Origin of the sequence: Bacillus sp. EAC (assembly GCF_002156875.1) — a bacterium.
In the GTDB taxonomy this organism is placed as follows: domain Bacteria; phylum Bacillota; class Bacilli; order Bacillales; family Bacillaceae_G; genus Gottfriedia.
The window spans coordinates 173,015-225,570 of sequence record NZ_NCSY01000009.1 but is presented as its reverse complement, the minus strand read 5'-3'; the positions used below and the strand labels follow the sequence as shown (position 1 = coordinate 225,570).

Below are 52,556 nucleotides of genomic sequence, written 5' to 3'. Positions count from 1 at the left end.
AAAAGTGGAAGCACCTGTGTCAGCTCCGACAAGCATCTGACACCAAAAATATCATGTAGAATTTATGTAAATCTCACACTCAACCATTCTATGTATTAAATTGATTTTTAATACAAAAAAAGCTATTGATTAGTTAGAATTCTACTAATCAATAGCTTTTTTAAATTTATTTCTTTTCTGTTTTAAAAACAATTGCTCCTCTTTCGTACTCAACGTCCTTAATATTTAATCTTGTATTTATTAATCTTGCTAATGCAAAGAAATAATCTGAAAGTCGGTTTAAATACAAGAATACTGGCAAATGAATTGTTTCCTGTTTCATTAGAGTAACTACTGTACGTTCGGCGCGTCTCGTAACCGCTCTCGCCTGATGAATAATAGCGGCAGGCTTAGATCCACCTGGTAAAATAAACCTTTCAAGTGGTGGCGTTGCATCCATATATTCATCAATCAGAGATTCAAGTTCTTCAACCATTTTATCAGTTGTTTTAAATGGAATTCCTTGTTTAACGACAGCTAGATCCCCACCACAATCAAATAATTCGTGTTGTATTTTTTGTAGGCTGTTAAAAATATCTCTAGTATCATCTTTGTCCAGATACGTCATCGCATATCCTACTAAAGTATTTACTTCGTCAATTGTACCGTAAGATTCTACTCTTAAATGATCTTTATCTACACGTTTGCCAACTAAACTTGTCTGACCTTTATCGCCAGTTTTTGTATAAATTTTCATTTAATTTCCCCCTTGTCCATTTTCAGTTAAATTTAAAGAATACTACTTTTATAAATGATAACCTTTTTATTTGTTTTCGGATTCAACATTATTTGAAATGAAGTTTCATAAAGGTCTTCTAAATTTTGTTCACTTAAAATTAAGTCTGTATTTCCTTCAACGAACGGACGGCCATCTTTCATTGCTAATAATCTATCACAATATAAACTAGCCAAATTTAAATCATGAAAGACAGTTACAATCGTTTTTTTTTCTTTTATCTGTAACTCTTTAAGTAAATCTAATATTTTGATTGTATGCATTAAGTCGAGATGATTACTTGGTTCATCTAAAAATATATATGGGGTGTCTTGAGCAAAACATTGTGCTAAGAAAACTCTTTGACGTTCTCCACCGCTTAATTCATTAATGAAACTTTCTTTCATTTTATCTGTGCTTGTCATTAACAATGCATTATTTACTGCACTTTCATCCTGCTCTTCCCAACTTGGAAATAATGATGAAGTGTGTGCGATACGACCAAGTTTTACTGTCTCTTTTACTTCATAAGAATATGTAAAAGAATTTTGTTGTGATAAAACAGCAATTTTTCTTGCGATTTCTTTATTTGACATCTTTGAAATTAATTCTTCATCAAGGGTTACAAATCCTTTTGATGGTTTAAAAAGACCACATAATATATTTAAAAAAGTAGATTTCCCACTACCGTTTGGACCAATAATTCCAAGCCATTCACCATCTTTAATAGAATAAGATATCCCTTCTAAATCTTGATGTAACCCATCATATGAATATGAAATATCTTTACAAGTAATCATACTTTACCTCTATTTCTTTTCATCTTAAGTAAAATAAATGCAAAAATAGGAGCACCAATTAGCGAAGTAATGACCCCAATTGGCAATTCCCTCGGAGCTAATATTACTCTTGAAATGATATCTGCAGCCATTAAAAAGATTGCCCCATTAATCATTGATAAAGGAAGTAATTTCTTATGTAACGGTCCAATTAAAGTTCGTGTGAAATGAGGAACAACCAGTCCTACAAACCCTATGGTACCAGACACAGCTACTGCCGCTCCTGACAATATGCTTCCGGTAAATAATATTAAATATGTAGTTTTTTTGACATTTATACCAATATGTTTCGCATTTGCACTTCCAAATGTCATCGCGTCAAGTTGACGATTTTGACTAAATAATATTATAAAAGATAGAATCAGAAAAGGTAATAAAGTAATAGAATATTGGATTCCTCTACTTCCGATATTCCCCATTAACCAGCCAATTACAGCACGAAGTTCATTATCAGAAAATGATATAAATAATGATAGTAATGCTGAACAAAATGAACTTATGATGATTCCACCTAAAATTAGTGTTTCAACATTAAGTGAACGATCTAATTTTCTTACAAAAAGAATTAAGATTAATAACGTAAAAAAACCAAAAAGAATACTTACGACAGGTAATGTAAAATACGTAACAATTGGTAAACTAATTTGAAAGAACAATACAAATACTGCACCTACTGAAGCACCAGAAGAGACACCAAGTGTGAATGGATCAGCTAATGGATTTTTGAGTATTCCTTGAAACGCAACTCCTGCTAACGACAAACACGCTCCTACTAATGCCGCTAATAATACTCTTGGTACTCTTATATTCACCACAATCGTTTGAATATCAACAGGAACATAATTAGTTTTAAAAAACAAGTCAGAAAAACTTAAAATAATAGAAGAAAAGGGAATCGATGTAGATCCTATCGAAACCCCTAAAATAAACAACAATAGTAAAATAATTAATGGAATGATAAAGATAGTTTTATTTTTACTTAAAAACTTCTGGATAAACTGCCTTTGCAATTTCTTCTACTCCTTCAACAAGTCTTGGACCTGGTCTAGATGTTGTATCAGCATTAATATCAAATACACGCTTATTTTTAATTGCATTTACAGATTGCCAATTCTTTCTTGCCATTACTACTTTTTCTAAATTTGGAACGAAATCTCCATATGTAGTTAATATAACATCTGGATTTGCTTTAATAGCTGATTCCTCATTATACATTACCCAACCTTTTTCATTCTCTGCTACATTTTTTGCATGAATGATTGTAATCATTTCATCTAAAAAAGTTCCTTTACCGGCAGTATAGATTTCAGGTGGGCCTGAAATTTCAAGCCAAACTAAAGGATTAGTTGAAATGTTGGCAGTTTTTTCACTAATAGCCTTTAATTTTTCTTTCATCTCATTAACAACCTTATTTGATTGATCTTCTTTATCTGTTATTTTTCCAACCTCTAAAATTGTTGCATAAACATCATCAATCGATTCAGCATTAGGAACAACGAATACTGTGATACCAGCTTGTTTTAATTGTTCTAATCCATCTGCTGATATTCCTAAACTAGATTCATGTGCTAATACTAAGTCTGGTTGCATTGAAATAATTTTCTCAACATTAAAAGTCATATCAGCATTATTCCCGCCAACTTTATCAATTGATTCGACTTCTTTTGGATAATTATCAAAATCAGTGACCCCAATTACTTTATCTCCTTCTCCAATTGAGAATAAAATCTCTGTATTACTTGGAATTAAGGAAATAATTTTCTTAGGTTCCTCTTTGAAAACTATTTCTTTATCAGTAGCATCTTTTATCGATAAAGGATATAATGCATTTTCTGAAGCCGTACGATTTGCTTCTTTTTTTGAAGTTTCATTATTACATCCAAATAACCCTAAACATAATAATACAATAATAATACTTGAAAAAATCTTCTTCATACTTTTCCTCCTAATTTTTGGAAAGCACAAAAAACCCCATTCAAAAAAGAACGGGGCTGAAACAACATTTAAATACAAGTGAACTTGCAACTGCTGCTTCAAATTCTTACTCCCCGAAGAATTGAAAACAGATGACTTAGCAGGTCTACTGACTTTGCTTCTACCTACTCCGACCTTCCCATTCATAGAATAGTGGTAACTCGTTTCGTCCACATTACAGTTGCGGGGACAGTTCTGGATTTTACCAGATTCCCTATTAAGCATAAATGCACTAAAATCATCAATATTTCTATAATTCAATCGTAAGGTAAATTATGTAAGAATTCAATATTTTTATTTAAATGTTTTATATGAAACAAGATTACTCTACATCTTTTTCATTTAATCGTAAATTATGTGGTATCTTCACTTTAAATGTCGTTCCTTGTCCAAATTCACTATACACCTTAATCGAGCCACCATGTGCATTTACAATATTTTTAACAATTGCTAAACCAAGTCCTGTACCACTTCTTCCTCTAGTACGAGCCTTATCTGCTTTATAAAAACGTTCAAAAACAAATGGTAAGTCCTCTTTTGAAATACCTACACCTGAATCAATAAATTCAAATACAGTATCTTCTGCCGTCTGATAGACAGAAACGATAATTTGGCCATTTTCATTTGAATGTCGAATTGCATTGTCAATTAAATTTGTAAATACTTGTTCCATCCGATCTTCATCAATATATATATTCACATGGTTAATTTCGTCGATTTCACCGAATAGTTTAATATTTTTTTCCCTAGATAACGCTTTAAACTTCCTAATAATACGATCGACAAATTGAATAAGTGGAACACGTTCCCAATTTAATTCGGTAAAACCGTTTTCCATTCGGGCCAAATCTAGTAAATCATTTACTAATCTACCCATTCTTAACGACTCATCATAAATTATTTGAGAAAGCTCTTGCATTTCTTCTTTGGATTCAGCTACACCGTCAACTATCGCTTCACTATATCCCTGTAATAAAGATATGGGCGTACGTAATTCGTGAGATACATGAGCAATAAAATCTTTTCTCATTTTCTCTAATCTTGTTTGTTCTGTTACATCTCGAATAACTGCAACTACACCTCTTATATTCGTTTGATTATACAAAGGCGACATCAGAACATGGAAATTACCTTGATCAAAATTCAATTCAATAAATTGTTTTTTCTCACTTTCAACAACAAGTTTAAATAAATCTAATAATTCCTTTGTTAAGATTAGTGCAGATTGATCTCCTTCGCGATCATCATTAAGCATCTTTAAAAAGCGGACTGCTGGTGGATTAGTGGTGACGATTGATCCTTCCTTATCAATTGAAATAACACCGTCTACCATACTTGTAATAATATTTGAGACCTTTTCTTTTTCTTGCTTTAATGCATTCATATTAAAATTTAATTGTTTACTCATTTTATTAAATGAATATGCCAATTCACCAATCTCATCATTTGAATGGATAGGAACTTTCATATCAAAATTACCAGAAGTCATACCACCAACAACTTCCTTCATTTTTCGAAGTGGAGCAGTTATTTTAGATGATAAGAAAAATGAGAAAAATGTAGTTAATACAATTCCTATTGAGGCTGCTAACAATACAAAATTTGTTGTATGGTGAATCATCACTTTTACAGGTTGTAATGTTTGATAGATATAAACCGCACCATTTTTACTATCACCTTTAATTGGTACACCTACAACTAATTTTTCACGCTCACTTTTATCACCATATACTAGTCTTTTACTAACCTCTTTATTTGTGGAGAGAGCTTTACTTAATACGTCATCTTTTTTAATTTCCTCAAATGGTAGGCCGAGTATTCCGTATTTATTGCTAGAATACCATGGTTCTTCATCATTAATTTCAATGATCACTCTTGAATATCTACTGATCATATTATTTGATAAATATTCAACATCTGATAACGACTGACCTTCTTCAATCAATTGGGAAATTTTCGATGCATTATCCATCATATTTTGAACTTGTAAATCAATATAGAACTTCTCAAAAAATCCTATTAGTACAAATGTTAGGAAAGACAATACGAGGGACACTAATAAAATGATTGTAAGCCAAAGCTTTCCGACTAAACTTCTTAAGATCATTAATCTTGACCTACCTCAAATTTATACCCAACACCCCAAACAGTTACGATCATTTTTGCGGCATCTTCAGAACATTTACTTAATTTCTCACGTAACCTTTTAACATGTGTATCAACAGTTCGTAAATCTCCAAAAAAGTCATATTGCCAGACTGATTTTAAAAGTGTTTCTCGATCGAATACTTTATCTGGAGACTTCGCTAAAAATAACAATAATTCATATTCTTTAGGAGTTAGACTTACATCCTCACCTTCAACAATCACTTTATGTGCATCATTATCGATTGTAAGGTGCTGGAAGACAACTACATCCTTAGCTGTCGTATTTTCTGATGTAAATAGTGGTATATTAGATGAACGTCTTAGTAAAGCCTTTACACGTAAGACTACTTCACGAGGGCTAAAAGGTTTGATAATATAATCATCCGTTCCAACTTCAAATCCTTGAACACGATTTGTTTCTTCGCCTTTAGCTGTTAACATAATGACTGGAGTAGTTTTTACTTTTCGTAATTCACGACAAACTTCAATTCCATCTATTTTGGGCATCATTAAATCTAATAAGATCAATGAATAATCATTTTTTAATGCTAACTTTAAAGCATCTTCGCCATTATCAGCTTCATCGATACTATATCCATCACGTTCTAAATACATTTTTAATAATCTTCTAATTCGGTCTTCATCATCAACAATTAATATTTTTATATTTTGATCCATAATACGACCCCCTCAATACAATTCTACATAATAAAAATTGTATATTCTACCCCAATTTGTGAACATTTTTACATAATTCTTAGAATTTATTATTTCCATTAATTGGTTATATCACGCAATAAAAAAACGGAATAAAGTAACTTTTATTACTTTGTTCCGTCTTTTTTGAATTCATATTTATCTTTTCGAAAATAATCCTTAATCCCAATGACTTTTTTAAGCGTAAGAGTGTAAACCTGCAATTATTAAGTTTACTGCAATTAAGTTAAACATAATGATTGCAAATCCTATAACTGCTAACCATGCGGATTTTTCACCTTGCCAGTTACGATTGAATCGGAAATGTAAAAATACTGCATAAAATAACCACGTAATTAGTGCCCAATCTTCTTTTGGATCCCAACTCCAGAATTTTGTCCAAGCAATTTGTGCCCAAATCATTGCAAAAATTAATCCACCTAATGTAAATACAGGGAAGCCTATCGCAACCGAGCGATATCCAATTTCATCTAATAGTTCACTATCAACTTTTTGAACGAATGGCTGTAAGAATGCTGCAATTCGTTTTCTAATAATTAATCGAATAACTAGATATAGTGCAGCTCCTGCAAATATTGACCAGATTACTGTGTTTAATTTTTTAGCATTAACCATTGCTGGCATTTCTGCAAGTGCCTCAAACTTACCCGATGTCGTCAACTCACCTTTATGAGGTCCGACAATAGAAGGTAAATTATAAATCATTTCTTCTTTTACTTTATCTTTATTTACCCAATTATATTTAGCTTCATAACCTGATGCATTAAAAGCGGTAGACAGTAAAATAAAAGCTACAACTGTCACTAAAAAGTATAAAACAGCTTCAAGCCAAAATGTTTTCTTCGAAGATTTCGATTGATCGATATTTTTTATTAAATAGATTAGACCTGTAATAAAACTAATCGCTAAAATAGCTTCACCTAATGCTGCCGTTGTTACATGGATATGTAACCAATAGCTTTTTAAGGATGGAACTAAAGGTTTAATTTCATGTGGAAATACTGTTGCATACGCAATTATGATAATCGCGATTGGTAAAGCGAATAAACCGATAATATTCAATTTGTAAATAAAATGGATTAAAATGAATGCTGCGATTAACATCATTCCAAAAAAAGTAATAAATTCGAATAAATTACTTACAGGTGCATGACCTGCTGCAATCCATCTAGTAACAAAATAAGTAAGCTGTGATAAAAAGCCTATTAACGTTACTGAAATACCTAAAGTCGCCCATTTATTAGGACCATTATCGTTAACTTTCATCGAGCCGCCAAAAAAGAACGTTGCTACAATGTAACAAATAAATGCAATAAATAAAAAATTACTACTTAGCTCGTACATATTTTCCCCCTATTAAACACTTTTATCAGCTAGCTGATCTGTTGGTATTTCAATTTTAGTGTCTCCCAACACTTTTATCATTTCTTGCTTCAAACCATAATAGTTTTTATTAGTAAATGCTGCAACCCAAATTTCTCCATCTTGGTTTTGAATCCAAATACGTCTGTGATACCAATACATTCCTTGTATAACACCTATCATAAAGATTGCTCCGCCGAGGCCTAATAACCATAATGTTAAATCTTTGCGAACAGTTAAACCCGTCGAATCTTTCGTTTCAACACCAGCAAAAGACATTTTGTATTTATTTACACCATTTGGTTCAATGTTTTGTTTAATTGCGACAAATGCAACCTCACCCTTAGGCGTACTAGGCGTAGTCATTTTGAAAACAAATGCTGGATTATTTGGTTTTCTAGTTTTCGTATCTGGAACCCCTTCAGAATTAAAATAAAAATCTGGGAAATAATTTTTAAGTTCAACTTTATAACCATTTTTCAAATCATATACTGCTTTTGGATTCTGCAAATCAACCTTGATTGGTCCTAATAATTTGCCAGTTTTTTTATCTTCAAGATTAAAAATAAATGCGCTAAAATCACCGATTCGATAATCTACTTGATAAAGAGCAAAGTTTTGGAATTTCAAAGGTTCATTTACTCGAATACTGTAATCTTTTACTTTTTTAAGTTTCGGTTCTTCACCTGGTAATAGATTTCCAACTCGTTTAAATAAAGTTACATCAGCTTGATAGTTTTTAGGAATTTTATCATTTCCAAAACGCTCAATTGCTTTTTTATATACTTTACCTTCTTTGTTTTTATCATAAGTTTCCATATGAAAATCATTTAATTTCAGATAATAGTTTTGATTCGTTCCAACAACTGGTTTCAATTCGCCTTCTTGAACCCATAAAGCTTTATCCATATACATCCCTGGAACATATCGCATCATTACACCAATTAAGAAAATAATTAAACCAATGTGATTGACATAAGGACCCCACCTGGAGAATCTTCCTTTTTCGGCTAATATATTGCCGTTTTCTTCACGAATTTTATATCTTCTTTTTTGTAAATTTAGCTTTGCTTTTTCGATTTCGTCCTGTACATTTTCTACTCTACTAATCCCAAAGATTCTTTGTCTTGTTAAAAAGTTTGGATGTCTTGTGACTGATTGTTTATTTAACGCTTTATACAATGGTAGAATACGATCCAAACTACAAATTACAAGTGATACCCCGATTGAAGCTACTAATAGCATAAACCACCATGAATCAAATGTTTTGTCTAAACCGATAAAATCATAAATTTTACCAAATACTCCATATTCATCTTCATAATAAGTTGCCGGGTTTGCAGTCGGCGGTAATAAATCTCTTTGAGGAAAAATTGTTCCAAGTGCTGAAGCTATTAATGTAACAATAATGATATAAATAGCTACTTTTACTGATGAAAAAAACGTCCATATTTTATCAATAAAAGTTTGATTGTTTACAATTGATCTCCTTGCAGTACCTTCATATCTCATATCTAGAAGTTCAGTAGCAGTCTCGTCCTGTGGCTTCCCACAAGATTCACATATAACTGTACCCACATGATTAAGATGACCACATTCACATTTAAAAGTATCCATAACGTTTCCCCTAACTAAAAAACAATCATTTTGGCAATATTTCTTTAATATAACTTTCAAAAGAACTTGGTGTCATTTGTCCAGTTACAATTCTTTTTATCTTTCCATCAGGACTTACAAAAAAAGTTGTAGGTAATGGATTTACACCATATGTGTTTAATACTTGTTGATCTTTATCTATAGCAATTGGGAATTTAAGTTTATAATCGCTTACAAATCTTTCTACTGAAAATTTAGATTCATCTGCATTAAGCGCTAGTAATTCAATTCCTTTATCCTTATATTTTAAATATAATTCATTCATAAAAGGCATTTCACGCTTACATGGTTCACACCAAGTGCCCCAAAAATTTATGATTACCCCTTTGCCCTTTTCCCCAGATAGAGTAAATTTTTCTCCAGTATTAAGTTCAGTCATCGCAAAGTTAGGCGCATTATTTCCTTTACTAATAACTTCCTCTTCTTTAAAAAAATTTATGTAAAAAGTATAGCCAATTGCTGAAATCAGAATTAATAAGATTAGCGTACGAATTAACGTTCTATTTTTCTTCATATATGTAGTTCCTCCCATATGATAGAATATCATTATTTCCTATTCTTGAATAGAAATTTGATATGTTTCAAAAAAAACTAAATATTCAATATTTAACCAGATTAAAAAACTCAATAACGACAAGAAAAAACTCGGCATAGGCCGAGTCTTGATCATTAGCGAGGCTTAGTTGAAGCCATTGCTCTTAGTTGTTTCACTTCGTGTGGCGATAACTCTCGAGCATCCCCTGCACTTAATCCAGTTAAATCTAAGAACGCATAACGTTCACGTTTTAACTTCATGACTGGTGTACCAATCGCTTCAAGCATTCTCTTGACTTGACGGTTTCTTCCTTCATGAATAATTATTCTTATTATTGCAGAATTTTTCTGCTTATCAAGTGAAATCATTTTAACTTGAGCTGGAGCTGTTTTTCCATCTTCAAGCATAATTCCTCTTTCTAACTTTCGTAATCCCTCTTTTGAAGGAATACCTTTTACTTTTGCAATATATTCTTTATTAATTTCATACTTTGGATGTTGTAATAAGTTTGAGAACTCACCATCATTCGTTAATAATATAATCCCAGACGTATCATAATCCAATCTACCCACTGGAAATATACGTTGCGGAATCATTGGTAAGAAATCCGTAACAACCTTTCTTCCTTTATCATCAGACACACTTGAAATGACACCTGATGGTTTATATAAAATAAAGTAAACTGGTTCTTCTTTATCGATTGGAACCTCTTCCACTTCAATTCGATCATTACCACTAACCTTCACACCTAGTTCAGTAACGACTTGACCATTTACTTTAACTTTTCCTTCTTTAATTAACTCTTCAGCTTTTCGACGAGAAGCAATCCCGGCTCTAGCAATAACCTTCTGCAATCTTTCCATTCGCTCAATTCACCTCTTCAACCATCATACAGATTTATACGCCTGTAGACAAGTCGAAATGTGGAAGCGCCTTGGTCAAAGTGGAAGGCATGCTAAAATCACGACGTCCTGTCATAACGCATGCATGACCCACATCCTGTGGGCCCACAAGCATAAGCCAAAGCCCAATGAAAGTTTGACCTTTAACTTTCAATGGGCTTTGGCTTATAACCTCGAGGGGCTAGGCGCTGGAACTGGACAGTTGAAAAGTGGAAAAAGCTTGCTCGGCTCTGAGAGGAATATCTCCCTATACCATTCTCAGTAAAAACTTCCAATTTTAATAAGATTTATGTACGTGTAGTCAGCCACATTTCCTAAAAAATCTGAATGACAAGTTCCAACTCTATCACTTTACGAATAATTTTAAAAAGCTTACATATAATTTACTAGATTTGCAGAAATGAGGTATTTGAGATGAATTTAACTTTAAAACACCCCTCAGCATTCGACCAATCAAAGGTAATTTCTCCTGGAAGTGTGCTCATAACAAAAAAACACGAAAATATCTATATGCTTGCATATGAGGAGAATGAAGAAGAGTTCCCCTATGTTCTTTTTTCGTTAACAGATGCTAAGCTTGTTCAAAACTACGATATTATGCCTACATTAGCTGACATAGAAGATTGGATTGGAGAAGTTACGATTGTCACTCAAAAAAATAAACTCACTATTACAATTCAAGCAAATTATTGATCTAAGAGTTTAATTCCTTGTTTGGCGGTCAATAATGTGATTATTAAATAAAAAGGAGCATACTATATGAATTATTCCTTTAATCCCTCAGTTAAATATAATTCGGTTGGTACGTTTAAATTAGGTGATGTTTTTTTTACTTCAGATAAACCAACTAAAGCCTACAAACTAATCTACGACTCTACAGAAACTAGTTATCCATATATTTTATTATGTTTAGATGATGCAATTTCTATTCAAAGCTTTGATGACCTGCCAACGATTGATGATATTGAAGAAAATATAGGTAAAATAAAATTTACTGTGCCAAAGGAAAAATTACTTCTTGTTATAAATTAATTTAAGATACAATTAGTAGTACTGCAAAAAAACGTCATCGAGTCAGATGACGTTTTTTTTCTATTTAAGTATTTAATTTTAATCTCAGTTCATTCAATGGTTGAGTTATTGTTTTAAGCAAACACGCTTTCTAATTTTTCGTCAGATTGTTCGCTCCAATATTTTAACCATTTTTTTGCTCCTTCTAGGTCATGAAGTTTCGCTTGACCACATTGAAGTTCGTTAGCAGCTGGTACTTCTTCAACTTGTAAACCTAATTCAGCAGTTTTACGTAATAATGCAATCACATCAGAAATTGATGGTGTACCAGCAATAATTAAATAAAACCCAGTTTGGCAACCCATTGGTGATAAGTCAATGATTTTAAATGGCTCATCGGTAGGTACAGCTTCACGTACATTTAAAGCTAATAAGTGCTCTAAAGTATGAATAGTTGCTGGTTGGAGCGCTTGTTTATTTGGTTGGCAAAAACGGATATCATATTTTGTTACAATTCCATCCGAACCAACATTATGACTCCCACAATGTCTAACATATGGTGCAACGACTTTTGTATGATCTAGTTCAAAACTTTCTACTGATGGCATTTTAATTTCCTCCCAAATATCTCTCTATTTTTTTGTGGCTTCAACAATCCAAACGAAGTCATTAAATTGTTGAAAACTTACTGTAAAACCGTTTTTTTCTAGATGTGAACGAACTATCGGTATAGTTGGATAGTATTCTCTTTTTAAATCATCTCTTAAATCAATAAAATTTGCTTGATCTGCTTTTGAAATTTCATGATTAAATTCTTTTTCAGATAAAAACATCGTATCAGCAAAGATAATTTTCCCGCCTGTGTTTAACAAAGTATTATATATTTTAATAGCTTCATATTTTTCATCATCTGTTAAATGATGAAAAACATATGAGCTTACAATTGTATCAACTTGGTGACTTGGTTTTGGAAAATCAATTAAATCACCGTCATGAATCGTAACATTTTCACCCAATTTTTTGGCAGCGATGATTCTCATTTCAGGTGAAGGTTCAATCGGAAACACTGTTTTGCCTGAATCTATTAACATTTTTGTTAAATTACCTGTTCCAATTCCAAATTCAATCACATTATTTCCACTTCTGTTTACAATTTCATGAAGTATTTCGTCATATCGACGAAATACTTCTTTATATTCTGCATCATGACCTTGAACAAATGAATCGTAACTTTCTGCCCATCCTGTAAAAACATCTAAAAACTCTCTACCCATTTATCTCACCCTTGATGTTAGAAATAATAATGCTTGCTCTAAGTCTTCTTTTAAATCTTCCAAGTCTTCAAGACCAATCGATAAGCGAATTAACTCATCTGAAATACCTGAAGCTAATCTTTTTTCTCTTGGAATCGATGCATGAGTCATTTTTGAAGGAATACCTACAAGACTTTCAACTGCACCTAAGCTTTCAGCTAGTGTGAACCATTTTAATTTTTCAACAAATACTTCTGGATCTAATCCTTCTTTTAATTCGAAAGATAACATTCCACCAAAACCACTGCTTTGTTGTTTTGCTAATTCATGATTCGGATGATCTGCTAATCCTGGATAATACACTTTATTTACATTTGGATGTTCACTTAATAACTTTGCAATTTCGTGTGTATTTCGCTCGTGCTCTTCCATTCTAATCCCTAATGTTTTAATCCCACGTTGTAATAACCAGCTATCATTTGGTCCTAATACACCACCAATTGAATTCTGGTAAAATGCTATTTCTTCTGCTAATTCTTTATTATTCGTAACAACAATCCCTGCTACTACGTCACTATGACCACCAAGATATTTTGTTCCACTATGAACAACAATATCTGCACCTAATGTTAATGGCTGTTGCCAATAAGGCGTTGCAAATGTGTTATCTACGATTGTAAGTAAGTTATACTCATCTGCAATCTTTGAAATACCCTTAATGTCAGTAATTTTTAATAATGGGTTACTTGGAGATTCAATAAAAATTGCTTTTGTGTTTGGTGAAATAACTTCCTCAACAAGTGTTAAATTACTTGTATTAACAAAAGTCGCTGTAATTCCTAAGTTAGATAGTACTTTTGTTAATAATCGATAAGTACCACCATATACGTCATCACCAACAACGATATGGTCACCTGTCTTAAATAAACTAAATACAGTATGGATTGCAGCCATTCCTGATGCAAATGCGAAGCCAGCAACACCATGCTCAATATCTTTCATTAACTCTTCAAGCGCATGACGTGTTGGATTGCCTGTTCTGGAATATTCAAAGCCTCTATGTTTGCCAACAGCATCTTGCTTATACGTGCTCGTTTGATAGATAGGAACACTAACTGCACCTGTCGTTTCATCTCTACTGATTCCTCCGTGAATTAAAGCTGTTTTTTTCTTCATCATTTATCCCTCACTATATATGTTTTTACTTAAATATCTTTCGCTACTATCTGGAAAAATTGTTACGATTGTACTACCAGGTTCAGCTTTTTCAGCCTCTTTTAAGCTTGCATATAATGCAGCACCTGATGAACTACCTACAAGTAATCCTTCTTTAATTGCAATTTCTTTTACTAAACGAAATGCATCAGCATCAAGAACAGTATATATTTCATCAAATAAGTTTGTATCTACGAAGGATGGGATAAATTCCATTCCAATTCCTTCAGTATCATGCGATCCAGGTAAGCCTCCATTTAAAATAGAACCTTCTGGCTCGACGATAACTGTTTTAACACTTGTTATTTTTTCTTTTAAATACTGCGCCGTACCAGTAAATGTACCTCCACTACCAGCACCAGCTACAAACACATCTATTTTCCCATCTAGTTGATCAACTAGTTCTGGACCTAATGTTTTATAATACGTTCTCGGATTTGCTTCATTACTAAACTGAGCAGGCACAAAAGAATTTGGTATTTCTTTTGATAATTCTTCGGCTTTTTTGATCGCACCAGTTATCCCATCAGCTGTCGGTGTATTAACAATCTTTGCACCAAGCGCTCTCATTAACGTTTGCTTTTCTAGGCTAAATTTTTCTGGAACTACAAAAATAACGTTTACTCCAAATTTCAGTGCGGCTATTGCTAGACCAATTCCAGTATTTCCTGCAGTTGGTTCAATCACAGTACCGTCTTTTTTTAATTTTCCTTCTTTAAAGGCACTTTCTAGTAATTCCATCCCAAGGCGATCCTTCACACTGCCTCCTGGATTTGTATACTCCAATTTAGCAAATAATCTCGTTCCTTTAGGTAAAGGGTATGATGTAATTTCAAGAATGGGCGTTGATCCAATCAGTTCATGTACTGACTTAACAACTTTCATAATTCCAAGCTCCTTTTTGCCACAAAAAAGGGTTAGTTTTTTCCAATCCATTATATGCAGCATGGGTAAAATTGAACGTTGTCTTAATTCCAACTATTCTTATTGGTATTATAAGATATTTGTTTGTTTTGCGCAATAAAAAAGTACCTTTACACCTATTTTCATAGAGATAAAAGTACTTCTGTTTATCAAGAAAAAAACATTGTTACAAATACAATCGAAAAAATGATACTAATTGCATCAGCTAATAAACCTACTTTCAATGCATCACCCATTTTCCGAATCCCTACAGCGCCAAAGTATACTGTTAGGACGTATAACGTTGTATCTGTACTTCCCTGCATAGTTGAAGCTAGTCTACCTATAAACGAATCAGGACCATATGATTTAATGAGATCCGCTGTTATACTAAGTCCTGCTGAACCTGAGATTGGTCGAATAATTGCCAAAGGAAAAACTTCTGCTGGAATACCGAAAGATTGTAAAAAAGGTCTTAGTAATTCAACACAAAATTCTAGTGCCCCTGAGGCTCTAAAAATAGAAATCGAAACAAGCATACCGACCAAAAAAGGAATAAGTTGCACCGCAATTGTGACTCCTTCTTTTCCACCTTCGACGAACGATTCATAAGTAGGTACTTTTTTCCACGTACCGTGTATTAAAATAACCGCAATAATAAATGGAATGATATAAAGAGATATTGTATTCATATATCCCATTTATTTCCTCTCCTTTCGGTGTCGCCTTTTTGCAAATAGATGATTTATCATTAACCCCCCGATAAATGATACGATTTGTGCTAATATCGTAACACCAACTATTTCAGTAGGATTTGCAGAATGATAAGACATTCTTATTCCGATAACCGTTGTTGGAATTAAAGTAATTGCACAAGTATTTAAAGTTAAAAACGTAATCATTTCGTCACTAACATCTTGACTATTATTATTTAAAACTTTTAATTGTTCCATTGCTTTAATTCCTAGTGGAGTCGCTGCATTCCCTAATCCAAAGAGATTCGCAACCATATTGGACATGATATAGCCTAATGCCGGATGATTTTTAGGTACTTTTGGAAAAAGGAACGTTAAAAATGGTTGGAATAATTTTGAAAGTATTTTTAATAATCCTGATTCCTCAGCAATTTTCATTAAACCCAACCAAAAAACCAACACACTTACAAGTCCGATACAAATTGTTATCGCTTGTTTCCCTCCATCAAAAACTGCTTTATTAACTTCTTCCATTGTTCCATTTAACATTGCGAAAATAAATCCAATAATTGTGAGAGCTACCCAAATGAGATTAACCATCTGTGTGCTCTCCCATTAAATTTAATAGTACTTCTTTTCCATTTTGAAAAATTTCATTTGTAAATACTTTTACTTTGCTCTCACTATAAAAGATATTTCTTGCTCCTATTTGTTCACCTTCTAATTCAATTATTGCTTTTCCAACTATTTCATCATTTTGGATTCTCTTATTTTTAGAGGGTTTTGTCATTTCAAAGGTTACTGTCACTTGTTTTTTCTCAGATTCATTTAACGGGAATTGAAAGTCATTTTTCAAGTAAACATGGCCCCTGTATAGGTTGTTTTTTACTTCCTTTATACCACCATTGTGTAACACCTTTGTCAGTGGGTAATTTTTAAAACCATATTCAAATAATGACATATGGTCTTTCCAATCTTGACCGTCATCTAATGTAACAACTATTAGATCCATACCATTTTTTGATGCAGTCGAAACAAGAGTTCTTCTTGCTTTTTTTGTGAAGCCTGTTTTACCACCAGTACTATACTTGTACATAAAAGTTAGCAATTTATTTTTGTTCTTCCAGACATAGTCCCATGATTCTGCTGTATTAGGAGCTCTGTGTACTTTTGTACCTGCAATCTTGGCATAAGCTGGATTTTGCATTGCGTATCTAGTTAAAAGTGCCATATCGTATGCAGATGAGTAGTGTTCTTTTCCTTCCTGATCTAGTCCTGATGGATTGCTGAAGTATGTATGACTCATACCTATTTCTTTAGCCTTTTCATTCATCATATATACAAAACCTTCGATACTTCCTCCAACTGCTTCAGCTATTGCATTTGCTGCGTCATTTCCTGAACGTAACATCAATCCATAAACCATATCCTCTAGCTTAATCTTTTGACCAGGTTTTAAATAAATTGAAGAGCCTTCTGTTTGAACAGCTCTTGAACTGATTGTTACTGTGTTTTGAAGCTTTCCAGATTCAACTGCTAAAAGTGCAGTCATTATTTTAGTAATACTAGCGATTCGTTCTGGATCATGCATCGCTTTTCCATATAAGATTCGTCCAGTTTTTTGGTCCATTAGAACGGCATTTCTAGCACTAACTCCACCAAACGCTTCAACATTATTCGTCGGTACAATGATTCCAATTAGAAACATACCTATAATTCCTACAATTAGCCATTTTTTCATTCTTCGCATCAACTCCACAGTTAGTCCTAATTAGTACAAGTTTACGAATTGAAATGTAAAAAAATGACTCATTTTTAATAAAAAGTGCTGAATTCGATTGAGTAGATCACTCAACAAATTCAGCACTCCTTCTTTTTACCCATTTAATAAAATGGTTGCCATTTTAACTGGCTTGCATAGTCATAACGATACTTTACATCTGCCCAGTTAATAATGTTCCAAAAATTTTCAATATATGCATCTTTATCAAATTTATATTGTAAATAATAAGCATGTTCCCAAACATCCAATACAAGGAGAGGTATTGTATCCCATTGCGTAAATAGTTGATGTTTCTCTGTTTGTAAAATTTCTAGACGATTCGCTCTTGGAACCCAAACTAAAATAGCCCAACCGACACCTTCGACCTTTTTTGCTGCTTGAGTAAAATGTTGTTTAAATGCTTCATAACTTCCAAAATCATCTTCAATTTGCTTTAAAAGTGCACCTTGAGGTTGACCACCACCAGATTTACTTAAATTATTCCAAAAAATTGTATGCAAGTAATGTCCGGAACCATGAAAGGCTGCTTCTCTTTCCCAATGCTTTAACAAATCATAATTACTATTTTTCCGAGCCTTTTCCAATTCGGTTTCAGCTTTATTAAGACCATCTACATAACTTTTATGGTGTTTATCGTGATGTAACATCATAATTTCTTTTGAAATATACGGTTCAAGCGCATTATAAGGGTATGGTAAAGGGGGTAATTCATGTTTACCGATTTCGATTTTTTCTTCAACTTCCATTACCCGATAAGCATAACTGTCATCATATTCTTCTTCATTTAAAAGTGAAATTAACCGCTCCTGTATGTCATCAACATCCATACTAATTTCATCTAAAAATGAATTTTGATCTACATAATAACTTGTAGTACCCATTCGATTTAAAAGTAATTTCACTTTATATTCTAATAGCTCTTTTTCCTGTAATTGATCATATCTTTCAGCGAGTAGTTGTAATACATTTCCACACCAAATTTCAACTTCCTGAAAGTAAGTGACGAGTTCGGATTGATTGACCATCATACACCTCCACCAGAGAAAATAAATTCTCTTCTACTCTCCATTGTATGATAGTAAATTAAACGGTATTACATGGTTGAATTTAGGACCACTAATATGGAAGGACGAATTAACTGCCTTCAAATGCCAATTGATACTCGGAATAGAACTCCATTTTTAATGAAATAATTTTTTCCAATTCGTAAACAAGCATCATTAAGCTTGCTCTTGTTTCAAATTCGTCTCTGGTTTCAGGTAATGGCATTCTCTTAAATTCCTCCATCATGTGATTAAACTCTCCTAAAAGTTCAATTCCTGAGGACTTTTCCTTTAAGTAAACACCTGTATCTTCAAAAAATTCTGCAATAATTTTTGAATGAGGATAATTTAATTCTATCTTTTTTAATAAAGGGATGATTTGATTTGAAATAATATCAAATTGTCTTTCTCTCATCTCAAAATAGTTTATATAATACAAATTTGTTTTTATGAAACTATTTTCTACTTGTCTATATGCCAGAGATTTTGCATTTTGTAAAAGTATTTTTGTATCATCTAATACTTCAATATGTAATTCTTCATCTTTCCCTTTCATCTTCAATGAAATGCCTAGAAGTAACATTTTAAAATTTTGTTCGATTTGCTTTTGTAATTCAATCATTTTTTTCTCAATGCTTGGTATATATGTATTCATGATGAGGGCGATCAATATTCCAACTGCTAAAATAGCTACTTGATTAATTAGAAATGAAATGGACTTATCCTGACTAACATAAATTTGTAAAACAATCACAGAACTTGGTATGATCCCTTCTTGAAGCTTCAATCCAACTAATAAAGGAATGGTTAATAAAAAATAAATGACGACTGTTAAAGGGTGATAACTTAAATACTCGAACATCATCCAACCAATCAACATTGCAATTACTGAAGCGACAAATCTTTGAATTGCAACAATAAATGATCTTCTTTTCGTATTTTGAATGCTTAATAAAGTAACAACAGCAGCTGTACTATAATTTTGAAGATGTAATGCTTCCGCAATAATAAGGGAAATTCCACTACCAATTGCTGTCTTAATGGTTCTCTGACCAATTGAATACATCAGTTTCATGTTTTAATCCTCTTCTCTTACAAAGAAATATCACTTGTATTGTAACTTATCCTAAAAGAAAAAGACTAGAAGAATATATCCAGTCTTTTGATCATTTATAATATAATTTACAAAAAACAACTAACTAATTACTGTTTAGTCTGTTGCATTTGTTTTGTAGTGTAGTCTGTTTCATAATACTCAAGTTCTTCTCTCATTTGTTGAAAAATTTTTTCTAATTTTGAGAATAACGTTTGAACTGTTGATGGTACTTCATGATAAAAAGTTATTGCATGATTTCCAGTGTATGCCGCACGACTATTTTCAAACCATGAATCATTTTTTGGCGAAAAAAATTCAGCAATACATCTATGATAAATTTTATGTAAAGTATCTTCCGCAGTAGCTTTATGAAAATGCCCACTTAAAATTTTTTCACAAACTTCCTTTGCATCTTCACTATAAACCGTAATTCTGCGTAAGGAATTTAGAATTTTTTCGATATAAGTAGAATCTAATGTTGAAATTTCATGTTGAAATGACGGTAAAGAATGATTATTTAAGAACATATTACATTCCATGTTCACAATCCCTAATTGATTACCAACTATTCTTAATTGATGCTCTACCATCTTATTCGACATTGTATTCCCTCCATAATTTAGATCGTTACTTTTACTTTATTATTTGCATTTTGTTTAATACCTCTTGCGTATCCAACTAATTGATCAAAATCAACGCCTTCTAGTTCGTTTACAAATTGATTTATTTCATTAATATAAATTCGTTTTCGTCCACGATATGCAGGATTTTTAATAATAAGAGCTAGCGCAACAATGTCACGTAGTTCTACAGTCTCATTTCCATTATCATAAAATGTAGTTGATTTAATCTCCGTCATTTCTGGAAGTTGTTCTTCAAAAAAACGTACATACAAAACTGATGTAACAAATTTTTGACCATTGATTTCGTATTCAACTTCAGAACGATTAAAAAAGTCTTCTGAAGTATTCGATTGTGCTTTAACTAATTCATATCCATGACAATTATAAATAAACAAGTCTTTCACCCTCCAAGATTTCCATACTATTAGTTTACCATAGGATGATGGTATATTTGCAGAATTTTTTAACTAATCTTCTTTTTCAAATTTACTAAAAAATAGGTCAGCTTCTTCTTCGACTTCTTCTATTTTCAGATCCTGTGGTAATGGAGGTAATTCTTTTATATTTTTCAAACCAAATACATCCAAAAACTCAGAAGTCGTTCCGTATAAAATTGCACGTCCAGTTCCCTCCGCACGACCTACTTCTTTAATTAAATATTTTGAGACAAGTGTTTGAAGAGGCTTTTCTGTTTTCACACCACGAATATCTTCAATTTCAGTACGTGTAATTGGCTGTTGATATGCAACGATTGCCAAAGTTTCTAATGCTGCTTGAGATAAAGACGAATTTGAAGGACTTTCAATTAACTTTTTAAAAAAGTCTCCATGTTCTCTTTTGGATGTAAGTTTATATCTGTTGGCCAAAATTCTTACTTGCAAGCCTCGATTAGGATTTTCATATTCTTTCTTTAAACTTTCAATTAAGTCTACTACTTCTGTTTGACTTAATTCTAACGTTTCTGAAAGTTCAATGATTGAAATTCCTTCATCTCCTGCTACGAATAATAATCCTTCTAGCACTCCGATTAGATTATTTAATTGTTCCATTATGAGTACACCTCAGCTTGCTTATTCTCAAAAATCTCTCTTGAGATTAAAAATATTTCTGAAAAATTTTCTTCTTGTTCGACAACGATTTCTTTTGTTTTCATTAATTCTAGGATTGCTAAAAAAGTAACAACAATACTCTCTTTATCATTATATGGAAATAAACTAATAAAATTAGTTCTCTTTTTAAGTTGTTTTAAATGACCTATGATCTCTACCATTCGTTTCTCAATCGATATCTCTTCACGTACAATTTTTGTTTGAAGAGGTTCTTGAAGCTTTTTCCGTTTAAAAAGCTTTTGAAGTGCTCCTAACATATCATAAACGGACACATCAGTTGGCATAGCAATATCTTCTGGTCCTGGACCATATTCTGATAAATCAACTGGATTTCGCGTGAAAATCATCGCACGCTCAGATTCTTTTTCCTGAAAAATAATAGCTGCTTCTTTAAATTGTTTATATATTATTAGTCGATTCATTAATTCTTCTCTAGGATCTTCTTCAAGAAGTGCGTCCCAATCAGCCTGCTCTTCATGGTTTGGCAAGATACTTTTACTTTTCATTGCCAATAATTCAGCTGCCATCACTAAATATTCACTTGCAATATCTAACTCTAATTCTTTCATCGTATGAATATATAAAACATATTGATCAGTTATTTCAGATACAGGGATATCGTAAATATCAATTTCAAATCGCTGAATTAAATGAAGTAATAAATCTAATGGACCTTCAAATGCATCAATTTTAACTTCATATTGCTTCACAAACTATTCACCAACTTACTTTTATTATATAAAATAATATACTTTAACAGTATAAATGATAAATTAATAAAACTATATAGTAGAAAAGCATTTTTCATAGACGAATTTCTCGGAAACAATTTTTATATATGTGCCTATACCATTTTCACTAAAATTTCATAAGATAACAATGCAAGAAGAATTAAGTGTGTAAGGAGGGTTACTCATGAGTAGAGGCGGACACGTATCTCCAGAATTCGACCACCGCGGTAGCAGCTTTGCTTTAATCGTAGTATTATTTATCTTATTAATAATCGTTGGATGTGCTTTCATCTGTTAGTTTAACCTGTGAATATACAAAACGTGAAGGTCTAGAAAATGTTCTAGGCTTTCTTCTTTTTTAATTAACCTATTTCTGTTAAAATTTTCTTATCAAAGAGGTGAAGATGTTGGTCAATTTCAATAAGAACGCTAGGTACATAAAATATTTATGCCATTTCCATTTCGATCAAGACTTTTTTGAATGTCATGAAATACTGGAAGAGCAATGGAAATTAGAACTTAATAATGAATATAAAAAAGTTTGGCTTGGGCTCATACGATTATCAGTTGTCCTTTATCACTATCGTAGAGGGAACTTTACAGGTGCAAAAAAATTAATGCGACATGTTAATCATTTCGCACAGGACTCACTGTTAGTTAAGATGGCAGGTATTGATCATGAGAAATTTAATGAACTAGTTTCTACATTACAAGTTAAACTAGAAAACGAGGATCCTTATGATCCGATTACACTTCCAATTAGTGATCGTATTTTATTGAATCAATTTCATCGTCAGAAAAAATTCTATTCCACATTTACAGATGATTTAATTAATAAACATAGTACACGTGACCGAACTGATGTGATTTCTGAACGGTTAAAACAACTTAAACTAAGAAAAAAATAATTTCACGCAATAAAAAAGGTGTTCAACTTAATAGTTGACACCTTTTTATCTATAATACTTTCAAACTAATCTTACAATGTTCAATAAATGATGCTATCTCTACCGTAGTAATAATCGTATAGTCATTATACTGATTCCGAATTGCTTCATAAAGTGAAGTTGCAATTCCTTGATTGCGAAATGAAGGGTTTACACTTAGATGTTTAATCATAAGCACTTTATCTGGTAAAAGTTGAATTCCAATAATTCCTACAATATCGTCTAACTTCCAAAGGAACAAGTGATTATCTTCATTTGTTTCATAGTCTTTTATCGTATTAACTAAGCTTTTCACATTTTTTTCATTTGGCATAAACGAAAGCAGGCCCATTGCAATTTTTTCATATGTTTTCTTATACCTAATTAACATGTTTACCCCTCTTAAAAATTAATAAAACTCTTAATCCAACTTATAAAACAATCATAATATATGCTATAATACCTTACTATATTACGAGAAATCTAAAAATTCGTTCCAAATATATTAATATTTCAAATATATAATTTACACATTTTTCTGTCAAGAACGATTTGTGTATCATGCTTGTTCAACTCTGGGGAAAAAAACTCCTACCCCTTATCGTAAGCAGGTTTAAAAATTACCTAAGAGTAAGTTTGTTCAGCTTTTTAGGCGTGTAACCAAATGCCTCTTCTTGAATACATTAGTCTTTAATTAGAACTTTGAAAAGGAATGAGGAAAATGAGATTAGATTTGGATTACACTTCTCCTAATACACAATTTACTTATGATCTCAATAAAAATACTTCATTTAAGAAAGATAGCCAAAATTATATAAATGAATTAAATATTAATCAATTAAATACATTGGATAACCTATCGTTATTAGATATATATTTAAGTACTAGTAATGTTGTTGAACCACATTATCATCAAAATTCATCTGAGCTAGTATACTGTATTTCAGGTTCTGCAATTGTGTCAATTCTTAATCCATATACGAAACAACTTCATAATTATCCAATTACTTCAGGTCAAGTTGCAAATGTACCACAAGGATGGTGGCATTACGAGATCGCTACTGTTGACAACACACATCTTTTAGCTATTTTTAATGCGCCAACACCTGACGTCATATTATTTTCCGACCTATTAAAACTGACTCCTGCTAATATTGTCGCACATACTTACTGTCTTGATCAAAATCAATGGACGAATACACTTTCTACTCTTCAACCTTCAACTTTTATAGGACCACCTAGTAACTGTAATCGCCAACCAATACAAAATCAGTATGCAAGAGTAAATAATCATCAATCTATAAACTATCAACATCCATATCCAAACCAAACTCAACCTCGATATTGGTAGACTTGTCATCTGTTAACAAACATAAAAAACTCTTTTCTGTATCACAGAAAAGAGTTTTTTATGTTTAGCCTTTTTCATAAATCTGGTTACTAGAAATGAATCTTATTTTTAGACTATTCTTCGTCCCAAACTTTTACTTCTTTCATAACGTCTCCGTTACGCATTCTTAAAACTGTATCCATTCCTTCGATCACTTGACCAAATACAGTATGAACGCCATCTAAGTGAGGTTGTGGCTCATGTACGATGAAGAATTGACTTCCACCAGTGTCACGACCTGCGTGTGCCATTGATAAAGAACCTGCTTTATGTTTTAATGGGTTACCAACAGTTTCACATTTAATTGTATAACCTGGTCCACCAGTTCCATTACCATTAGGATCGCCACCTTGTGAAACGAATCCAGGGATAACGCGATGGAATGTTAATCCATTATAAAATCCTTTACGAATTAAGCTTTCAAAATTTTCAACTGTACCTGGAGCATGCTCTGGGAAAAGTTCAATTAAAATTTGTTCACCATTTTCAAATGAAATACTTGCTTTTTTCATCAAAAATTCCTCCTTATGTATACAAAACTTATAAGACAAGTTTGTCCTATATTTTCCATTACTGAAATAATCTAGTAACGCTTATCTAATCATACAAAAAACAAAAACTAATGACAAGTTTTCGAAAAGTACTATAATAGTGTTGTAAGTAGTAAAATTGGATAAATTGTAAAGGGAGTGTTTCTTTGTTGAAACAAAAGATTTTAGCATTCACCATTTCTTTGGGATTAATTGCAATGCCGTTATCAGTATTTGCAGATTCCGTACCAGGTGAAACAATCGTGACTCTTGGTCAAAATTTAACTGAGACACAGAAGAAAGCATTATTAGCAGAAATGGGTGCACCTTCTGACGCTAGAATGGTAACAGTTACGAATCAAGAGGAACATAAATATTTAGACGGGACTATACCAAGCGCGCAAATTGGTACTCGTGCTCTGTCATCGGCAATGATTACAATTGGTGAGAAAAATACAGGAATAATCGTTCAAACAAATAATATCTCATGGGTTTCAAATTCAATGTATACTAACGCTTTAATAACAGCAGGTTTAAAGGATGCGAACATTGTTATCACCGCTCCATTTGAAGTTTCTGGGACTGCTGCTCTAACAGGTATTATGAAAGCTTATGAATTAAGCTCAGGTCAAGTTATTCCTGAAGAAGTAAAAAAAGTTGCAAACGAAGAAATGGTTAAGACAGCTGAACTAGCAGATTCCGTAGGGAATAAAAAAGCAGTTCAACTTGTAGCGAAAGTAAAAGAAGAACTTGCAAAAAATCCAAACATGACGACTGATGAGTTGCAATCATTAATCAATCGTTTAGCGAAAGATCTTGGTATTACATTAACTGATGATCAATTAAATAGTCTAATGGCTTTATTTGAAAAAATGAAGGATTTAAACATTAACTGGGATCAAGTTGGCAATCAACTTACTAAAGCTAAACAACAAATTTCTGATTTCTTAAGTTCAGAAAAAGGTCAGTCATTTATTCAAAAATTAAAGGAATTCTTCTCAGCTTTATTTGATGCGATCTTATCTTTTTTCAAATAAATAATTGATAAACAAAAAACCGTTTATTTTTCTAAATAAACGGTTTTTTCTATATTATAGGGTTGCGTCGCCAATTGTTTTTCCGCCTTTTTTATGTTCACTTTCGCTTGCTTTTGTACGGATTATTAAATGGAAAAATGCACGACCATCAAACGGTATAAATGGCCATAAATAAGGTGTGTTTAACGTATTTAAGCTCGCTAAAAATAAAATAAACAAGGTAGAACCAATCATGAATCCTTTAATACCTAAAATGGCGGTAAATATTAAAATGACAAATTTTGATAGTTTATTGGCCAATGCTAATTCATAACTAGGAGTTGCATAGGAACCAATCATTGAGACCGCCGTATAAAGTACAACTTCTGGTTGGAATAAGCCAACATCAATCGCAACCTGTCCAATTAATACTGCTGCAATAATCCCCATAGAAGTTGATACTGCGTTTGGTGTATGTATACTTGCCATCCTTAAAAATTCAATCCCCATATCTGCTATAATTAACTGCAGGTAAATTGGAATGTTACTTGTTTCTTTAGGTCCAATATAACTTAAAGCTTTAGGCAATATTTCTGGAGTATTGCATAATAACAACCAAAAAGGTAGCAAAAAAACTGACATAAATATACCTAAATAACGAATCCATCGAAGGAATGTTCCGACTGAAGGAGTTTGACGGAATTCTTCAGCATGTTGCATATGATGATAATAAGTAGCTGGCGTGATAATGATACTTGGAGATGTATCGACGATAATAATGACATGCCCTTCGATGATATGATTAGCTACTACATCGGGTCTCTCAGAATATCGTACGAGAGGAAACGGATTATAACCTTGTTTTAAAATAAATTCCTCTAATTTTTTATCTGCCATTGGAAGGCCATCTACATTTATCTTTTGTATTCGATCTCGAATTTCTTTCACTAGTTCTTTATTTGCTAATCCTTCAATATAAGAAATACAGACATCTGTCTTCGAACATTCTCCAACCTGCATAATTTCATTTCTTAAATTTTCATCTCTTATTCGTCGACGTATTAATCCTGTATTATTAATAATATTTTCTGTAAATCCATCTCTAGAACCTCTAACAACTCTTTCAGTATCTGGTTCTGTTGGACCCCTACCTGGATAACTCCTTACATCGATTGCTAAAGCTTTGTCTTCTCCATCGACTAATACAACTATTAGTCCGGATAAAACCTTCATAATGACATCTTCATAAGTAAGAACTGTTTCTACTGAATGATGAACGATTGTATCTTCAACATTTTTAAAAATTGATTTGTTTTTTTCAACGATTTCTAAACCGATTAAATCATCTAAAATCATTTGAATAAAATTTGTATCCATTAAGCCATTTACATAAAATAATTGGACCTCAATTTTATTTACATAAATAACTCTTTTTCCAACATCAAAGCTCTTTCCATAACCTAATCGCTTATTTAACTCCGCTGAATTTATCGTCATTTTATGAGAAAGTGGTTTTTTATCATTTTTCGTCTCCGCCAACGATTTCACTCCTTTCTAAAATGTATTCAATAGCTTTCCTTGTAATTGGGGAGCCTATCTCAATATCATCCCGGCCACCCATTTTGCCAATATCCCCAATACCCAAAATTAAAGGAATATTTAATTGATCTAAATTATATACAGTATCTCCATTAATTCTACCTAGTTCAATATCTGGCATACCGTATTTATCAACACCATACTCGGTTAATTCACCTTCATTATCAATACTCACATCTACTCTTGTCCATTCTTGATGGTGGGTATTTGAAGCAACAGCTAAAGCTGCAATTACTTCGATATGCTTATCATTTACAACATACTTTAAAGCTTTTTCTCCTGGCCCTTCTCCCATATAGCCGCTATCATCAAACAATACAAAAACTGGCTCTTTTTGTGCTTGCATGATTATTTCCACCATTCTTTTTCCTGAAAATTTAGTTGGATTCCCTTTAGATTGAGAAATCGTACATCCTCCAAATTGCTTTGCTAAATGTTCGATTGTCCGATGAGCATACACATCCCCATCAGTTACGATAATGATTCTCTTTTTTTTCATAAGTTAACCTTTAGGCTTAAATATAAGTGCTATGATAAATGAAAATAAAATAGCGGCTGAAATACCAGAGGATGTCAGAGAAAAAATTCCCATCCCAATACCAATAAAGCCGTGCTCGTTTGCTTCTGCCATTGCGCCATGTAATAAAGAATGTCCAAAGCTTGTAATAGGAACTGTGGCACCTGCTCCTGCAAATTCAATTAATTTATCATAAATTCCGAAACCATCTAAAATTGCTCCAAAGACAACAAATATGCACATTACATGACCAGGTGTTAATTTGGTAAAGTCAAAAAATAATTGTCCGACTACACAAATCAACCCTCCAACTATAAATGCCCAAACAAATTCCATTTTTACACCTCCTAACAGCTTTCGAAAACAACAGCATGCGAAATTGTTGGTATAGATTCCTTTTGTTGTATCATCGTAGGACTTAATAACGCACCTGTCGCAGCGACTAAAATACGTTTATAGGTACCTTTTTTCAATTCTTGAAATAAGTGACTATATGTTACAACTGCTGAACAAGCACAACCACTTCCACCAGCAAACACTTCCTGCGATTGTCTATCATAAATTAATAATCCGCAGTCATTATATTTGCCTGCCATATCATATCCTTCTTCTCTTACAAGTTGTTCACAAATTGGTGCACCGACAGCTGACAAATCGCCTGTAACGATGAAATCATAATCTTCTGGTGTTGTATTTGTATCTTTAAAATGCTGAACAATTGTATATGCCGCTGCAGGTGCCATCGCTGATCCCATATCAAATGGATCTGTTAAGCCTAGGTCTTGAACGGTACCAATTGTTGCACATTTTACTTTAATTCTACTTTTTTTACTAGATAACAAAACACTTCCTGCACCTGTTACTGTAAAAGTAGCCGAATCAGGTTTTTGCCCACCGTACTCTGTAGGGTATCGATACTGTCTTTCTGCTGTTGCATTATGGCTACTAGTAGCAGCTAAAGCATGTTTTGCATAGCCACTATCAATAAGTTGAGCACCAAGTGCTGTCGTTTCCATCGATGTTGAACAAGCACCAAACATACATAAAAAAGGTAACTGTAACTCTCTTGCCATAAAATTTGCCGTAACGTTTTGATTAAGCAAATCACCTGCTAAAAATACATCAATATCTTCAACATTTTTGTCTGCCTTTTTTAATGTGATAGAAATCGCATTTCTCATTAATGCTCTTTCAGCCAATTCCCAATTGTCTTCATTGCAATGTAAGTCTTCGTACGCATAATCAAAAGTTCCACTAAGTAGTCCAAGATTTTCTCTAGGTCCAACTGCAGTACCACTTGATTGAACATACACCCCATTTTTAAATTCCCACGTTTGTTTACCTAATAAAGCCACTTGCATTCACCCCCTAAAAAAATACTTTAATTGCGTATCTAATCATTCCAACTACATATGCAGATACCACTCCATACACAATTACACAGCCTGCTAACTTAAACATGTTTGTTGCTACACCTAATACTAAGCCTTCACTTCGATGTTCCATTGCAGCACTTGTCATTGAGTTGGCAAATCCAGTTACAGGTACCGCAGAGCCCGCTCCTCCAAATTGACCTATTTTGTCATAAAGACCTAACCCAGTCAGAATACTTGAAATTAATACGAGAGTAGCAACCGTAGGATCCCCCACATTTTTATCTGTAAATCCAAAGTAATTTGTATAGATCTTTGTAATTAATTCTCCTATTAAACAAATAAATCCACCGACAAGAAATGCTCGAATACAATTTCTTAATACCGGTTTCTTTGGTTGATATTGTTTGATTCCTTCTTTATAATTAGCTTTTAATTTCCCGCTCATAACACCCATCCTTTATTCTATAAAATAGATCCAATGAAACAATGAGCCAAATACTTTTCCAAGCGCTATCGCCATTAATAAATAAACAATTTTTTTCTGTATACCAATTCTTTTTGCCAGTATTGGAAAAACATTTAATACTTCCGTCAATGCAGCTGCTAACATTCCGATAAAAATGCCAGCCAATAGTCCAATTGGGACTGTTAAAATTGTCGGTAAGAAAAATGTTGAATTTCGTAAACTAACCCAGCAACCAAATAAAGCACCTAAAATAACGGCAAATTCATAGGCTCGTATTTTTTTTATTGTTTTTGTTAATTGTGTTAAACGCGGAATAATTCCAATAACCGATAAAAATGCCACAAAGCCTGTTCCAACTGCAATCCCACCTGAAAAACCAATAAATACTACAATTACATCATGAATCATCGTCGTTCACACTATTCGTTGGCTTTTTATTTTCATTTACAAGCACATATTCATCGATCGATCTTTGGTATTGAAACATTTCGACTTCAAGTGGACTCGGCTCCTCATTTAACCTTGTTTTAAACCATTGATTAAAGAATAAAATCATTCCAATTCCTAAACCAAATGAATACGGTACTTGTAGTAATAAAGGCTTATGATTATACTCACCAGTAATCATGTAATAAATTCTTTGTTGTACTTGCTGCATACTTACATCCTCGTGAAAATAAATAATTGCAAGAGATGAACCCGCAAATAATAGAATCCATACAAAACAAAATAAGAAGTAGCGGTCTTTTGAAGCAGCAGTCTCGACCTCGATAATGCACATTGTTACACCAATTAATTCAAAAGTTATTTCTGGATCCACCTTCTGAATTAATGGTAGGAGTTCTAAAATATCGATAACTGTGTGTGTTCCGTCTTCTTTCTTCGCCACATGGACTACAATGTTTTTTATCTTTTCTATATTAAGGTTCATACCTTGTAATCTCGCTATTTCACCAAGATGTACTGTTTTACCAACTTGTACAGTGACTCGATTAAGTAACTTAATGTATAATACCTTTTTCATACGTTCCCCTCAGTTCAAGCTTTAAGAATTCAAGTTACAACTAGTATGCGAAAACTTCTCAAAAATAGTCATAACAAGTCGAAACAACTTAACACAATTCAAAAATTAAAATTGTCACAAAAAATTGATAAGTTATTGTTAAAGTTGATCGTTAATAGAGTAATGATTGAGGCATTTTGTGCGAGAAGACTAAAACAACTAGTTTAAAAAGCCATCCAAAAATAAAAAAAGCTAAATGATTGCAGTTTTCACTACTATCCTTTAGCTTTTCATACATTTATTTAATTTTATCTTTCATTTGTTGGAGAATTTTTTTCTCAAGCCTTGATACTTGAACTTGTGAAATTCCTAACCGTTCAGCGACTTCTGATTGAGTTTGGTCTTTGTAATACCTTAAATAGACAATTAATCTCTCTCGATCATCGAGTTGTTTAATCGCTTCTTTTAAAGCAAACTTTTCAAACCAATTCGTTTCATGATTGTCCGCTATCTGATCTAATAATGTAATTGGATCCCCATCATTTTCGTATACTGTTTCATGAATTGACGAGGGCGCTCTACTAGCTTCTTGTGCAAGTACAACATCTTCAGGCGTAATTTCCATATGTGTAGCAATTTCATTAATGGTAGGCATTCTTCCAAGCGTTTTACTTAATTCTTCTTTTGCTTTCCGAATTTTATTATTCGTTTCTTTTAATGATCGACTTACCTTTACAGTACCGTCATCACGAATAAATCGTTGGATTTCACCAATAATCATTGGAACAGCATAAGTTGAAAAACGCACATCATATGATAAATCGAATTTATCAACTGACTTTAGTAATCCAATACATCCAATTTGGAATAAATCATCTGGTTCATAACCACGGTTAATAAAGCGCTGAACAACTGACCAAACAAGTCTCATGTTGTGCCCGACGATGCTGTCCCTAGCCATTTGATCTCCAGCCTGACTACGCTTTATTAACTCTTTTAATTCACTATCCTTTAATTGCGCACGGGGTTGATCTTGCTTGACTTCTACGTCCATAGGCTATTCTCCTTAATTACATAGAGCGTTGCTATTTGATAAGTACTTTTTAACTGTAATTGTTGTACCTACATTTACTGTTGAAACGACTTCACAATGATCCATAAAGTTCTCCATAATTGTAAAGCCCATTCCTGATCTTTCTAAATCGGGTTTAGATGTATAAAGAGGCTGCATCGCTTCATCTAAATCAGCAATACCAATGCCCTCATCCCTAATTGTTAATGTAACTGTTTGATCCTCAAGCACTACTGAAATATAAACAATACCTGAAGAATTATTTTCATATCCGTGGATAATTGCATTAGTAACAGCTTCTGAAACAACTGTTTTAATTTCAGTTAATTCATCTAATGTTGGATCAAGCTGTGTAATAAACGCAGCAACAGTTACTCGTGCAAATGATTCATTTTGACTTAATGCTGAAAACTGAAGGTTCATTTCATTACGCATTATGCCACCCCCAAAACATTAAGCCCATTCGACTCATCATCAGCTAAATGTACAATTTTAAATAAACCAGACATATCAAATAATCGCTTTATTGATGGAGAAATAGAGCACACGACCATTTCTCCCCCTAAATTACGAATTACTTTATATCTTCCTAAAATTACACCTAAACCAGAACTGTCCATAAATGTTAAATGTTCAAGATTCAATAAAATATGTTTAATTGGTTGCGACTCTAATACCTCATTGACTTGTAAACGTAAATCTTCAGCAGTGTGATGATCAAGTTCACCATCAAGTCGTACACAAAGGATCGCATTTTTCACTTCAAGTTCAATCGAAAGACTCACTATCAATAACCTCCTTATTCTGACGGTTATTGATTGTTTCGTTATCTCCATTACAAATTCCTTCAAGCTGACAAAACTAGTGTAAATACGTCAAAACTTTACGTAATATTTGAATCAGTGGAGGCAATTTTAATTAAATCCACCAACAGTTCGTCTAAATAAATCATACCATTTCGCTTTACTTACAGAATTCTTTGTGACTAGTTCAGTTGTTGATAGAACTCGATTACCTTGTTTCAAAACTAATTTACCAACCACCTGTCCTTTTTGAATAGGCGCTTGGATATTTTTATTCAATTTAACACTTTTCGTAATTTTATTTAATGCCTCACCCTTATGAGTCACAACGGAAACAGGAGATTTTGTGACAACCGTGACCTTTTTCGATTTCCCTTTGCTAATCGTTAATCGATCTACATTTTCACCTTGTTTAATTAGCTGTTTTACTTGATATTGATTAAATGCATAATCTAATAATTTAGACATTTGTGCATTTCGTTCCTTTGAAGTTGGTGCTCCCATAATAACACTTACTACCCTCATGTTATTTTTCTTCGCAGTTGCAGTTAAACAATATTTTGCTTCAGCCGTAAAACCAGTTTTTAGTCCGTCTGCTCCAGGATAAAAACGAACTAATTTATTTGTGTTTACTAACCAAAATTGTTTATCAGTATCTTGTCTTAAATAATCTTCATACGTACCCGTATACTTCGTAATTAATGGATATTTCAATAATTCTCGTCCCATAACTGCCATGTCGTAAGCGGATGAATAATGACCCTCAGCTGGTAAACCAGTTGGATTTTTAAAATGTGTATTTTTTAATCCAAGTTTTTTTGCTTCTTTATTCATCAAACCAACAAAAGCTTCTTCTGTACCTGCAATTTTTTCTGCCATCGCAACAGAAGCATCATTTCCGGAAGCAATTGCTATACCTTTTAGCATTTCATTTACAGTCATTTCTTCGCCTGGCTCTAAGAAGATTTGTGAACCTCCCATTGAGGCAGCATGTTCACTTGTCATTACTTTATCATCAAGCTTTAGTTTCCCTTTATTAATTTCTTCCATAATAATGAGCATCGTCATAATCTTCGTCATACTTGCTGGTGGAAGCTCTTTTCTTGCATCTTTTTCGTATAAAACTTCGCCAGTATCTTGTTCGATAATAACAGAAGATAATGCATTTTTAGCTAAATTTACATCAACAGCTCTTGTTTCTTTGGCATTTACGCTTGATAACGATAATGAAAAAACCATTACACTACTTAAAAGTGTTAAAACTACCTTTTTCATTCTTAACCCTCCATTCTATTCATACATATTTTTTCCAAATATAAGTAGTTTAATCAAACACTGTAGAAAATATTAGAATGAATGGAACTATTTACTAAATTAAATGCATATGATATAAATAAAGTGTATTAATCGTACCAATACACTCGGTACACTTAATACACACACTTAAAGGTGGTGATAATTTGATTATTATCTTAGACCAAAGAAGCCAATTACCCTTATGGGAGCAAATTGTCTTTCAGATTAAAGAACAGATGATCAGAAATATTTTAGTAGAAGGAGATAAACTTCCTTCGGTAAGAGAACTAGCAACGAATTTAGTCATAAATCCAAATACAGTTAGTAGAGCTTATCAAGAACTTGAGCGAGCTGGCATCATTGAAACTGTTCGGGGAAAAGGAACATTTGTTATTGGTCTAAAAAAAGAAGTTGTTTCAGATACAACCCTTTCAAAATATAAAAGTAAGTTTACGACTTTATTAATTGAAAGCGTAATGGATGGTATTGAGGAAGAAGAAATTATCAATTGGGTTAAACAATTTTATTCAAATAAAGGAGTTGAATAATATGCTAAAAATTCATCAATTAAGTAAAAAACTTGATGATAATGAGGTAATTAAAAACTTATCCTTCGAAATTAATAAGGGCACGATTACTGGTCTAATTGGTAGAAATGGTGCAGGAAAAACAACATTACTACGTACAATTGCGGGTATCCTTTCACCAGATGAAGGCTCTATTCAAATCGATGAGAAGGATATCAGTCGTGAACCTTCATTAAGAACACAAATTGCTTATATGAGTGATACAACAAGCTTTATAAAACAATTTAATGTAAAAGAACTTATTACCATCTACGAAAATGCTTACCCAAGTTTTAATAAAGATCAATTTATTGATGCACTTACAAAATATAAACTGCCCCATGGTTCATTGCGAAAATATTCAAAAGGTATGAAAACACTTTTATATTTACTTTTAACTTTTTCAACTGGTGCAAATTATGTCATTTTAGATGAACCAACTAATGGTTTAGATCCTGTAGTAAAGCGCACAGTTTTACAATTAATTATTGAATATGCTAGTACTAATTCAGTTGGAGTGCTAATATCTTCTCACCATTTGGCTGAACTAGAAAAAATAATTGATCATTATTTATTTATTAAAGATGGTACAATCGATGCTGTATCGACAATGGAAGAGAGTACTCAACAATATTATAAAATCCAGGTGGCTTTTGAAAATGGCTTACCAAAAGTAATAGAAGACGATCCATCGATTTCCGTTTTCTCCAAAACTGGAAAAGTTGCAATTATTATCGTAAATGGAAATAAAACAGAATTTATGAAACGATTTGAAAATGAAAATCCACTTCTTCTTGAGGAACTTCCATTAACATTAGAGGATTTATTTTTCATTAAAGATGGAGGGGATTTATATGTTTAGTAGAGCCTTATGGCTGAAACATTCTAAACAATCTAGACTTGCACTTATCCTATTATATCTTGTGTATTTTATCATTGTTCCTTTTAGCTATTACAATAATTCGGAAGATATTAATAATGCTTTACTGACACATTCAGAAAATCCGTATTTATATATTTCGGACTTTAGTATGCTAGCATTTATCTCACCTATTTTAGTCATCATTTTAAGTATATTATTAATCGGAATTGAGCGAAATACTGGTGGAATCGATTTTCAGTTTTCACTCCCGTATACGCCAAAGCAGCTATATCTTTCAAAATGGTTTTTCGGAATCGTTCATATTTTGATCTCAACATTAGGTTTACTTGTTTTAACATTAATCATTCATTACTCTACAATTCTTCATAAATATATAGATGCATCTGGATTTGCACCTATTTTTATTACTTTAACGTTATTTACGATTGCCTTTTTCACGATTGGACTAACGATTGGCACAATTACAGGTCATTATTTTTCACAAACATTGTTTACAATTTTCACGATTTTCTCACCAATTCTTATCTATTTTAGTGTGTACTCAAATTTAAAGGGAATATTCAATTTCGAGTTGTCTTATAATACCTTTGAAAAAAGAATTACTGAGTGGTCAATTCCTTATCAAGCTGGTCCGCTATCAATTTCAAAAGACTTTGCTCAAAAAGTTGTTAACTATCCTTCGTTGGATTACGGTAATTTACTAGTAATCGTCATTTATTTAATCATATTCCTTGCTATTGGCTTATTCTGCTATAGCCGAAATGCTAATGCGAACAATGGAAAACTATTTGTTTATAAAAAATTTGGTATTTTTGTAAACATATTATTTGTCTATCTATCTGCTACACTAATAGCTTTATTAACTTCTACAATTGCAAATGGAACCAATCCGATCATTTACATTATTGGTTTAGTCATTGGTACAATTGCGGGATATTATTTCTATAAACGTTTAAATAAGTTTTTTGAATAAATTCCAATTAAAAAGCGCTATTTCTCAAAAAAGAGAAATAGCGCTTTTCTTATTAAGCAATTAAATTCAATGCAAATCGTACAAAGAACAATGCAGAAATCGCAACCATATATGGTGTAATCTCAGTCTTTTTACCTGCGGCCATTTTAACTAATGGATAAGCAATAAAACCAAATGCGATTCCGTCAATAATACTATATGTTAATGGAATGAATGCTAATATTAAAAAGGCTGGTATCGCCTCAGTAGGATCATCCAATTGAATATCTGTAATGTGTTTGACCATTAATGAACCAATAATAATTAAAATCGGCGCAATTGCGGATGTCGGAATATAAGCAATTAGCGGCATAAATAAAAGACATCCTAGAAATAAAAATCCTGTTACAACAGAAGTTAATCCAGTTCTTCCACCGGAACTAATTCCAGCACTTCCTTCAACTGCAATAACTGTTGGACTCGTTCCAAATAATCCTGATAGTAGAATACCAAATGCAGTTCCTTGAATTACCTTTTGTTGCTTTTCTTCTTGATTAATCATTCCAAGTTGCCCATGAATAATTCCGATTGATTCAAAAAGGATAACCATCGTTAGAGAAAATACGGCAATCCAAAATGAAAAACTCATCATGCTTGTAAAGGTCAGTTGTCCTACAACTTCAGTAGCAGAATGCAAAGTGATTTTCGTAGTTTCATGTGCTTTTTCAATTCCACCATGTAAGATAAATGAAATGATTGTTCCTACTACAACTGTAATTAAAAAATTAGCTGGAACATTTTTAATAAATAAGTAAATCGCTATACCAAGAGTTATTACTGTCGCTAAAACATCAGGATTTGAAAAATTCGCAATAGATACGAACGTATCCTCATTTTTCACGACAATCCCACCAGCTTGAAGGCCAATAAATGTTAAGAAAAAACCAATTCCTACTGTAATTGCACTTTTTAACGATAATGGAATTGCAGTTGTTAATTTCTTAATAAGTTTTGTAAACGATAAAATGGATAATAAGATTCCACTCACAAATACAACCGCAAGTGCTTCCTTCCAACTCATTCCCATTTCTCCAACCATTGTGTACGTAAATAATGCATTAATCCCCATACCTGGCACTAGCACTAAAGGTGAATTGCTCCATACTCCGATCATTACACTTCCAAAAAAGGCTGAAAGAATGGTTGCAATCATAGCACCTTGGAACGGTATTCCTGCATCATGTAAAATTGTACTGTTAACAGAAAGAATATAGACAAGTGTTAAAAATGAAACTACACCTGCAATGACCTCCGTTTTAATAGTTGTACCGCTTCCTTCAAGATTAAATTGTTTGTTTAAAAGATTTTTCAAGTAAATTCCTCTCTTATACTGTCTCCCTCGCCCACCCATGCACTTAGGCACGTTAAACATTATACTAGATATCGTCAAATAGTTAAACAGAATTTTTTTATGAACTATTCAATTTGTATTTCTAGTCCATAGTTAAAAAAGGCTGTTTTAGTAAACTTTGTTGCTTTAAAAAAGTAATTCGTCGATTCCCACTTCAGGATGCGCGCTTTCTGCGAGGCGTGCGATGGGTCTCCTCGCCTGCCTCGCTCTCACCTGTCCTACTACTCCCACAGGAGTCTGGTATATCCGTTCATCATCTACTTATACCGTTTTTGCCTTATTAAAACCAACGATCAACCTTTTAGAATAAAATCTAAAAAAAGCTGTTCTCAAAATGATTTGAGAACAGCCTTAAAGTTTCTTATGCTTCCATAATTAAATCATATACTAATGTAGGTTCTTCTACTTTTTCAGTTGAAATAAGAATGTTTTCTAATAAATCTTTTTCAACTTCAGTAATATCTTCAGTATTTGAATAAACAGTTACTAAAGACTCACCTTTCTTAACTGCATCGCCGACTTTTTTGTTAAGCATAAGTCCAACTGCTAAATCAATGACAGATTCTTTTGTAGCTCTTCCTGCACCTAATTTCATTGCAGCAGTTCCAACAGCATCTGCTACGATTTGTGAAACATAACCGTCTTGTTTTGCAACTACTTCTTGAACATATTTAGCTTGTGGTAATTTTGAAGGATCATCGACAACTGAACCGTCTCCACCTTGTGCAACTAAAAATGCTTTAAATACTTCTAACGCTTTACCATTTTTCATATTTTCAAGAAGTTTCGCTCTAGCTTCTTCTAAAGTAGCAGCTTTTTTAGCTAATACAACCATTTGACTGCCTAAAACTAAACATAATTCTTCTAAATCTTTAGGACCTTCACCTTTTAATGTGTCAATCGCTTCTTTTACTTCTAATGCATTACCAATTGCAAGACCAAGTGGTTGGCTCATGTCAGAAATAACAGCTACTGTTTGTCTTCCAACATTATTCCCGATCTTAACCATCGCTCTTGCTAAATCACGAGCATCATCAATATCTTTCATGAATGCACCCGCACCAGTTTTAACATCTAATACGATTGCATCTGCACCAGCTGCTATTTTTTTACTCATAATTGAACTAGAGATTAGTGGAATTGAATTTACAGTCGCAGTTACATCACGTAATGCATAAAGTTTTTTATCCGCTGGAGTTAAATCACCAGTTTGACCAATTACCGCTAATTTAATATCGTTAACCTGTTTCATAAACTCTTCTTCAGTTAGTTCAACATGAAAACCTGCAACAGCTTCTAATTTATCAATTGTTCCTCCAGTGTGACCTAACCCTCTTCCACTCATTTTTGCAACTGGAATATCTAAAGAAGCAACTAGTGGACCTAATACTAGTGTAGTTGTATCACCTACTCCACCCGTTGAATGTTTATCTACTTTAATCCCTTCAATGTTTGAAAGATCGATCGTATCTCCAGAGTGAACCATTGCCATTGTTAAATCACTATATTCTTTTTCTGTCATCCCTTTTAAAAATACTGCCATTGCAAAGGCACTCATTTGATAATCAGGAACACTACCATCCGTAAATCCATTGACAACAAAGTTAACTTCTTCTGTCGTTAATGTTTTTCCATCGCGTTTTTTTTCGATTAAATCTACCATTCTCATAATTGTATTTCTCCTATCTGTTCTGTCTATTCTAATTGTATTTTAAGTTAAGAACGAAAAGGGACTTCTACAGCACGCAGAAGTCTTTTCATTTTCAATGATTATCCTAATTTACGCACAATTTCTTTAACTAATGATAAAAATTGTGTTCGAACTCGTTGAGTTGTTTCAATTACTTCTTCGTGATCTAATGGCTGATCTAATATACCCGCTGCCATATTAGAAACACATGAAATACCTAATACTTTTAATTCCGCATGACGTGCGACAATAACTTCAGAAACAGTTGACATACCAACAGCATCAGCTCCTAATGTTCTAAACATACGGATCTCAGCTGGAGTTTCGTATGAAGGTCCTGTAACTGCAACGTATACGCCTTCTTGAAGTTTAACATCTACCTCTTTCGCAGCGCTTCTTGCAACTTCTTGTAACTCACGATCATAAGGATACGACATGTCAACGAAGCGTACGCCTAACTCAGGATTATTTGGACCAATTAATGGGCTAGTTCCTGTAAAGTTTATATGATCAGTAATTAACATTAAATCACCTGGTTCAAATGAAGTATTCACGCCACCAGCTGCATTTGTAACAATTAAAATTTCAACGCCTAATTCCTTCATGACACGAACCGGAAAAGTAACTTTTTCCATTCCATATCCTTCGTAGAAATGTGTTCTTCCTTGCATAGCTACAACGCTTACACCATTTATGTCACCAAATACAAGCTGACCTTCATGACCTTCAACCGTTGAAGTAGCAAATTCGGGAATCGTATGATATGGAATTTTAACTTGATTTTCGATTTCATCAACTAAAACTCCTAAACCTGAACCAAGAATTAAACCAATCTTCGGTTGAGTTTTTATCTTTTCCTTAATAAATGAACCTGCTTTTTCAATTTTTTCTTTATTCATTTTCGTATTCCACCTTATCTCAATTTTCCTAAAAAACTTGATCCGTGTGATGGCATTTTAATGTCAAAGTTCTCTGCGATTGTAGCTCCTACATCTGCAAATGTTTTTGGAATTGGTATTTCTTTACCCTCTGAAAACTTTTTACTATAAACGATTAAAGGCACATACTCCCTTGTATGATCTGTTCCCCTAAAAGTAGGGTCATTTCCATGATCGGCAGTAATAATTAATAAATCGTCTTCTTTTAGAAGTTCAAATACTTCCGGTAATCTTGCATCAAACTCTTCAAGAGCTTTTCCATATCCTAATGGATCACGTCGATGACCGTATACAGCATCGAAATCAACTAAGTTTAAGAAACTTAAACCTGTGAAATCCATTTGTAAAGTATCGACTAATTTATCCATACCATCCATATTAGAAACAGTACGCAATGCTTTAGTTATTCCCTCTCCATCGAAAATATCTGCGATTTTACCAATTGAAATAACATCGTAGTTTGCATCTTGTAATTCATTCATTACAGTGCGACCAAATGGTTTTAAGGCATAGTCATGGCGGTTAGGTGTACGTTTAAAATCACCAGGCTCTCCAACAAAAGGTCTCGCTATAATTCGACCAATCATATAAGGATCATCTAAAGTTAATTTACGTGCAATTTCACAATATCGGTATAACTCATCAAGAGGGATCACTTCTTCATGTGCAGCAATTTGTAGAACTGAATCAGCAGAAGTGTAAACGATCAAATCGCCTGTTTTAACATGCTGTTCTCCTAGTTCAACTAATATTTCTGTGCCAGAAGCTGGTTTATTTCCAATTATTTTGCGTCCAAAATGACCTTCTAATTCACTAATTAATTCTGGTGGGAATCCATCTGCAAAAACTCGGAAAGGCTTATCAATATGTAGACCCATCATTTCCCAATGACCTGTCATTGTATCTTTTCCTACAGAAGATTCTTCCATTTTTGAATAAACTGCAAGTGGTTTATCGGCTTTAGGAATTCCTTTTAACTCACGAATATTACTTAAACCTAATTTTGCCATATTCGGCATATGTAACCCATTCATTTTTTCTGCAATATGTCCTAGTGTATCTGAACCAACATCATTAAATTTTTCTGCATCTGGAGCTTCTCCAATACCTACAGAATCCATAACAACGAGGAACACGCGTTTAAATTCTTTATTCATCTGTTTTCCTCCTAACAATCACTACAAAACGAAACTTAAGTGTAGAGTCAGATGTCTGACAACTAAAGTATACTTATTGTCCTAGTTCTTTTCAACAATTATATTTTCCAATTTGTGTCTATTGATACTTTTTTTCCATTAAGAATTGAATACTTTTTATTAATAGGCTCTGCTAATACATCATATTGATTTCCGTTACAGGATGCTCCCTTTCCACCTAGGGTGAGCTTAGCCTCCTCGGTAAGCCTGCGTGGTCTCACCATTCTCGCTACTCCCTCAGGAGTCTCGCACCTCCCACTCGAATTAAATCTCATACTACGCTCTTTGCTTCAAATCCTGTTATCTCTTTCAGAACAATGCGTTTTGTTTAGAAACAAAAATATACATTAACAGAAACTATTAATAATAAACAAATAAAAAGCTCAACCTATTATAGGTTGAGCTTGTTTTTTTATGCAGTTTGATTTTGAGAATTTGCAACCTGATGTTTTTGTGCTTTTCTTTTAGCAATGATTGTACCACCAATTACTACAATAGCAGTCATAGCAATTTTAAAAATTAATGCAATCACATTATTTTCAAAAATATCGCCAATCATATGATCATGTGTAATCATCCCTGCTGCTGTCCATGCAAGAATACCTGAACCAATCGTCGTAATTATTGGGAATCTATTCATTACTTTCATTAAATATGAACTACCCCAGACGATAATCGGAATTGAAATTAGAATACCGATAATAATCGCTGTTAAACTACCATGTGCAACACCTGCAATAGCTAATACATTATCTAAACTCATTAATGCATCTGCTATAATAATAGTTTTTACTGCTCCCCACAGTGTTGCTCCACTTTTTACTTCACCATGCCCTGCATCGTCAACTAATAACTTAAATGCGATCCATAATAACATTAAGCCACCCATTGCATAGATCAAAGGTATTTTTAGCAAGAACACGATGACAGCTGCAAATACGACACGAAGCCCAATTGCACCTGCTGTACCAAATAAGATTGCTTTTTTCTTTTGATCCTCAGGTAGGTTTTTTGCAGCTAATGCAATTAGAATTGCATTGTCTCCACTTAGTAACAGGTCGATAAAGATTACATTCAATAGTACGCCTAAACTCATTCCAAATATTTCCATATCTATTCCTCCTTACAATCTACTATTTTATTAAACAACCTGTACCCGTGTCTACAAAAATAAAAAGACCTTTGCCAATAGTTGTAGTACTACGGCAAAGGTCTTGCTGAGCATACTTTCGTATGCCAACAAAGCCGGTGAGAATGGTTTCTCACGAAATGACGACTTTGTTTCAGGATCTCTCCTGACGCTACTCCCCTTTGGAAGTATTCGATTGTTTGTAATATAATATTATGCCTTCTAGTCCATTATGTCAATAAATCTTAATCATTTTTTAATTTTTTTATTAATCCGAATCAAACCATTAGTTACACTCAAATTATAATCTAAAATATTTTCTCTTACAATGTAAAGTTTTTATCGATTAGCTTTGCATTGTTAATATTTTTGGACCATCACTTGTTATTGCGAGTGTATGCTCATATTGAGCAGAATTTTTCCCATCTCTCGTTCGAGCAGTCCACCCATTACTATCCATTGTAGATTGCCAAGACCCTAAGTTGATCATTGGCTCAATTGTTATGACCATTCCTTCACGAAGTCTTAACCCCTTCCCTGCCAATCCAAAATGAGGGACAAATGGTTCTTCATGAAGTGTTGGACCAATTCCATGTCCAGTAAAGTCACGAACTACTGAGTAACCTAACGATTCAGCATATGACTGAATCGCAAAACCTATATCGCCTATACGGTTTCCAACAATTGCTTGCTCAATCCCTTTATATAAACATTCCTGTGTTACTGTTAATAAATCTTTATTCTCTTTAGAAATATTTCCAACACCATAAGTCCAAGCAGAATCAGCTAGCGCACCATTTAAATTCACTACCATATCAATCGTTACGATATCTCCATCTTTTAAAGCTTTTTTTCGGGGAAACCCATGACAAATTTCATCGTTTATTGAAGCACATGTTGCATATTCATATCCACGAAAACCTTTTTGTTCTGGCTTTGCTCCATTTTCAGCTAAAAATTTCTCTACAAACTGATCAATTTCCCAAGTCGTAATTCCAGGTTTAATCATTTTTGCAATTTCTTTATGTGTAGCTGCTAATAATTTACCAGCTTCATGCATTAAATTGATTTCACGTTCAGTCTTAATTGTAATCATTTTATTCATCCTCTCAGCATACCTAAGATTAATTTAATATAATATGCTTTTATTTGGCAATATAACAATGAAAAAAGAGCTTTAATTAAGCTCTTGGGTGAAATTCTTTATAAACATCCTTAAGTCTATTTTTCGTTACATGCGTATAGATTTGAGTTGTTGAAATATCGGCATGTCCTAGCATTTCTTGAACTGATCTTAAATCAGCACCATTTTCTAATAAATGCGTAGCAAATGAATGTCTCAATGTATGAGGTGTAAGTTCATGTTGTATATTTGCTTTCTCAGCTTGTTTTTTTAAATTTTTCCAAAATCCTTGTCTAGACATTCGATTTCCATGATGATTTAAAAAGAATGCATCATTTTGTTTTTTTCCAGCCAAATCTTTTCTAGCTAATTTTAAATAATTTTCAATCGATTCGATTGCTAATTTCCCTAATGGGATTATTCGTTCTTTACTACCTTTACCCATACAGCGCACGAAGCCCATTGTTAAATTAATATCCGAAAGATCTAACGATAATAATTCAGATACACGCATACCTGTAGCATATAATAATTCAAGCATTGCTTTGTCTCTTAATCCAAAGGTCGACTGGTCTTGCACCTCTAATAGTGCCTCAACTTCTTGAAGAGACAATACTTTCGGTAGAATCTTTGGTGCCTTTGGTATTTCAATTAATAAAGAAGGATCATCCTTCATACCATCTACTTCTCTTATTAAAAATTGGTGAAATGAACGGATTGTAGCTAATTGTCTTGCCATTGTTCTTGCTGTTAAATCTCGTTCTTTCAAATATTTTAAATAGTTAACAATATGTATCCTAGTAATACCTGAAAGTCCAGGTAAATTTTCTACGAGATCCATATATCTACCATAACTCTCCAAATCTTTACCATATGATAGAATTGTATTTTTAGATAAACCTTTTTCTACTTGAATAAAATGCTTAAAATCTTCAGCAGCATAATCAAACTCTTTTTTAAAAGGCGATTTTTCAGTAGTTGTCACATTCATTACTCCCCGTTTTGATAAAACCGCACCAATTGGTTAAATGCACCGCTTTTCTTATGTTTGTCTACTTTCAACATAGAACCCTCTGGTCGGTCATATCGATGCATATCTTCATATTCAGAATGAATCCATTGAATTGCAAAATAAAATAAAATTGTACAAGTAATAAATAAGATTGCTACTTTTAAAACATTAATGATTATTGTCGCCCTTTTTTTCATATGACCACCACCTATTTGCTAGAAGTAAAGACATCATTACTACATCCTATGCAAAATTTGGACAAATCATACTTCAATTCAATAGAAGAATTGTTCGAAAGAAGAAGACATGAAAAAGAGCAGACTCTTATATATTGAACTGCTCTGCATTATTTTATCTTTGAATCCACATTAATTGGATTGATAAATAAAATTATTTTAATAATCATATTAGACAAGAATTACTTTTCATTTTCGTCATGGCAACGATGACAAACGCCATGAAATGATAATCGATGATCCTTAATTTTAAAATTAAAACGTTCTTCTACAATTTTTTCAGCTTCGCTTAATAGATTTTCATGTATTTCGTCTACCGCTCCACAAACAACACAGATTAAATGATGGTGAAAATGTTGTGCACCCTCGTGTCTTAAATCGTAACGAGAAACTCCATCACCAAAATTTATTTTATCAACAATTGTTAATTCAGTTAGTAATTCTAACGTACGATAAACAGTAGCAAGTCCTATTTCCGGCGATTTTTCTTTCACTAGGAGGTAAACATCTTCTGCACTTAGGTGATCTGCTTCGTTCTCTAATAAAACGCGAACTGTTGATTCCCGTTGCGGTGTTAATTTATATCCTGCTAAATGTAGTTGTTTTTTTATTCGTTCAACACGTTCTTCCATTTTTTTCACTCCCTCGCCACTTGATAATAATTATAACAAAGAAAGAGAAAGTGTCAAAAATTATTTGTTAATTTTTTGAAACAATTATTTCGGAGATTGCTTTTAAAAAGTACGAAGAACCGTAAGCTTCAATTACACTCGCTAAACATAGACAAATTGCTACTAAACAAAAAACAATTGAATAGCTCATTAATTGTTTCATAATCGGTTCATTATCATTCTTAATAAATTGTTTTCGAATCATTCTGATAGAAAGTTGAACAGCCAATACTGTTAATAAAATATATAATGGTAAGACAATTACGTTTTGTGGAAAAACAGAAGAAAAAGCAAGTAAGATTCCGTGCCAGCCAAGTTGATTCACTAAAAATCCTACAGTAAATCCAACAACAAGCCCTTTCATGAATAATAAGATTAGAATAATCGGTAAGCCTATAATTGAAATTCCTAATATCCAAATTAATGCTAAAAACTTTAAATGCGTCGAATAACTTGATAAGAATACTTCATTTCCATTAATGTATCCTTCGTTATTTACTTGTCCAAAAAAATGAGTAATAAAGGAAAGGATATCCTGCTTTTGGCTCACGTTCATACTATTTACAATGACTGCTCCGAAAACTACACCGAATAATAAAATGACACTAACAAAAATATAAATGGACATGTAGTCTTTAACATGATTTTTCATTGTTAATTGTATTGAGCTTCTAGTCATATCATCATCTCCTGCATCTTAGTCTCTATTCATTTTATGAGTGGACAAGTTTTTTATTCTATTTATTTATAAAACTATGAAAATTCCCTATTTTATATAAACTAATAGTAAATTTGTTCGATAATAAAAGTAGGATTATAAATTATAATGCAACGGAGGAATTAAAGTATGTTTAATTTTAAAAAGAAAACCCATCGTGTAGGCGTTACAACGATTGAAGTAGATCATGTAAAAGTTGTAATCGATTTATCGTCAGATCATTTAGATCAGTTTGATATGATTAATTTTACAAAAGAGGACATTGCAATCAAAGGTCATTTCTATACGAATGTGATTCAAAAGTATGAAGAGGAGATCATTTCAAATATCAAAAATCAAGTTGGTTCAAGAATGAACTCTCTTTTTGATATATTAAAGGACCTAGGAAATGCAAATGATATTATTAAAAAGCAAATGTCCCTCCACTTCACTACTAAATATGACAATGCTTTCATTGCAAGCATCAAACGTATTACTTCAGTACATACTTCAATTAAACCTGAATTCTATATGGCTATATTCCAATGTTTTTTAGGCGAGTATATCCGGGTTGCTTTCTTGGAAATTGCTGATGCAAATGAACGTACGAAGGTAATCACATCTATTATGAAATCTTTAAATTTCGAACAACAACTCTTTACGCAATTTGTAAAAGAAAATATTCTTGAAGAAAATGAGCTTAAGAGTAAAAATGAAGAAGAATTAAAAGCACAAATTCAAGAAATCGCAGAAGACTTAGTCGCACTAACACAACAAACGAATGCAGCTGTTGAAATGCTTGTGGAACAAAGTCATCAAGTGAAAACTCAGGTTCATGATTCAAATACTCAAGTATTAAAAACACAAGAAATTGCTGGATCAGGAAAAAATCAAGTGAAAGAACTAGCAGAAAGTATTGGTATTATCTCAACAAACACTGAAAAAGTGATTGAAATGGTTCAACATTTAAATAGTTCATATTCAGATATTGCTGATGTAATTAAAATTGTTCAAAGTATTGCAGATCAAACAAACTTATTATCATTAAACTCTGCAATTGAAGCTGCTCGTGCAGGCGAACATGGTAAAGGATTCGCTGTAGTTGCACTTGAGGTTCGAAAGCTAGCAGAACAAACTAAGAATTCAATTTCAAAAATCGAAGAAATCATAGAAGTTTCAAACACTTATTTACATAATGTAGTTACTTCCATAAATGATGTTTCTGGAATCGTTAAAGATGGTCGTATTCATGCTGAATCAACTCAATCTTCCTTCATCACGATTGTTGATGAAATGGGTAAAAGTATTGCCGGTGTTGAAAAAACTGAGAAAGAAATTAATCACCTTGCTGAAACAATCAATGAGATTGGCCAAGCAACAACTCGAGTAACTACTTCAGCTGAAACTTTGATGAATGTTGCTACTAAATCACTAGTAACTGTTTAAACAATAAACTGAGCTGTTCATTTAAGTATGAACAGCTCAGTTTTTTTAATTTAAGTTAATAATTCAATTTGTTTTTTAATAATCTTACTAATCGTTTTTGCCGATTCTTTTGAATTCCCATAAATAGAAGCGTGTGAAAATCCAGCCAATGTTTCATGAATTCCATTACTGGATGAGTTTACATATTCTTTATGATAATTTTCTACTTTATGTAATAATTGAGCCTGTTTCTTTTTATTCAATGCGAGCCCACTCTGTTTTGATGCTGTAAGAACCATTAATGGGATATCCAGCTTTTTTTTCAATTCTTCTTTGATTCTATTACCACTATAGTATAAATTTTTCCATTCACTTACGACAGTTTTCCAATGTTTTTTACTTTTTATTGCTTCAACTATTTCTTTTTCTTCGTTATCATTATCACTTTTTATGAAAAAATTAAGTAGACGATTTGGAAACGCCTTTAGAATTTTTAACTGATTGACACCTTTCATCGTCAGAGCAAATTGATATAATAACTTGTCATATAGTTTCTGTTCGTGTTCTTCGAGTGTAGGATGAGAAGGATCTAACAAAATTAAGGATTGCACTCGATTCGGAAATAAATGACTAAGTTGAAATGAGATATAAGCCCCAAGAGAATGTCCGACGACAAGTAATGGACTCGAAATATTTAATGCTAATAAAATATCATAGCATTCAAATGCTTGCTGTTCTGTTGACCGTTCTGACGTCCATATTCCACTTTTTCCATAACCTAATCGATCATAAGATATAACTTTTGCACATTTAGAAAGTTCATTTTGTAAATTTGCCCATTGATTTAATGTATGCATCATCCCGCACTCTAATAATACTGTTACTTTTCCTTCTCCTTTTATCCTTACATGATATGTTCCTAGTTCTCCTGTAACAAACAAGGCATCTCACCTCTACATCTTTATTCATTGATTTATTTTATTCAATTTAGTCAAATTCTATTTAATATGATTAGGTTAAAAAATACTGTTGATCTGGCATATTATGATTTCATTTCGACTATTTATGAAGTCAAAACTGAAACGGAGAAATATGTAATATGAATATCAAAAGTACAATTAACGATTTCTAGTAACATATCCCACTTAATACAACAAACAATCTTTTAGTACCGTGCAAAAAAAAAGACGCCATTAAGCGTCTTAAAAGATTGTTTCTTCATTTTCCTCATACGCAGCTTTTACTTCTTCGTAAAATTGAGCTTGAGTTGTAGTATAATACGGTGCTACATATAATAATCCTAGTCCTAACGTAATAATTATGACAAGGAGCCATCCAATAAACGAAAGACTTAATAAAAAGAACTTCCACTTATATCCGTCCATCATTCGTCTACTTAATGTAATTGCATCTAATGGTCTCATTTCAGGATTATCTTTCAAAATATACCCTACTTGAGAATACGCTAATGATTTAATGATTCCGGGAATTATAAACAATAGTAACCAAAGTAACGTAAATACTGTTACTAAAATCGTAGTTAAAGTTGCTCTTATAAACTGTTGACCACTCTTAAAATAATAAAATAAGTCCGAAAAACTGCGCTCTTCGTCACGAACAAGCTTTATGAAGTACGTAATTAAACCATAACCGATTAAAGCAGTTAAAATAGTTGTAACAATATAGATTACGATTGTATAACCCATTGGAATCGACTCGTATCTACCGAGTATAAATTTTCCAAAATAATAGTAATTTACAGGCTTTTCAAACACATTATTAATAATACCTAATACGATCGCATTAACAATTAAAAATAAAATTGTTTTCCCCCAATTTCCCGATAGGCGATCCTTAGCTGTTCTTTTAATTGATGAAATCCTCATTAGTTCAACCCTTTCAAATTAGATAGCATCATTTTATCATGATTTTCTTACCAATTTGTATATAAATCTTAATTTCTTTTTAATAATTGTAAATATTGAATTGCATAGCATGTTTTTGCATCATGTATTGACCCTTTTTTTAATTCTTCGATACATTCTTCTAAAGTAAGTTCTAAAAGCTCTACAAATTCATCTTCATCTAATTGTGCGCTATTTTCTAATTTTTTTAAGCCTTTCGCTACATAGATATGTATATATTCATCCGCAAATCCTGGTGAAGTATAAAATGATTGAATATGCTCCCATTCGCTTGCCTCATATCCTGTTTCTTCTTCAAGTTCTCTTTTAGCTGTTAAAAGTGGTTCTTCCCCTTTTTCTAACTTCCCTGCTGGTATTTCTAATAAACTTCTTTCTAATGCTTTACGATATTGCTCAACTAATACAATTTTTCCTTCATCAGTAATTGGTATAACAGCAACTGCACCTGGATGCTTAACGATTTCTCGAGTGCTTGTTTTTCCATTTGGTAACTCTACATTTTGATGATAAAGCGAGATCACTCTTCCTTCAAAAATTTTTTCTTCAGTAAGTGTTTTTTCTTCAAATTTTTTCATTTTTTTCATCCCTTGTTCTATTTTGTATGGTTGTCACATACATTTTATCACTTATTTATTTAAATTACTTATCGGATATGGGGTGTTTTATGAAAATATCATGTACTAATTCTGCAGTCGTTTTAGTTGGTTCAAAAACTGAAATATTAAAAACTCTTCAAGTAATCAGTCAACAATATAAAACCGTTCAAGAATGGTTAGACAATTCGGATGGAAGATCTCTCTATATTGTAAAATAAACTATTTTTCCCTACAATTAAGCTTGGAGGGATCATGATGAAAAAACGAACGCTCGGTTCTACTTTATTACAAATTAGCGAACTTGGATTAGGTTGCATGTCATTAGGATCAGATGAAAACGAAGCTATCCAAACCATTCATGCTGCAATTGATGCTGGTATTAATTATATTGATACGGCTGATTTATATGACTTTGGTCGTAATGAAGAAATAGTAGGTAAAGCTTTAAAAGATCGTAGGGATCAAGTAGTTTTAGCGACAAAGGTTGGTAATCGCTGGAACCAGTCAAAAGATACATGGTCTTGGGATCCTTCTAAAAAGCATATACAAGAAGGTGTAAAAGAAAGTTTATTAAGATTAAATACAGATTATATTGATTTATACCAACTACATGGTGGGACAATCGAGGATCACTATGAAGAGACAATTGAAGCATTTGATGAACTTGTAAAAGAAGGAACTATTCGCTACTATGGTATCTCCTCTATACGTCCTAATGTGTTTCAACGTTTTAGTAAACACTCTTCAATTCAAAGTGTGATGATGCAATACAATGTACTTGAACGAAGACCAGAGGAATTCTTTTCACAATTAGCAAAACAAAGCATTTCTGTAATTGTTCGTGGAGCTGTCGCAAAAGGACTTTTGACAAACAATTGGCAAAACAAGATCAAAAGTTCTGGCTATATGTCCTACTCTGAACACGAGTTAATTGAAACAATAAATCAACTTACTCAATTACTTGATCAAGATCAAACGTTACATAGCCTTGCCTTACATTATTTATTACAAAATAATGCTGTTTCATCACTTGCAGTCGGCGCACGAGATCAAAAACAATTAAGTGAAAATATATCTGCATACTATTCCAACCCTTTAAGTAATCAACAAGTAACTTTTATAAAAGAGCACACACATGCTGAAACATATACTGATCATCGTTAATTCACTCCTTCCATTTGGAAGGAGTATTATTTCTTCCAGTTACTAGCTTTCTTATCTATTTCATCTAAAAATCCTTCTCTACCAATTTTATATTTTTCTTTATTTTGTGGGTGTTTTTTTGCAAGTTCCTTTTTTAACTTGATATATTCAAAAGCTTGTTCTTTATGAGCAATCATAAATTCCCTAAATGCGATATGACGTTCGATTTCAGGATTTCCTTTCGCAAAAATATGAATGTGAAAACTACAATTATCATCACATTTCTTAAATAATCGTCTATCTTCTACACAATGTTCACCCATCGCCTCGTAACCTAACGTACAAAGAGCATCGCTATATTGATCAAACTTTTTTATGTTTTCTACTTCAATCATTAGATCAATGATTGGAAGTGCAAACATATTTGGAATCGCAGTACTTCCAATATGATAAACATTCACTTTTTCAGGTAAGATTTTCTGAATAGACGTTTTTTCGTTTCGGAAGTCTTCCTCCCATGAAGTTTGATAAGGTACAACTTCTACTTCTCTCATTCCATTCACTACTCCTTAAACATCACAATCGATTAATATTCGATATTATTTCCGACTTCTTTTTTC

Annotated in this window: 62 protein-coding genes, 1 pseudogene and 2 riboswitches; of the genes and pseudogenes, 13 read left to right on the top strand and 50 right to left on the bottom strand. The window is 32.7% G+C overall.

All coding sequences use genetic code 11. The features are described from left to right. Positions 1-166: 166 nt before the first annotated feature. The 10 genes from B7R65_RS16040 to rluB form a co-directional block, all read right to left on the bottom strand. Positions 167-736, bottom strand: a complete 570-nt coding sequence (locus B7R65_RS16040) for a cob(I)yrinic acid a,c-diamide adenosyltransferase (protein ID WP_088043837.1) — start codon at positions 734-736, stop codon at positions 167-169. A 32-nt stretch (positions 737-768) separates the two neighbouring features. Next, the gene (locus B7R65_RS16035) at positions 769-1,554 is read right to left on the bottom strand and encodes an ABC transporter ATP-binding protein (RefSeq protein ID WP_088043836.1); all 786 of its coding nucleotides are present in this window, start codon (positions 1,552-1,554) and stop codon (positions 769-771) included. Then, the gene (locus B7R65_RS16030) at positions 1,551-2,603 is read right to left on the bottom strand and encodes a FecCD family ABC transporter permease (RefSeq protein WP_088043835.1); all 1,053 of its coding nucleotides are present in this window, start codon (positions 2,601-2,603) and stop codon (positions 1,551-1,553) included. Before B7R65_RS16030 ends, B7R65_RS16035 begins: the two co-directional genes overlap by 4 nt. Continuing rightward, positions 2,569-3,528, bottom strand: a complete 960-nt coding sequence (locus B7R65_RS16025) for an ABC transporter substrate-binding protein (RefSeq protein WP_088043834.1) — start codon at positions 3,526-3,528, stop codon at positions 2,569-2,571. The genes B7R65_RS16030 and B7R65_RS16025 overlap by 35 nt, the downstream gene beginning before the upstream one ends. Positions 3,529-3,649: 121 nt before the next feature. Further along, positions 3,650-3,820: riboswitch (cobalamin riboswitch) on the bottom strand. 69 nt (positions 3,821-3,889) lie between these two features. Continuing rightward, a complete protein-coding gene (locus B7R65_RS16020) occupies positions 3,890-5,674 on the bottom strand; it encodes an ATP-binding protein (RefSeq protein WP_088043833.1) in 1,785 nt (594 codons plus the stop codon). Further along, complete coding sequence (locus B7R65_RS16015) at positions 5,674-6,393, bottom strand: response regulator transcription factor (RefSeq protein ID WP_088043832.1); 720 nt, start codon at positions 6,391-6,393, stop codon at positions 5,674-5,676. Before B7R65_RS16015 ends, B7R65_RS16020 begins: the two co-directional genes overlap by 1 nt. Before the next feature lie 216 nt (positions 6,394-6,609). Further along, on the bottom strand, positions 6,610-7,776 hold the full coding sequence (ccsB, locus tag B7R65_RS16010; protein ID WP_088043831.1) for a c-type cytochrome biogenesis protein CcsB: 1,167 nt from the start codon (positions 7,774-7,776) through the stop codon (positions 6,610-6,612). A 12-nt stretch (positions 7,777-7,788) separates the two neighbouring features. Beyond that, positions 7,789-9,411 carry a cytochrome c biogenesis protein ResB gene (gene resB, locus B7R65_RS16005; protein WP_088043830.1) on the bottom strand — a complete coding sequence of 541 codons (1,623 nt, stop codon included), beginning with the start codon at positions 9,409-9,411 and terminating at the stop codon, positions 7,789-7,791. A gap of 25 nt (positions 9,412-9,436) precedes the next feature. After that, entirely contained in the window at positions 9,437-9,964 is a 528-nt protein-coding gene (resA, locus tag B7R65_RS16000) for a thiol-disulfide oxidoreductase ResA (protein WP_088043829.1), read from the bottom strand. A gap of 155 nt (positions 9,965-10,119) precedes the next feature. Next, on the bottom strand, positions 10,120-10,848 hold the full coding sequence (rluB, locus tag B7R65_RS15995; protein ID WP_088043828.1) for a 23S rRNA pseudouridine(2605) synthase RluB: 729 nt from the start codon (positions 10,846-10,848) through the stop codon (positions 10,120-10,122). 453 nt (positions 10,849-11,301) lie between these two features. Between rluB and B7R65_RS15990 the strand changes: the two genes are divergently transcribed. Continuing rightward, positions 11,302-11,580, top strand: coding sequence for a hypothetical protein (locus tag B7R65_RS15990; RefSeq protein ID WP_088043827.1), 279 nt, complete (start codon positions 11,302-11,304; stop codon positions 11,578-11,580). 66 nt (positions 11,581-11,646) lie between these two features. Then, the gene (locus B7R65_RS15985; RefSeq protein WP_088043826.1) at positions 11,647-11,919 is read left to right on the top strand and encodes a hypothetical protein; all 273 of its coding nucleotides are present in this window, start codon (positions 11,647-11,649) and stop codon (positions 11,917-11,919) included. A 113-nt stretch (positions 11,920-12,032) separates the two neighbouring features. Here B7R65_RS15985 and B7R65_RS15980 read toward each other — a convergent pair whose 3' ends face one another. The 13 genes from B7R65_RS15980 to B7R65_RS15920 all read right to left on the bottom strand — a co-directional run bounded on the left by B7R65_RS15980 (position 12,033) and on the right by B7R65_RS15920 (position 22,328). Next, a complete protein-coding gene (locus B7R65_RS15980) occupies positions 12,033-12,506 on the bottom strand; it encodes an S-ribosylhomocysteine lyase (RefSeq protein WP_088043825.1) in 474 nt (157 codons plus the stop codon). A gap of 24 nt (positions 12,507-12,530) precedes the next feature. Beyond that, positions 12,531-13,172: a class I SAM-dependent DNA methyltransferase gene (locus B7R65_RS15975; RefSeq protein ID WP_088043824.1), complete on the bottom strand. Its 642-nt coding sequence runs from the start codon at positions 13,170-13,172 to the stop codon at positions 12,531-12,533. Further along, entirely contained in the window at positions 13,173-14,327 is a 1,155-nt protein-coding gene (locus B7R65_RS15970; RefSeq protein WP_088043850.1) for a bifunctional cystathionine gamma-lyase/homocysteine desulfhydrase, read from the bottom strand. Positions 14,328-14,330: 3 nt separating this feature from the next. Continuing rightward, positions 14,331-15,251, bottom strand: coding sequence for a PLP-dependent cysteine synthase family protein (locus tag B7R65_RS15965; RefSeq protein ID WP_088043823.1), 921 nt, complete (start codon positions 15,249-15,251; stop codon positions 14,331-14,333). 188 nt (positions 15,252-15,439) lie between these two features. After that, the gene (locus B7R65_RS15960) at positions 15,440-15,970 is read right to left on the bottom strand and encodes a spore maturation protein (protein WP_088043822.1); all 531 of its coding nucleotides are present in this window, start codon (positions 15,968-15,970) and stop codon (positions 15,440-15,442) included. After that, the gene (locus B7R65_RS15955) at positions 15,971-16,564 is read right to left on the bottom strand and encodes a nucleoside recognition domain-containing protein (protein WP_088043821.1); all 594 of its coding nucleotides are present in this window, start codon (positions 16,562-16,564) and stop codon (positions 15,971-15,973) included. Then, positions 16,557-17,714 carry a D-alanyl-D-alanine carboxypeptidase family protein gene (locus tag B7R65_RS15950; RefSeq protein WP_088043820.1) on the bottom strand — a complete coding sequence of 386 codons (1,158 nt, stop codon included), beginning with the start codon at positions 17,712-17,714 and terminating at the stop codon, positions 16,557-16,559. The genes B7R65_RS15955 and B7R65_RS15950 overlap by 8 nt, the downstream gene beginning before the upstream one ends. A gap of 134 nt (positions 17,715-17,848) precedes the next feature. Then, positions 17,849-18,772: a superoxide dismutase gene (locus B7R65_RS15945; RefSeq protein WP_088043819.1), complete on the bottom strand. Its 924-nt coding sequence runs from the start codon at positions 18,770-18,772 to the stop codon at positions 17,849-17,851. Positions 18,773-18,881: 109 nt separating this feature from the next. Beyond that, positions 18,882-19,865 carry an aromatic acid exporter family protein gene (locus tag B7R65_RS15940; RefSeq protein WP_088043818.1) on the bottom strand — a complete coding sequence of 328 codons (984 nt, stop codon included), beginning with the start codon at positions 19,863-19,865 and terminating at the stop codon, positions 18,882-18,884. A gap of 128 nt (positions 19,866-19,993) precedes the next feature. After that, positions 19,994-20,488: a DUF3907 family protein gene (locus B7R65_RS15935; RefSeq protein WP_088043817.1), complete on the bottom strand. Its 495-nt coding sequence runs from the start codon at positions 20,486-20,488 to the stop codon at positions 19,994-19,996. A gap of 17 nt (positions 20,489-20,505) precedes the next feature. After that, positions 20,506-20,904 (bottom strand): hypothetical protein, encoded by a 399-nt coding sequence (locus B7R65_RS15930; RefSeq protein ID WP_088043816.1) that lies wholly within the window; start codon positions 20,902-20,904, stop codon positions 20,506-20,508. 72 nt (positions 20,905-20,976) lie between these two features. Further along, positions 20,977-21,558 (bottom strand): SMC-Scp complex subunit ScpB, encoded by a 582-nt coding sequence (scpB, locus tag B7R65_RS15925; RefSeq protein ID WP_088043815.1) that lies wholly within the window; start codon positions 21,556-21,558, stop codon positions 20,977-20,979. Beyond that, complete coding sequence (locus tag B7R65_RS15920; protein ID WP_088043814.1) at positions 21,558-22,328, bottom strand: segregation/condensation protein A; 771 nt, start codon at positions 22,326-22,328, stop codon at positions 21,558-21,560. The genes scpB and B7R65_RS15920 overlap by 1 nt, the downstream gene beginning before the upstream one ends. Positions 22,329-22,533: 205 nt before the next feature. On the opposite strand from B7R65_RS15920, the gene B7R65_RS15915 reads away from it, so the two are divergent. Beyond that, positions 22,534-22,647 (top strand): YjcZ family sporulation protein, encoded by a 114-nt coding sequence (locus tag B7R65_RS15915; RefSeq protein ID WP_088043813.1) that lies wholly within the window; start codon positions 22,534-22,536, stop codon positions 22,645-22,647. A 109-nt stretch (positions 22,648-22,756) separates the two neighbouring features. Beyond that, positions 22,757-23,257, top strand: a complete 501-nt coding sequence (locus B7R65_RS15910) for a DUF309 domain-containing protein (RefSeq protein WP_218780446.1) — start codon at positions 22,757-22,759, stop codon at positions 23,255-23,257. Between the two features lie 49 nt (positions 23,258-23,306). Here B7R65_RS15910 and B7R65_RS15905 read toward each other — a convergent pair whose 3' ends face one another. Further along, positions 23,307-23,666, bottom strand: coding sequence for a GNAT family N-acetyltransferase (locus B7R65_RS15905; RefSeq protein WP_088043811.1), 360 nt, complete (start codon positions 23,664-23,666; stop codon positions 23,307-23,309). Positions 23,667-23,996: 330 nt separating this feature from the next. On the opposite strand from B7R65_RS15905, the gene B7R65_RS15900 reads away from it, so the two are divergent. Then, entirely contained in the window at positions 23,997-24,626 is a 630-nt protein-coding gene (locus tag B7R65_RS15900; RefSeq protein ID WP_088043810.1) for a cupin domain-containing protein, read from the top strand. Between the two features lie 113 nt (positions 24,627-24,739). Here B7R65_RS15900 and B7R65_RS15895 read toward each other — a convergent pair whose 3' ends face one another. Beyond that, complete coding sequence (locus tag B7R65_RS15895; protein WP_088043808.1) at positions 24,740-25,177, bottom strand: peptidylprolyl isomerase; 438 nt, start codon at positions 25,175-25,177, stop codon at positions 24,740-24,742. A 188-nt stretch (positions 25,178-25,365) separates the two neighbouring features. Here B7R65_RS15895 and B7R65_RS15890 point away from each other — a divergent pair, with 188 nt between their 5' ends. Beyond that, positions 25,366-26,232, top strand: a complete 867-nt coding sequence (locus tag B7R65_RS15890) for a DUF1002 domain-containing protein (protein ID WP_088043807.1) — start codon at positions 25,366-25,368, stop codon at positions 26,230-26,232. Positions 26,233-26,286: 54 nt separating this feature from the next. Here B7R65_RS15890 and B7R65_RS15885 read toward each other — a convergent pair whose 3' ends face one another. The 11 genes from B7R65_RS15885 to B7R65_RS15835 all read right to left on the bottom strand — a co-directional run bounded on the left by B7R65_RS15885 (position 26,287) and on the right by B7R65_RS15835 (position 34,322). Next, the gene (locus tag B7R65_RS15885; protein WP_483861141.1) at positions 26,287-27,759 is read right to left on the bottom strand and encodes a spore germination protein; all 1,473 of its coding nucleotides are present in this window, start codon (positions 27,757-27,759) and stop codon (positions 26,287-26,289) included. Further along, entirely contained in the window at positions 27,731-28,309 is a 579-nt protein-coding gene (gene spoVAEA / locus B7R65_RS15880; RefSeq protein WP_088043806.1) for a stage V sporulation protein SpoVABEA, read from the bottom strand. Before spoVAEA ends, B7R65_RS15885 begins: the two co-directional genes overlap by 29 nt. A 3-nt stretch (positions 28,310-28,312) precedes the next feature. Then, positions 28,313-28,663 carry a stage V sporulation protein AE gene (spoVAE, locus tag B7R65_RS15875; protein WP_088043805.1) on the bottom strand — a complete coding sequence of 117 codons (351 nt, stop codon included), beginning with the start codon at positions 28,661-28,663 and terminating at the stop codon, positions 28,313-28,315. Positions 28,664-28,674: 11 nt separating this feature from the next. After that, the gene (spoVAD, locus tag B7R65_RS15870; protein ID WP_088043848.1) at positions 28,675-29,682 is read right to left on the bottom strand and encodes a stage V sporulation protein AD; all 1,008 of its coding nucleotides are present in this window, start codon (positions 29,680-29,682) and stop codon (positions 28,675-28,677) included. 13 nt (positions 29,683-29,695) lie between these two features. Next, a complete protein-coding gene (gene spoVAC, locus B7R65_RS15865) occupies positions 29,696-30,148 on the bottom strand; it encodes a stage V sporulation protein AC (RefSeq protein WP_088043804.1) in 453 nt (150 codons plus the stop codon). 12 nt (positions 30,149-30,160) lie between these two features. Beyond that, positions 30,161-30,577 (bottom strand): stage V sporulation protein AB, encoded by a 417-nt coding sequence (locus tag B7R65_RS15860; RefSeq protein WP_088043803.1) that lies wholly within the window; start codon positions 30,575-30,577, stop codon positions 30,161-30,163. Then, a complete protein-coding gene (locus B7R65_RS15855) occupies positions 30,567-31,193 on the bottom strand; it encodes a stage V sporulation protein AA (protein WP_088043801.1) in 627 nt (208 codons plus the stop codon). Before B7R65_RS15855 ends, B7R65_RS15860 begins: the two co-directional genes overlap by 11 nt. Before the next feature lie 277 nt (positions 31,194-31,470). Next, a complete protein-coding gene (gene sigF, locus B7R65_RS15850) occupies positions 31,471-32,226 on the bottom strand; it encodes an RNA polymerase sporulation sigma factor SigF (protein ID WP_088043800.1) in 756 nt (251 codons plus the stop codon). Positions 32,227-32,238: 12 nt separating this feature from the next. Beyond that, positions 32,239-32,679, bottom strand: coding sequence for an anti-sigma F factor (gene spoIIAB, locus B7R65_RS15845; RefSeq protein ID WP_088043798.1), 441 nt, complete (start codon positions 32,677-32,679; stop codon positions 32,239-32,241). Continuing rightward, positions 32,679-33,029 carry an anti-sigma F factor antagonist gene (spoIIAA, locus tag B7R65_RS15840; protein ID WP_142288266.1) on the bottom strand — a complete coding sequence of 117 codons (351 nt, stop codon included), beginning with the start codon at positions 33,027-33,029 and terminating at the stop codon, positions 32,679-32,681. Before spoIIAA ends, spoIIAB begins: the two co-directional genes overlap by 1 nt. 129 nt (positions 33,030-33,158) lie before the next feature. Further along, entirely contained in the window at positions 33,159-34,322 is a 1,164-nt protein-coding gene (locus B7R65_RS15835) for a D-alanyl-D-alanine carboxypeptidase family protein (RefSeq protein ID WP_088043796.1), read from the bottom strand. 185 nt (positions 34,323-34,507) lie between these two features. On the opposite strand from B7R65_RS15835, the gene B7R65_RS15830 reads away from it, so the two are divergent. From B7R65_RS15830 to B7R65_RS15820, 3 genes are read left to right on the top strand one after another with little or no spacing between them, the layout of a single operon-like run. Next, positions 34,508-34,891, top strand: coding sequence for a GntR family transcriptional regulator (locus B7R65_RS15830; protein WP_088043794.1), 384 nt, complete (start codon positions 34,508-34,510; stop codon positions 34,889-34,891). A gap of 1 nt (position 34,892) precedes the next feature. Then, complete coding sequence (locus tag B7R65_RS15825) at positions 34,893-35,771, top strand: ABC transporter ATP-binding protein (protein ID WP_179194898.1); 879 nt, start codon at positions 34,893-34,895, stop codon at positions 35,769-35,771. Continuing rightward, entirely contained in the window at positions 35,764-36,765 is a 1,002-nt protein-coding gene (locus B7R65_RS15820; protein ID WP_179194897.1) for an ABC transporter permease subunit, read from the top strand. Before B7R65_RS15825 ends, B7R65_RS15820 begins: the two co-directional genes overlap by 8 nt. A 52-nt stretch (positions 36,766-36,817) precedes the next feature. On the opposite strand, the gene B7R65_RS15815 is transcribed toward B7R65_RS15820, so the two are convergent. The 10 genes from B7R65_RS15815 to spoIIM all read right to left on the bottom strand — a co-directional run bounded on the left by B7R65_RS15815 (position 36,818) and on the right by spoIIM (position 46,829). Further along, positions 36,818-38,116, bottom strand: a complete 1,299-nt coding sequence (locus B7R65_RS15815) for an NCS2 family permease (RefSeq protein WP_256941351.1) — start codon at positions 38,114-38,116, stop codon at positions 36,818-36,820. 400 nt (positions 38,117-38,516) lie between these two features. Continuing rightward, a complete protein-coding gene (locus B7R65_RS15810; protein WP_088043788.1) occupies positions 38,517-39,824 on the bottom strand; it encodes a pyrimidine-nucleoside phosphorylase in 1,308 nt (435 codons plus the stop codon). Positions 39,825-39,925: 101 nt separating this feature from the next. Then, a complete protein-coding gene (locus tag B7R65_RS15805) occupies positions 39,926-40,744 on the bottom strand; it encodes a purine-nucleoside phosphorylase (protein ID WP_088043786.1) in 819 nt (272 codons plus the stop codon). Positions 40,745-40,758: 14 nt separating this feature from the next. Beyond that, positions 40,759-41,940, bottom strand: coding sequence for a phosphopentomutase (gene deoB / locus B7R65_RS15800; RefSeq protein WP_088043784.1), 1,182 nt, complete (start codon positions 41,938-41,940; stop codon positions 40,759-40,761). Positions 41,941-42,391: 451 nt separating this feature from the next. Then, a complete protein-coding gene (locus B7R65_RS15795; protein WP_088043783.1) occupies positions 42,392-43,090 on the bottom strand; it encodes a TerC family protein in 699 nt (232 codons plus the stop codon). 108 nt (positions 43,091-43,198) lie between these two features. Beyond that, a riboswitch (yybP-ykoY riboswitch) is annotated at positions 43,199-43,301 on the bottom strand. A gap of 153 nt (positions 43,302-43,454) precedes the next feature. Continuing rightward, positions 43,455-44,204 carry a type I methionyl aminopeptidase gene (gene map / locus B7R65_RS15790; protein WP_088043782.1) on the bottom strand — a complete coding sequence of 250 codons (750 nt, stop codon included), beginning with the start codon at positions 44,202-44,204 and terminating at the stop codon, positions 43,455-43,457. Between the two features lie 85 nt (positions 44,205-44,289). Then, entirely contained in the window at positions 44,290-45,216 is a 927-nt protein-coding gene (gene xerD, locus B7R65_RS15785; RefSeq protein ID WP_256941350.1) for a site-specific tyrosine recombinase XerD, read from the bottom strand. Positions 45,217-45,221: 5 nt separating this feature from the next. Beyond that, positions 45,222-45,440 carry a DUF4227 family protein gene (locus tag B7R65_RS15780; protein ID WP_088043779.1) on the bottom strand — a complete coding sequence of 73 codons (219 nt, stop codon included), beginning with the start codon at positions 45,438-45,440 and terminating at the stop codon, positions 45,222-45,224. 221 nt (positions 45,441-45,661) lie between these two features. Further along, positions 45,662-46,111, bottom strand: coding sequence for a ferric iron uptake transcriptional regulator (gene fur, locus B7R65_RS15775; RefSeq protein WP_088043778.1), 450 nt, complete (start codon positions 46,109-46,111; stop codon positions 45,662-45,664). 67 nt (positions 46,112-46,178) lie between these two features. After that, complete coding sequence (gene spoIIM, locus B7R65_RS15770; protein ID WP_088043776.1) at positions 46,179-46,829, bottom strand: stage II sporulation protein M; 651 nt, start codon at positions 46,827-46,829, stop codon at positions 46,179-46,181. A gap of 168 nt (positions 46,830-46,997) precedes the next feature. Here spoIIM and B7R65_RS22020 point away from each other — a divergent pair. Both B7R65_RS22020 and B7R65_RS22015 read left to right on the top strand, forming a co-directional pair. Continuing rightward, positions 46,998-47,501 (top strand): annotated as a pseudogene (locus tag B7R65_RS22020) (protoglobin domain-containing protein); the annotation flags it as partial. Further along, a complete protein-coding gene (locus B7R65_RS22015; protein WP_142288268.1) occupies positions 47,475-48,293 on the top strand; it encodes a methyl-accepting chemotaxis protein in 819 nt (272 codons plus the stop codon). The pseudogene B7R65_RS22020 and the gene B7R65_RS22015, both read left to right, overlap by 27 nt. 50 nt (positions 48,294-48,343) lie before the next feature. Here the strand turns inward: B7R65_RS22015 and B7R65_RS15760 are convergent, their stop codons facing one another. The 3 genes from B7R65_RS15760 to B7R65_RS15750 form a co-directional block, all read right to left on the bottom strand. After that, the gene (locus B7R65_RS15760; RefSeq protein WP_088043772.1) at positions 48,344-49,213 is read right to left on the bottom strand and encodes an alpha/beta hydrolase; all 870 of its coding nucleotides are present in this window, start codon (positions 49,211-49,213) and stop codon (positions 48,344-48,346) included. Between the two features lie 261 nt (positions 49,214-49,474). Further along, the gene (locus B7R65_RS15755; protein WP_088043770.1) at positions 49,475-50,158 is read right to left on the bottom strand and encodes a DUF975 family protein; all 684 of its coding nucleotides are present in this window, start codon (positions 50,156-50,158) and stop codon (positions 49,475-49,477) included. 68 nt (positions 50,159-50,226) lie between these two features. Beyond that, positions 50,227-50,772 carry an NUDIX domain-containing protein gene (locus tag B7R65_RS15750; RefSeq protein WP_088043769.1) on the bottom strand — a complete coding sequence of 182 codons (546 nt, stop codon included), beginning with the start codon at positions 50,770-50,772 and terminating at the stop codon, positions 50,227-50,229. Between the two features lie 89 nt (positions 50,773-50,861). Here B7R65_RS15750 and mciZ point away from each other — a divergent pair, with 89 nt between their 5' ends. After that, positions 50,862-51,011, top strand: coding sequence for a Z-ring formation inhibitor MciZ (gene mciZ / locus B7R65_RS21120; RefSeq protein ID WP_142288265.1), 150 nt, complete (start codon positions 50,862-50,864; stop codon positions 51,009-51,011). A gap of 37 nt (positions 51,012-51,048) precedes the next feature. Continuing rightward, complete coding sequence (locus tag B7R65_RS15745) at positions 51,049-51,957, top strand: aldo/keto reductase (RefSeq protein WP_088043767.1); 909 nt, start codon at positions 51,049-51,051, stop codon at positions 51,955-51,957. A 26-nt stretch (positions 51,958-51,983) separates the two neighbouring features. On the opposite strand, the gene B7R65_RS15740 is transcribed toward B7R65_RS15745, so the two are convergent. Beyond that, positions 51,984-52,490, bottom strand: coding sequence for a GrpB family protein (locus B7R65_RS15740; protein WP_088043765.1), 507 nt, complete (start codon positions 52,488-52,490; stop codon positions 51,984-51,986). Positions 52,491-52,556 lie beyond the last annotated feature (66 nt).

What these genes read in the sequence shown, in the direction of transcription:
- B7R65_RS15900 (WP_088043810.1), top strand. Translation starts at nt 23,997, where the DNA reads ATGAGATTAGATTTGGATTACACTTCTCCTAATACACAATTTACTTAT.
- B7R65_RS15980 (WP_088043825.1), bottom strand. Translation starts at nt 12,506, where the DNA reads ATGCCATCAGTAGAAAGTTTTGAACTAGATCATACAAAAGTCGTTGCA.
- B7R65_RS22015 (WP_142288268.1), top strand. Translation starts at nt 47,475, where the DNA reads ATGAAATCTTTAAATTTCGAACAACAACTCTTTACGCAATTTGTAAAA.
- B7R65_RS15755 (WP_088043770.1), bottom strand. Translation starts at nt 50,158, where the DNA reads ATGAGGATTTCATCAATTAAAAGAACAGCTAAGGATCGCCTATCGGGA.
- spoVAC (WP_088043804.1), bottom strand. Translation starts at nt 30,148, where the DNA reads ATGAGCGGGAAATTAAAAGCTAATTATAAAGAAGGAATCAAACAATAT.
- B7R65_RS15940 (WP_088043818.1), bottom strand. Translation starts at nt 19,865, where the DNA reads ATGAAACTGATGTATTCAATTGGTCAGAGAACCATTAAGACAGCAATT.
- spoIIM (WP_088043776.1), bottom strand. Translation starts at nt 46,829, where the DNA reads ATGACTAGAAGCTCAATACAATTAACAATGAAAAATCATGTTAAAGAC.
- spoVAEA (WP_088043806.1), bottom strand. Translation starts at nt 28,309, where the DNA reads ATGAAAAAAAAGAGAATCATTATCGTAACTGATGGGGATGTGTATGCT.
- B7R65_RS15965 (WP_088043823.1), bottom strand. Translation starts at nt 15,251, where the DNA reads ATGAAAGTTGTTAAGTCAGTACATGAACTGATTGGATCAACGCCCATT.
- B7R65_RS15915 (WP_088043813.1), top strand. Translation starts at nt 22,534, where the DNA reads ATGAGTAGAGGCGGACACGTATCTCCAGAATTCGACCACCGCGGTAGC.
- B7R65_RS15820 (WP_179194897.1), top strand. Translation starts at nt 35,764, where the DNA reads ATGTTTAGTAGAGCCTTATGGCTGAAACATTCTAAACAATCTAGACTT.
- map (WP_088043782.1), bottom strand. Translation starts at nt 44,204, where the DNA reads ATGATTACAATTAAGACTGAACGTGAAATCAATTTAATGCATGAAGCT.
- scpB (WP_088043815.1), bottom strand. Translation starts at nt 21,558, where the DNA reads ATGGAACAATTAAATAATCTAATCGGAGTGCTAGAAGGATTATTATTC.
- B7R65_RS15990 (WP_088043827.1), top strand. Translation starts at nt 11,302, where the DNA reads ATGAATTTAACTTTAAAACACCCCTCAGCATTCGACCAATCAAAGGTA.
- fur (WP_088043778.1), bottom strand. Translation starts at nt 46,111, where the DNA reads ATGGAAGAACGTGTTGAACGAATAAAAAAACAACTACATTTAGCAGGA.
- B7R65_RS15795 (WP_088043783.1), bottom strand. Translation starts at nt 43,090, where the DNA reads ATGGAAATATTTGGAATGAGTTTAGGCGTACTATTGAATGTAATCTTT.
- B7R65_RS16035 (WP_088043836.1), bottom strand. Translation starts at nt 1,554, where the DNA reads ATGATTACTTGTAAAGATATTTCATATTCATATGATGGGTTACATCAA.
- B7R65_RS15945 (WP_088043819.1), bottom strand. Translation starts at nt 18,772, where the DNA reads ATGGTCAATCAATCCGAACTCGTCACTTACTTTCAGGAAGTTGAAATT.
- B7R65_RS16040 (WP_088043837.1), bottom strand. Translation starts at nt 736, where the DNA reads ATGAAAATTTATACAAAAACTGGCGATAAAGGTCAGACAAGTTTAGTT.
- B7R65_RS15975 (WP_088043824.1), bottom strand. Translation starts at nt 13,172, where the DNA reads ATGGGTAGAGAGTTTTTAGATGTTTTTACAGGATGGGCAGAAAGTTAC.
- rluB (WP_088043828.1), bottom strand. Translation starts at nt 10,848, where the DNA reads ATGGAAAGATTGCAGAAGGTTATTGCTAGAGCCGGGATTGCTTCTCGT.
- resB (WP_088043830.1), bottom strand. Translation starts at nt 9,411, where the DNA reads ATGGATACTTTTAAATGTGAATGTGGTCATCTTAATCATGTGGGTACA.
- B7R65_RS15810 (WP_088043788.1), bottom strand. Translation starts at nt 39,824, where the DNA reads ATGAGAATGGTAGATTTAATCGAAAAAAAACGCGATGGAAAAACATTA.
- spoVAE (WP_088043805.1), bottom strand. Translation starts at nt 28,663, where the DNA reads ATGGAATTTGTTTGGGCATTTATAGTTGGAGGGTTGATTTGTGTAGTC.
- B7R65_RS15855 (WP_088043801.1), bottom strand. Translation starts at nt 31,193, where the DNA reads ATGAAAAAGGTATTATACATTAAGTTACTTAATCGAGTCACTGTACAA.
- B7R65_RS15740 (WP_088043765.1), bottom strand. Translation starts at nt 52,490, where the DNA reads ATGAGAGAAGTAGAAGTTGTACCTTATCAAACTTCATGGGAGGAAGAC.
- B7R65_RS15750 (WP_088043769.1), bottom strand. Translation starts at nt 50,772, where the DNA reads ATGAAAAAATTTGAAGAAAAAACACTTACTGAAGAAAAAATTTTTGAA.
- resA (WP_088043829.1), bottom strand. Translation starts at nt 9,964, where the DNA reads ATGAAGAAAAATAGAACGTTAATTCGTACGCTAATCTTATTAATTCTG.
- B7R65_RS15955 (WP_088043821.1), bottom strand. Translation starts at nt 16,564, where the DNA reads ATGGTTAATCTCATTTGGGTAGCTCTCACAATTATTGGATTTATTTTC.
- B7R65_RS15970 (WP_088043850.1), bottom strand. Translation starts at nt 14,327, where the DNA reads ATGAAGAAAAAAACAGCTTTAATTCACGGAGGAATCAGTAGAGATGAA.
- B7R65_RS15935 (WP_088043817.1), bottom strand. Translation starts at nt 20,488, where the DNA reads ATGTCGAATAAGATGGTAGAGCATCAATTAAGAATAGTTGGTAATCAA.
- B7R65_RS15780 (WP_088043779.1), bottom strand. Translation starts at nt 45,440, where the DNA reads ATGAAAAAAAGGGCGACAATAATCATTAATGTTTTAAAAGTAGCAATC.
- B7R65_RS15825 (WP_179194898.1), top strand. Translation starts at nt 34,893, where the DNA reads ATGCTAAAAATTCATCAATTAAGTAAAAAACTTGATGATAATGAGGTA.
- B7R65_RS16015 (WP_088043832.1), bottom strand. Translation starts at nt 6,393, where the DNA reads ATGGATCAAAATATAAAAATATTAATTGTTGATGATGAAGACCGAATT.
- B7R65_RS15745 (WP_088043767.1), top strand. Translation starts at nt 51,049, where the DNA reads ATGAAAAAACGAACGCTCGGTTCTACTTTATTACAAATTAGCGAACTT.
- B7R65_RS15905 (WP_088043811.1), bottom strand. Translation starts at nt 23,666, where the DNA reads ATGTTAATTAGGTATAAGAAAACATATGAAAAAATTGCAATGGGCCTG.
- deoB (WP_088043784.1), bottom strand. Translation starts at nt 41,940, where the DNA reads ATGAATAAAGAATTTAAACGCGTGTTCCTCGTTGTTATGGATTCTGTA.
- spoIIAB (WP_088043798.1), bottom strand. Translation starts at nt 32,679, where the DNA reads ATGCGTAATGAAATGAACCTTCAGTTTTCAGCATTAAGTCAAAATGAA.
- B7R65_RS15960 (WP_088043822.1), bottom strand. Translation starts at nt 15,970, where the DNA reads ATGGGATATATGAATACAATATCTCTTTATATCATTCCATTTATTATT.
- B7R65_RS15860 (WP_088043803.1), bottom strand. Translation starts at nt 30,577, where the DNA reads ATGATTCATGATGTAATTGTAGTATTTATTGGTTTTTCAGGTGGGATT.
- B7R65_RS16020 (WP_088043833.1), bottom strand. Translation starts at nt 5,674, where the DNA reads ATGATCTTAAGAAGTTTAGTCGGAAAGCTTTGGCTTACAATCATTTTA.
- B7R65_RS15950 (WP_088043820.1), bottom strand. Translation starts at nt 17,714, where the DNA reads ATGCGAAGAATGAAAAAATGGCTAATTGTAGGAATTATAGGTATGTTT.
- B7R65_RS15985 (WP_088043826.1), top strand. Translation starts at nt 11,647, where the DNA reads ATGAATTATTCCTTTAATCCCTCAGTTAAATATAATTCGGTTGGTACG.
- B7R65_RS15895 (WP_088043808.1), bottom strand. Translation starts at nt 25,177, where the DNA reads ATGAAAAAAGCAAGTATTTCATTTGAAAATGGTGAACAAATTTTAATT.
- B7R65_RS16025 (WP_088043834.1), bottom strand. Translation starts at nt 3,528, where the DNA reads ATGAAGAAGATTTTTTCAAGTATTATTATTGTATTATTATGTTTAGGG.
- B7R65_RS15805 (WP_088043786.1), bottom strand. Translation starts at nt 40,744, where the DNA reads ATGAATAAAGAAAAAATTGAAAAAGCAGGTTCATTTATTAAGGAAAAG.
- mciZ (WP_142288265.1), top strand. Translation starts at nt 50,862, where the DNA reads ATGAAAATATCATGTACTAATTCTGCAGTCGTTTTAGTTGGTTCAAAA.
- sigF (WP_088043800.1), bottom strand. Translation starts at nt 32,226, where the DNA reads ATGGACGTAGAAGTCAAGCAAGATCAACCCCGTGCGCAATTAAAGGAT.
- ccsB (WP_088043831.1), bottom strand. Translation starts at nt 7,776, where the DNA reads ATGTACGAGCTAAGTAGTAATTTTTTATTTATTGCATTTATTTGTTAC.
- B7R65_RS15835 (WP_088043796.1), bottom strand. Translation starts at nt 34,322, where the DNA reads ATGAAAAAGGTAGTTTTAACACTTTTAAGTAGTGTAATGGTTTTTTCA.